General features: G+C 28.3%; 47 protein-coding genes and 1 pseudogene (2 of these 48 running past the window's edge). 17 read left to right on the top strand and 31 right to left on the bottom strand.

Translation table 11 applies throughout. The features are described 5' to 3' along the window. Positions 1-254: the beginning of an aldolase/citrate lyase family protein gene (locus AC2TY9_RS12040; RefSeq protein ID WP_489777742.1), read on the bottom strand. 2,266 nt of this gene lie to the left of the window's left edge; the window shows 254 of its 2,520 coding nt (coding positions 1-254); the start codon lies at positions 252-254; its stop codon lies beyond the left edge, outside the window. 16 nt (positions 255-270) lie between these two features. Beyond that, on the bottom strand, positions 271-1,404 hold the full coding sequence (locus tag AC2TY9_RS12035) for an HpcH/HpaI aldolase/citrate lyase family protein (protein ID WP_489777741.1): 1,134 nt from the start codon (positions 1,402-1,404) through the stop codon (positions 271-273). Positions 1,405-1,695: 291 nt separating this feature from the next. On the opposite strand from AC2TY9_RS12035, the gene AC2TY9_RS12030 reads away from it, so the two are divergent. Next, complete coding sequence (locus AC2TY9_RS12030; RefSeq protein WP_489777740.1) at positions 1,696-2,505, top strand: IclR family transcriptional regulator; 810 nt, start codon at positions 1,696-1,698, stop codon at positions 2,503-2,505. 9 nt (positions 2,506-2,514) lie between these two features. Here AC2TY9_RS12030 and lipA read toward each other — a convergent pair whose 3' ends face one another. Next, positions 2,515-3,411: a lipoyl synthase gene (lipA, locus tag AC2TY9_RS12025; protein WP_489777739.1), complete on the bottom strand. Its 897-nt coding sequence runs from the start codon at positions 3,409-3,411 to the stop codon at positions 2,515-2,517. Continuing rightward, entirely contained in the window at positions 3,395-4,135 is a 741-nt protein-coding gene (locus AC2TY9_RS12020) for a lipoate--protein ligase family protein (protein ID WP_489777737.1), read from the bottom strand. The genes lipA and AC2TY9_RS12020 overlap by 17 nt, the downstream gene beginning before the upstream one ends. A gap of 291 nt (positions 4,136-4,426) precedes the next feature. Between AC2TY9_RS12020 and aceE the strand changes: the two genes are divergently transcribed. The 3 genes from aceE to lpdA are packed head-to-tail and all read left to right on the top strand — an operon-like array spanning position 4,427 to position 10,628. Next, positions 4,427-7,099 (top strand): pyruvate dehydrogenase (acetyl-transferring), homodimeric type, encoded by a 2,673-nt coding sequence (gene aceE, locus AC2TY9_RS12015; protein WP_489777736.1) that lies wholly within the window; start codon positions 4,427-4,429, stop codon positions 7,097-7,099. Between the two features lie 10 nt (positions 7,100-7,109). After that, entirely contained in the window at positions 7,110-8,846 is a 1,737-nt protein-coding gene (gene aceF / locus AC2TY9_RS12010; RefSeq protein ID WP_489777735.1) for a dihydrolipoyllysine-residue acetyltransferase, read from the top strand. A gap of 9 nt (positions 8,847-8,855) precedes the next feature. Then, positions 8,856-10,628 (top strand): dihydrolipoyl dehydrogenase, encoded by a 1,773-nt coding sequence (gene lpdA / locus AC2TY9_RS12005; RefSeq protein ID WP_489777734.1) that lies wholly within the window; start codon positions 8,856-8,858, stop codon positions 10,626-10,628. 445 nt (positions 10,629-11,073) lie between these two features. Here the strand turns inward: lpdA and AC2TY9_RS12000 are convergent, their stop codons facing one another. The 4 genes from AC2TY9_RS12000 to ccsA all read right to left on the bottom strand — a co-directional run bounded on the left by AC2TY9_RS12000 (position 11,074) and on the right by ccsA (position 18,600). Further along, positions 11,074-12,048: a GGDEF domain-containing response regulator gene (locus tag AC2TY9_RS12000; protein WP_489777733.1), complete on the bottom strand. Its 975-nt coding sequence runs from the start codon at positions 12,046-12,048 to the stop codon at positions 11,074-11,076. A gap of 2 nt (positions 12,049-12,050) precedes the next feature. After that, a complete protein-coding gene (locus AC2TY9_RS11995; protein WP_489777732.1) occupies positions 12,051-14,885 on the bottom strand; it encodes a transporter substrate-binding domain-containing protein in 2,835 nt (944 codons plus the stop codon). A gap of 64 nt (positions 14,886-14,949) precedes the next feature. Then, complete coding sequence (locus tag AC2TY9_RS11990; RefSeq protein ID WP_489777731.1) at positions 14,950-15,687, bottom strand: response regulator transcription factor; 738 nt, start codon at positions 15,685-15,687, stop codon at positions 14,950-14,952. Between the two features lie 105 nt (positions 15,688-15,792). Then, positions 15,793-18,600, bottom strand: a complete 2,808-nt coding sequence (ccsA, locus tag AC2TY9_RS11985; RefSeq protein ID WP_489777730.1) for a cytochrome c biogenesis protein CcsA — start codon at positions 18,598-18,600, stop codon at positions 15,793-15,795. A 136-nt stretch (positions 18,601-18,736) separates the two neighbouring features. Between ccsA and cmoB the strand changes: the two genes are divergently transcribed. Then, positions 18,737-19,651, top strand: a complete 915-nt coding sequence (gene cmoB / locus AC2TY9_RS11980; protein ID WP_489777729.1) for a tRNA 5-methoxyuridine(34)/uridine 5-oxyacetic acid(34) synthase CmoB — start codon at positions 18,737-18,739, stop codon at positions 19,649-19,651. Position 19,652: 1 nt separating this feature from the next. On the opposite strand, the gene AC2TY9_RS11975 is transcribed toward cmoB, so the two are convergent. The 3 genes from AC2TY9_RS11975 to AC2TY9_RS11965 are packed head-to-tail and all read right to left on the bottom strand — an operon-like array spanning position 19,653 to position 22,106. After that, a complete protein-coding gene (locus AC2TY9_RS11975; RefSeq protein ID WP_489777728.1) occupies positions 19,653-20,627 on the bottom strand; it encodes a GGDEF domain-containing protein in 975 nt (324 codons plus the stop codon). An 8-nt stretch (positions 20,628-20,635) separates the two neighbouring features. After that, positions 20,636-21,505 (bottom strand): GGDEF domain-containing protein, encoded by an 870-nt coding sequence (locus tag AC2TY9_RS11970; RefSeq protein WP_489777727.1) that lies wholly within the window; start codon positions 21,503-21,505, stop codon positions 20,636-20,638. Between the two features lie 7 nt (positions 21,506-21,512). Beyond that, entirely contained in the window at positions 21,513-22,106 is a 594-nt protein-coding gene (locus tag AC2TY9_RS11965; protein ID WP_489777726.1) for an MBL fold metallo-hydrolase, read from the bottom strand. A 70-nt stretch (positions 22,107-22,176) separates the two neighbouring features. Between AC2TY9_RS11965 and AC2TY9_RS11960 the strand changes: the two genes are divergently transcribed. Beyond that, entirely contained in the window at positions 22,177-22,995 is an 819-nt protein-coding gene (locus tag AC2TY9_RS11960; RefSeq protein WP_489777725.1) for a ferritin-like domain-containing protein, read from the top strand. A 45-nt stretch (positions 22,996-23,040) separates the two neighbouring features. Here the strand turns inward: AC2TY9_RS11960 and trpB are convergent, their stop codons facing one another. Together trpB and dnaJ are read right to left on the bottom strand one after the other, a co-directional pair. Further along, complete coding sequence (trpB, locus tag AC2TY9_RS11955) at positions 23,041-24,261, bottom strand: tryptophan synthase subunit beta (RefSeq protein ID WP_489777724.1); 1,221 nt, start codon at positions 24,259-24,261, stop codon at positions 23,041-23,043. 92 nt (positions 24,262-24,353) lie between these two features. Further along, positions 24,354-25,484, bottom strand: coding sequence for a molecular chaperone DnaJ (dnaJ, locus tag AC2TY9_RS11950; RefSeq protein ID WP_489777723.1), 1,131 nt, complete (start codon positions 25,482-25,484; stop codon positions 24,354-24,356). 74 nt (positions 25,485-25,558) lie between these two features. Between dnaJ and recR the strand changes: the two genes are divergently transcribed. The 3 genes from recR (at position 25,559) to AC2TY9_RS11935 (ending at position 28,797) form a co-directional block, all read left to right on the top strand. After that, entirely contained in the window at positions 25,559-26,131 is a 573-nt protein-coding gene (recR, locus tag AC2TY9_RS11945; RefSeq protein ID WP_489777722.1) for a recombination mediator RecR, read from the top strand. Positions 26,132-26,298: 167 nt separating this feature from the next. Then, positions 26,299-27,810: a PAS domain-containing sensor histidine kinase gene (locus AC2TY9_RS11940; RefSeq protein WP_489777721.1), complete on the top strand. Its 1,512-nt coding sequence runs from the start codon at positions 26,299-26,301 to the stop codon at positions 27,808-27,810. Between the two features lie 63 nt (positions 27,811-27,873). After that, positions 27,874-28,797, top strand: coding sequence for a dUTP diphosphatase (locus tag AC2TY9_RS11935; protein ID WP_489777720.1), 924 nt, complete (start codon positions 27,874-27,876; stop codon positions 28,795-28,797). Positions 28,798-28,864: 67 nt separating this feature from the next. Here AC2TY9_RS11935 and AC2TY9_RS11930 read toward each other — a convergent pair whose 3' ends face one another. Continuing rightward, complete coding sequence (locus AC2TY9_RS11930; protein ID WP_489777719.1) at positions 28,865-30,028, bottom strand: TsoY family (seleno)protein; 1,164 nt, start codon at positions 30,026-30,028, stop codon at positions 28,865-28,867. A gap of 137 nt (positions 30,029-30,165) precedes the next feature. On the opposite strand from AC2TY9_RS11930, the gene AC2TY9_RS11925 reads away from it, so the two are divergent. Continuing rightward, a complete protein-coding gene (locus tag AC2TY9_RS11925; protein ID WP_489777718.1) occupies positions 30,166-31,005 on the top strand; it encodes a GGDEF domain-containing protein in 840 nt (279 codons plus the stop codon). Between the two features lie 27 nt (positions 31,006-31,032). Here AC2TY9_RS11925 and AC2TY9_RS11920 read toward each other — a convergent pair whose 3' ends face one another. The 7 genes from AC2TY9_RS11920 to AC2TY9_RS11890 form a co-directional block, all read right to left on the bottom strand. Next, on the bottom strand, positions 31,033-31,308 hold the full coding sequence (locus AC2TY9_RS11920; protein WP_489777717.1) for a c-type cytochrome: 276 nt from the start codon (positions 31,306-31,308) through the stop codon (positions 31,033-31,035). A 117-nt stretch (positions 31,309-31,425) separates the two neighbouring features. Then, positions 31,426-33,003, bottom strand: a complete 1,578-nt coding sequence (locus tag AC2TY9_RS11915; protein ID WP_489777716.1) for an AMP-binding protein — start codon at positions 33,001-33,003, stop codon at positions 31,426-31,428. An 11-nt stretch (positions 33,004-33,014) separates the two neighbouring features. Beyond that, complete coding sequence (locus tag AC2TY9_RS11910; RefSeq protein WP_489777715.1) at positions 33,015-34,202, bottom strand: glutamate mutase L; 1,188 nt, start codon at positions 34,200-34,202, stop codon at positions 33,015-33,017. A gap of 8 nt (positions 34,203-34,210) precedes the next feature. Next, a complete protein-coding gene (locus AC2TY9_RS11905) occupies positions 34,211-35,578 on the bottom strand; it encodes a methylaspartate mutase (protein WP_489777714.1) in 1,368 nt (455 codons plus the stop codon). Then, complete coding sequence (gene glmS / locus AC2TY9_RS11900; RefSeq protein WP_489777713.1) at positions 35,578-35,988, bottom strand: methylaspartate mutase subunit S; 411 nt, start codon at positions 35,986-35,988, stop codon at positions 35,578-35,580. Before glmS ends, AC2TY9_RS11905 begins: the two co-directional genes overlap by 1 nt. Positions 35,989-36,050: 62 nt before the next feature. Further along, the gene (locus AC2TY9_RS11895) at positions 36,051-37,274 is read right to left on the bottom strand and encodes a diguanylate cyclase (protein WP_489777712.1); all 1,224 of its coding nucleotides are present in this window, start codon (positions 37,272-37,274) and stop codon (positions 36,051-36,053) included. Between the two features lie 75 nt (positions 37,275-37,349). Further along, positions 37,350-38,384, bottom strand: coding sequence for a sensor histidine kinase (locus AC2TY9_RS11890; RefSeq protein WP_489777711.1), 1,035 nt, complete (start codon positions 38,382-38,384; stop codon positions 37,350-37,352). A gap of 64 nt (positions 38,385-38,448) precedes the next feature. Here AC2TY9_RS11890 and AC2TY9_RS11885 point away from each other — a divergent pair, with 64 nt between their 5' ends. Beyond that, positions 38,449-39,198, top strand: coding sequence for a response regulator transcription factor (locus AC2TY9_RS11885; protein WP_489777710.1), 750 nt, complete (start codon positions 38,449-38,451; stop codon positions 39,196-39,198). 54 nt (positions 39,199-39,252) lie between these two features. Next, a complete protein-coding gene (locus tag AC2TY9_RS11880) occupies positions 39,253-39,636 on the top strand; it encodes a response regulator transcription factor (RefSeq protein WP_489777709.1) in 384 nt (127 codons plus the stop codon). 23 nt (positions 39,637-39,659) lie between these two features. On the opposite strand, the gene AC2TY9_RS11875 is transcribed toward AC2TY9_RS11880, so the two are convergent. From AC2TY9_RS11875 to AC2TY9_RS11845, 7 genes and pseudogenes are all read right to left on the bottom strand, one after another. Beyond that, a complete protein-coding gene (locus tag AC2TY9_RS11875) occupies positions 39,660-40,160 on the bottom strand; it encodes a gamma carbonic anhydrase family protein (protein WP_489777708.1) in 501 nt (166 codons plus the stop codon). 72 nt (positions 40,161-40,232) lie between these two features. Next, positions 40,233-42,821 (bottom strand): M14 family zinc carboxypeptidase, encoded by a 2,589-nt coding sequence (locus tag AC2TY9_RS11870; RefSeq protein WP_489777707.1) that lies wholly within the window; start codon positions 42,819-42,821, stop codon positions 40,233-40,235. 3 nt (positions 42,822-42,824) lie between these two features. Continuing rightward, positions 42,825-44,327: a helix-hairpin-helix domain-containing protein gene (locus AC2TY9_RS11865; RefSeq protein WP_489777706.1), complete on the bottom strand. Its 1,503-nt coding sequence runs from the start codon at positions 44,325-44,327 to the stop codon at positions 42,825-42,827. Positions 44,328-44,353: 26 nt separating this feature from the next. Continuing rightward, the gene (locus tag AC2TY9_RS11860; protein WP_489777705.1) at positions 44,354-45,268 is read right to left on the bottom strand and encodes an ATP-grasp domain-containing protein; all 915 of its coding nucleotides are present in this window, start codon (positions 45,266-45,268) and stop codon (positions 44,354-44,356) included. Positions 45,269-45,294: 26 nt separating this feature from the next. Beyond that, the gene (locus tag AC2TY9_RS11855; protein ID WP_489777704.1) at positions 45,295-46,386 is read right to left on the bottom strand and encodes a M20 family metallopeptidase; all 1,092 of its coding nucleotides are present in this window, start codon (positions 46,384-46,386) and stop codon (positions 45,295-45,297) included. Between the two features lie 123 nt (positions 46,387-46,509). Next, positions 46,510-47,748 carry an argininosuccinate synthase gene (locus AC2TY9_RS11850; RefSeq protein WP_489777703.1) on the bottom strand — a complete coding sequence of 413 codons (1,239 nt, stop codon included), beginning with the start codon at positions 47,746-47,748 and terminating at the stop codon, positions 46,510-46,512. A 111-nt stretch (positions 47,749-47,859) separates the two neighbouring features. Further along, positions 47,860-49,239 (bottom strand): annotated as a pseudogene (locus tag AC2TY9_RS11845) (methyl-accepting chemotaxis protein); the annotation flags it as partial. Positions 49,240-49,459: 220 nt separating this feature from the next. On the opposite strand from AC2TY9_RS11845, the gene AC2TY9_RS11840 reads away from it, so the two are divergent. The 4 genes from AC2TY9_RS11840 to lptB are packed head-to-tail and all read left to right on the top strand — an operon-like array spanning position 49,460 to position 51,842. After that, the gene (locus tag AC2TY9_RS11840; protein WP_489777702.1) at positions 49,460-49,711 is read left to right on the top strand and encodes a S4 domain-containing protein; all 252 of its coding nucleotides are present in this window, start codon (positions 49,460-49,462) and stop codon (positions 49,709-49,711) included. Between the two features lie 3 nt (positions 49,712-49,714). Next, positions 49,715-50,698 carry an anthranilate phosphoribosyltransferase gene (gene trpD / locus AC2TY9_RS11835; RefSeq protein WP_489777701.1) on the top strand — a complete coding sequence of 328 codons (984 nt, stop codon included), beginning with the start codon at positions 49,715-49,717 and terminating at the stop codon, positions 50,696-50,698. Positions 50,699-50,707: 9 nt separating this feature from the next. Then, the gene (tsaE, locus tag AC2TY9_RS11830) at positions 50,708-51,118 is read left to right on the top strand and encodes a tRNA (adenosine(37)-N6)-threonylcarbamoyltransferase complex ATPase subunit type 1 TsaE (RefSeq protein WP_489777700.1); all 411 of its coding nucleotides are present in this window, start codon (positions 50,708-50,710) and stop codon (positions 51,116-51,118) included. Further along, positions 51,111-51,842, top strand: a complete 732-nt coding sequence (gene lptB, locus AC2TY9_RS11825; RefSeq protein WP_489777699.1) for an LPS export ABC transporter ATP-binding protein — start codon at positions 51,111-51,113, stop codon at positions 51,840-51,842. The genes tsaE and lptB overlap by 8 nt, the downstream gene beginning before the upstream one ends. Here the strand turns inward: lptB and AC2TY9_RS11820 are convergent. From AC2TY9_RS11820 to AC2TY9_RS11810, 3 genes are read right to left on the bottom strand one after another with little or no spacing between them, the layout of a single operon-like run. After that, positions 51,839-53,131 (bottom strand): response regulator, encoded by a 1,293-nt coding sequence (locus AC2TY9_RS11820; protein WP_489777698.1) that lies wholly within the window; start codon positions 53,129-53,131, stop codon positions 51,839-51,841. The two genes, lptB and AC2TY9_RS11820, sit on opposite strands and share 4 nt — an antisense overlap. A 52-nt stretch (positions 53,132-53,183) precedes the next feature. Further along, complete coding sequence (gene kdsB, locus AC2TY9_RS11815; RefSeq protein ID WP_489777697.1) at positions 53,184-53,906, bottom strand: 3-deoxy-manno-octulosonate cytidylyltransferase; 723 nt, start codon at positions 53,904-53,906, stop codon at positions 53,184-53,186. Positions 53,907-53,933: 27 nt separating this feature from the next. Then, positions 53,934-55,430 (bottom strand): PAS domain S-box protein, encoded by a 1,497-nt coding sequence (locus AC2TY9_RS11810; protein ID WP_489777696.1) that lies wholly within the window; start codon positions 55,428-55,430, stop codon positions 53,934-53,936. Positions 55,431-55,501: 71 nt separating this feature from the next. On the opposite strand from AC2TY9_RS11810, the gene polA reads away from it, so the two are divergent. Continuing rightward, positions 55,502-57,671 carry the 5' portion of a DNA polymerase I gene (polA, locus tag AC2TY9_RS11805; RefSeq protein ID WP_489777695.1) on the top strand. The gene runs 533 nt beyond the window's last position, so the window shows 2,170 of its 2,703 coding nt (coding positions 1-2,170); it begins with the start codon at positions 55,502-55,504; the stop codon falls past the right edge of the window.

Raw genomic sequence — 57,671 nt, 5'->3', positions numbered from 1 at the left:
ATTGGATATGCTAAAGAGTTTTTTAAACAAACTAATACTCTATCTCTTGCACCAATTCCAATTGATGTTAGGAAGTTACAAACCTGGTCTGATTTTTCTGATAACTCTTTATATGTAATCTCATCAGTACCAAGTTTATCATCTTCAATGATCATTGCAGTACTATTTTCTTTTGCTGTTCCTAAATGACTTGATGTACAAGCTACACCAATATTTAAAAATTCAGGTACTTCAATTTTTACATTTGAACTCATAATTTCAACTCCCTAATTAGATTTGACCATAAGGCCAGTTTTCTTTAAATGTATGTAATGGCATTTTATTTAATACTGTTACAGCAAACTCATGATCTTCTTTACTTAAACTATTAAGTGCATTTGCTCTTAAGATGTTTTGTAATGATTTACCAAACATTGGTGGATCTAACATTTCACCTTCATATCTAATAGCTCCACTTAATAAAGCATCTGTTTCAATAGCTGCTTTTAAAATATCTACATCTTTTGCAATCTCTTTTGGAGAAGGAGTAAAAGCAACTTTACAAACATTGATATGATTAGGAGTAATAACTTGTTTCCCTGTTAATCCCATTGCATATTCTCTTTGTGCATGTGCATATACATGTCTAGATGCATCATCACCATGTAAGTCTAACCATCTTCTAATATCTTTTTTCTCAACGCAAGAATCTGGTAGTGAATTTGGAGTAAGTAAAACTTCAACTCCACCAATTACACCTTTACCTTGTATTCTAGCTTCCATAGTAAGCATATTGAAAAATGTTTCTAATTCATCAATCCAACCCTCTGGAGTTATTTTATAAGACATAGCTTTTGAAAAGTCATGGATACCAAATACTAAGTGTTGAACAGTTGAAAATTGCATTAACTTATCAGCAATTTTAAGTGATTTTGGGTGTTCAATAATTGGTTGAATTTGTAAATCTGCTCCAATTGAAATTAACCAAGATGATAAATCTCTAATCTCAGCTGCTCCATATACTTCACCAGCTTTTGCTAAAACAATTGCATCAATATATTTGTGAATTTGTTTTAACATTTTTAAATCTTCTTCATATTCAGCTGTTCTAAATGGATTAATTCTTACAGCAATTTGAAAATCTCTTTCAGGAAACTTTGGAAGTTCTTGAATTAATAATTCCCTTGACATCTCTTTTTGTCTACATCCATCTTCTAAGTCAAATAAAACTGTATGAGCTTTTGTTTTGTATGCATGTTTTTGTAATCTATACTTAGCTTGCTCCATAGTTTCATAAGTTCCATCAAGTGGATTAAACTTAATTGGTGGATAATAAATTTGAATACCTGGCCATTTTCCCCCTAGCACAGGTGATAAATCGTCATTTGCAGTTAATTTTGATAAATCTACGAAAGATGAATTCATAATTTTTCCCTCTTTTCCTAATAATTTCTGTTAAAAATCTTATTCAGATTAATTTCTGATAGACGAATTAATCCATATATAAAATAAACTGAATCATACTTTTAAAAACTAATTTAAAATTTAAGTAAAATTTTATTATCTTTGTGGATCCCATAAAATAGGGCTTTTTTAAAGTGAGAATATGATAGTTTCACAATGTGAGAAAATTTTTTTCAAAATTCTTATAATGTAAAAAATTTTTTTCAAAATTTGTACAATTTTGTAGGTTAATTAGGAACAAAATATTTTTTTTTGTTTCAAAAGAGAAAAATTCCTTATACATTTATTGAAAAAATGATAAAATCAAAAAAAATTAATAGAAGAGATACATTGCAAAATAGTCCAAATAAGTCTTTTAAAAAAGGGCTTCATGTCTTAAAAGAGATTATGAAAGCCAATAAACCAGTTACTGCTAATAATTTGTGTCAAAAACTTGAAATAGATAAAAGTACTATGTCTAGATTAATTACAACTTTGATGAGTGAAGATTTTATAGAATACAAAGGTGATTCTAAAGAGATTATTTTAAGTGATATATTAAGAAAAATTGTATTTAAAAACGATAGAGAAAAAATTATAGAAAAAACTGCTGCATTATTAGATCAGATTTTTCATTTAACTAATGAAGCTGCTTATATTTATATATTAGACAATAATTTAGCTTTAAATTTAAATCAGATTGATATGTCAACTAGGGTTTTAAAAACTAGAGATTCAATTGGTTTACATTCACCTTTACATGCAAATGCCTTTGGTAAAGTGTTAATAGCTTTTTCCCCAGAATTAAAAATTGATTCTTTAGAGTTAAAAAAATATACATCTTACACAATAACTTGTACCACAAAATTAAAAAAAGAGATTGATTTAATTTGTGAAAGAGGGTATTCAATTGGTACGGAAGAATATGAGTTTGGTTTAAAATCTGTTGCTGTTCCTTATTTTGATAAACAAAATAAGTTTGTAGGAGCAGTTGGAATTTCTGGATTATCAGTTAGACTTGAAGATGAAAAACTTCACAAATTTGGTCAAGGGATTTTTAAATTAGTTAATAGTTACAACTAAAGGTAAGTCTTAAAGACTTCCTTTGTTGTTTGATAAATATTCGTGTGCTAGATAAGAGCTTCTAGCATATGGTGTTGAGTGAACAAAAGAAAAACCTACTTCTTTTGCTAATTTTTTATATCTATCAAATTGATCAGGGTGAACAAACTCTTTTACTTTTGCATAATCACCACTTGGTGCTAAATATTGCCCAATACTTAAAAAATCACATCCTACTGCTCTTAAGTCTTTGAATACTTGAACCATCTCTTCTTCCGTTTCTCCAAGACCAACCATAAGTGCAGATTTTGTTTTGATCTTATTACCACCAAGCTCTTTTAGTCTTTGTAAAACATCTAGTGATCTTTGATATGTTGCACCTTTTCTAATTTTATACATTGATGGAACTGTTTCAATATTATGTCCAATAATTACAGCACCTGAATCTACAACTTTTTTTAAAGAATCATCATCTGCTTGGAAGTCAGGAATAAGTATTTCAACTTGAGTATCTTTTGTATTTTCTAATATATTCTTTGTAACTTCATAAAAGTGATTTGCTCCGCCATCTTTTAAGTCATCTCTTGCTGGACTAGTAATAACTACAAATTTCAATCCTAATTTTTGAACTGAGATTGTAATCTTTTCAACTTCTTCTTGATTAACGTAACCATTTGGATTTCCAGTTTTTACATTACAATAATGACATCTTCTAGTACATAAATCACCTAAAATCATAAATGTTGCATTTTTCTTTGCAAAACATTCACTAATATTAGGACATTTAGCTTCTTGGCAAATTGTATGTAATCCATGTTCTCCTAATAAAGCTTCCATCTCTTTTTGTGCAGTTGGAACTAGTTTTTTTCTTAACCATTCAGGTTTTTTAAAATCAACTTTCTTAAATTGATTAACTGCTTGTGTCATATTTTTCCTTTAACAAGTTATTTTTAAAATCTATTTCATTTTTTGTTAGTTTCTCTTCTTTTAAAGTAACATTAAAAGTAGTTCTAAATGCTTCAATAATTTGATTGATTGCATCATGTGAATTTAATTTTATACCAATATCTTCAAGACTTATGCCAAATCTTTCATCAAAACTGTTACTTTTTGTATCAACTAATGGAATTGAACCATGTTGAAATATTGCTTTTTTTGTTCTTCTTTGTGCATTTCCACCAATTTTTTGACCGTTTACAAGAATATCATAAGCTTCAAATCCAACTTGACAAAACTCACTTTTAGATAATTGTATCTTTTCATTATCTTTAGCATAGCAAACATCCAAGCCTAGATTTTTGTAAAAATTCAGTATAAATTGACATATATATTCATAAGATTTTTTTATACTTAGTGTTGATAAAATATGCGTTGGTATTATTAAAGAATACGAAATATCATGGCCATGAAATAAAATTCCACCACCTGTTATTCTTTTAGCAACTTTTTCTTTTTGATTTTCTAGGAAATCGTAAGATTCGATATTTTGGGAAATCCCAATGGTTGAACTATTTTCATCCCAAGTATATAATCTTAATATTGGCAAATCATCATTCTCAAAATTTTTTAACAATGATTCATCTGTTGCCATATTTTCTTTTGAAGAACCTTGTTTTGATACAATTAGCCTAAATGTCTTTTTATTAAACAAAATGTATAATCTACCTTTAATTAAAATTCAAAAAAAACTAAAACAATTTTTAGTAAATAGTAAAGTTTCGTCACGTTTTTTTCATTATAATTTCATTTATATATAAGATATCTTAAAAAATATATTAAAATTTTAGATTCAGTTTACATTAAAATAAGATAAGTACCATATGTTCAGAATTCGGATTTATGGTGCGAATTGATACATAATTTTTACATAATGAACATATGTTCAATCTTTAAAGTGAAAATTATGTTAAAAATTAAGAAAAAATTAAGTAAGGAAGTATGAATGTCAGAAATAAACTTAAACGACATTGATCCAGAAGAAACACTGGAGTGGATTGATGCCCTAGATGCAGTTTTAGAGAAAGAGGGTCCTAAGAGAGCTCACTATCTTTTAGAGCAATTAATCGATAAAGCTAGAAGAAGTGGTACTTATTTACCATTTAAAGCTACGACTGCATATTTAAATAGTATTGATGTTGATAATGAACCAAAAATGCCAGGCGACAGAGATATTGAAAGAAAAATAAGATCTGCAATAAGATGGAATGCTGCTATTATGGTTCAAAGGGGTTCAAAAAAGAACCTAGAGTTAGGTGGTCATATTGCATCTTTCCAATCTTCTGCGACTTTATATGATGTAGGATTTAATCACTTTTTTAGAGCACCAAATGAAAAAGATGGTGGAGATTTAATTTTTTATCAAGGACATATTGCTCCAGGTATTTACGCAAGAAGTTTTGTTGAAGGAAGAATTACTGAATCTCAAATGGATAATTTTAGACAAGAAGCTTTAGAAGATGGTTTGTCTTCATATCCACACCCAAAACTTATGCCTAATTATTGGCAATTCCCAACTGTTTCTATGGGACTTGGACCTATTCAAGCAATTTATCAAGCAAGATTCTTAAAATATTTAACAGATAGAGGAATCAAAGATTGTTCTGAACAAAAAGTATATTGCTATATGGGTGATGGTGAGTGTGACGAACCAGAATCATTAGGAGCAATTGGACTTGCAGGGCGTGAAGAATTGGATAACTTAGTATTTGTTATTAACTGTAACCTACAAAGACTTGATGGACCTGTAAGAGGAAATGGAAAAATTATTCAAGAACTTGAAGGTAATTTTAGAGGTAATGGATGGAGAGTTCTTAAAGTTATTTGGGGTAGACATTGGGATGCTTTACTTAAAAAAGATAAATCTGGTAAGCTTCTTAAACTTATGGAAGAAACTGTTGATGGTGAGTACCAAAACTTTAAACAAAAAGGTGGAGCTTACACAAGAGAACACTTCTTTAATAAATACCCTGAAACTGCTAAATTAGTTGAAAATATGTCTGATGCTGAAATTTTCGCACTAAATAGAGGTGGACACGATCCATTAAAAGTATATGCAGCATATAAAGCAGCAAATGAAACTAAAGATAGACCAACTGTAATTTTAGCAAAAACTGTAAAAGGTTACGGAATGGGTGAAGCTGCAGAAGGTAAAAATATCGCTCACGGTGTTAAAAAAGTTGATACTGACTCATTAAGAAAATTTAGAGATAGATTTAGAATTCCTGTAACAGATGAAGAGCTAGAAAAATATCCATATTATACATTCCCAGAAGATTCTGAAGAATATAAATATATGAAAGCTAGAAGAGAAGAATTAGGTGGAGCACTTCCACAAAGAAGACCTAAGTTTACTGAAAAATTAGAAATTCCAGCATTAGAAAAATTCAAACCTGTATTAGATGGTAGTGGAGAAAGAGAAATTTCTACTACGATGGCATTTGTAAGAATTTTAAATGTATTAGTAAAAGATAAAAAACTTGGAAAAAGAATTGTTCCAATTGTTCCAGATGAAGCTAGAACATTTGGTATGGAAGGTATGTTTAGACAATTAGGTATTTATTCTTCTGAAGGTCAACAATATATTCCTCAAGATAGAGATCAAGTAGCATACTATAAAGAGGATAAAAAAGGTCAAGTACTTCAAGAAGGTATTAATGAACTTGGAGCTATGGGTTCTTGGATTGCAGCAGCAACTTCTTATTCTGTAAATGATTGTCCAATGATTCCATTTTATATTTTCTACTCAATGTTTGGATTCCAAAGAACAGGTGATATTACTTGGGCAGCGGGAGATCAAATGGCAAGAGGTTTCTTAGTAGGTGGTACTTCAGGTAGAACTACATTAAATGGTGAAGGTTTACAACATGAAGATGGTCACTCACATATTATTGCTAATACAGTTCCTAACTGTGTAACTTATGACCCAACATTTGGATATGAAGTTGCAGTAGTGGTTCAAAATGGTATTGAAAGAATGTATGGTGAGAATCAAGAAGATATTTTCTATTATATTACAACATTAAATGAAAACTATCAACAACCAGCTATGCCAGAAGGTGTAGAAGAAGGTATCTTAAAAGGTATTTATAAATATAAAACTGTTGAAGCTAAAAATAACCATAAAGTTAAATTATTAGGTTCTGGTTCAATTTTCCAACAAGTATTAGCTGCAGCTGATGTTTTAGCTGATGAATATGGAATTGCAACTGAGATTTATTCTGTTACTTCTTATAATGAATTAACTAGACAAGCACAAGATGTTGAAAGAAACAATTTATTAAATGTAGATGGCGAAGATGAGATTGCATATGTTGATCAAGTTCTAGGATCAGATGAAGAAAATATTATCATCTCAACTACAGATTATATGAAAGCATATTCAGAACAAATTGCACCATTTGTAAAAGGTTCTTTTAAAGCATTAGGTACTGATGGTTTTGGTAGATCTGATTCAAGAGCAAATTTAAGAAAATTCTTTGAAGTTGATACTGATTTTGTTGTATTTACAACTTTAGCACAACTTGCTGACGCTGGAAAAATAGATAAGTCAGTGGTTAAAGATGCAATGACTAAATATGGTATTGATGCATCAAAAACTAATCCAGTGAAATTATAAGGAGTAAAAAATGGGTAAACTAGTAGATATTTTTATTCCTGATTTGGGTGCAGACAAAGATGTAGACTTAATTGAAGTTATGGTTGAAGTTGGAGATAGTGTTGAAGAGGAAGATGGTCTAATCACACTTGAAACAGAAAAAGCATCAATGGATGTACCAACAACTCACGGCGGAATTGTAAAAGAGATTTTAGTAAAAGTTGGTGATAAAGTTAACTCTGGTGATTTAATTGCTAGAGTTGAAGTTGAAGAGGAGGGTGCTTCTGAAGCTCCTGCCCCAGCTCCTGTTGCTGAAACAAAAGAAGAGACTCCTGTAGAAGAAACTAAAAAAGAACCAGCTTATGAAGATGGTTCAGGTTCTGTAATGGGAATTGAAGAAGCTGAAGCTGAATTAAAAGCAATTAGTGCAAGTGGTGCTGAAATCTCTTGTCAGTTTGTAAATGAACAAACAATTTGTTCAGTTATTGAAGAGGTTCATGTTCCAGATTTAGGTGCTGATAAAGACGTAGATTTAATTGATGTTATGGTATCAGTTGGTGATACTGTTGAGTTTGAAGATGGACTTATCACTCTTGAAACAGAAAAAGCATCTATGGATGTTCCTGCACCATTTGCTGGTGAAATTCTAGAATTATCTGTAAGTGCAGGTGATAAAGTTAACTCTGGTGATTTAATCGCAAAAATGGTTAAAACAGTTGTAATGGAATCAAAAGTTCCAACACCAGCTAAAAAACAAGAAGAGCCTAAAAAAGAAGAGCCTAAAAAATCTGCTACTGTTCAAGAAGTAGCAGCTACTTCTGCTCCTGTTGCAAATGCAGTATTAACTGAAAAAGCTTCAAAAGTTTATGCTTCTCCATCAGTTAGAAAAGTAGCAAGAGAGTTTGGAGTTGATTTAGGTTTTGTTAAAGGAAGTGGTAGAAAAGGAAGAATCCTTAAAGATGACATTAAAGCTTATGTGAAAGAGCAGTTATCTAAACCAGCTGTTGCAGCTGCAAATACTGGAAGTGGACTTGGATTTAATTTCCCTGAACTTAAAGAGGTTGATTTTAGCCAATTTGGTGAAACTGAAACTGTTGAGTTAAACAGAATTCAAAAAATCTCTGGACCATCTTTACATAGAAATGCTGTATCAATGCCACATGTTACACAGTTTGATGAAGCTGATATTACAGAGATGGAAAGCTTTAGAAAAGCACAAAATGCAATTGCTGAAGGTTATAAATTATCACCATTAGTATTTGTATTAAAAGCTGTTGCAAAAGCATTAGAGATTCATCCTAAGTTTAATACATCATTAACTCCAGATGGACAAAGTTTAGTTTATAAAAAATATTTCCATATTGCTATTGCAGTTGATACTCCTAATGGATTAGTTGTTCCTGTAATCAAAGATGTTGATAAAAAAGGTTTCAAACAAATAGCTGAAGAGTTAAAAGAGATTTCTGCTAAAGCTAGAGATGGAAAACTTAAATCAACTGATATGCAAGGTGCTTGTTTTACTATTTCATCATTAGGTGGAATTGGTGGAACTAAATTCACTCCAATTATCAATGCTCCAGAAGTTGCAATTTTAGGATTATCAAAATCTGAAATGAAACCTGTATGGAATGGTGAAGAGTTTGTTCCGAAATTAATGTTGCCATTATCTTTATCTTATGATCATAAGGTTATAGATGGTGCAGATGGTGCGAGATTTACAACAACTTTATCTAAGCTTTTAAGCGATATTAGATTATTAAGTCTATAAGGAATAAACATGGGTAAAATTATAGATATACTTATTCCTGATTTGGGTGCAGATAAAGATGTAGATTTAATCGAAGTAATGGTTGAAGTTGGTGATAGTGTCGAAGAAGAAGATGGTTTAATCACACTTGAAACAGAAAAAGCATCAATGGATGTACCAACAACTCACGGTGGAATTGTAAAAGAGATTTTAGTAAAAGTTGGAGATAAAGTTAACTCTGGTGATTTAATTGCTAGAGTTGAAGTTGAAGAGGAGAGTGCTTCTGAAGCTCCTGCTCCTGTAGCTGAAACAAAAGAAGAAACTTCTACAGCAAAACCACAAGCAACAGAAGTTTCTGTATCTTCTGATGCAAGTGAAATAAAAGGTGAAGTTCTAGTTATTGGTGCAGGACCTGGTGGATATTCAGCTGCATTTAGATGTGCTGACTTAGGTTTAAAAACTGTTTTAGTTGAAAGACACCCAACTTTAGGTGGAGTTTGCTTAAATGTTGGTTGTATACCTTCAAAAGCCTTACTTCATGTTGCAAAAGTTATTGAAGAAGCAGAGCATATTGAACATGCAGGAATTAAATTTCCTAAACCAGAAATTGATTTACCTGGTGTTGCTGCATATAAATCAGGAGTTGTAAAAAGACTTACAGATGGTTTAACAGCAATGGCTAAAATGAGAAACGTTACAGTTGTTCAAGGTAATGCGAAATTTATTGATGAGAACAATGTTATTGTTGAACATACTGATGTTGAAGGTAAACAAACAAAAGTTAGTTTTGATAATTGTATTATCGCAGCAGGTTCTCAGAGTTCTAAAATGGGATTCATCCCACATGAAGATCCAAGAATTTGGGATTCAACAAATGCTTTAGAAGTAAAAGAAGTACCAAAAAGATTACTTGTAATGGGTGGTGGAATCATTGGTCTTGAGATGGGAACTGTTTATGAAAAATTAGGTTCAAAAGTTGATGTTGTAGTAAGAGGTCCTCAAGTTATGACAGGAACTGATAAAGATATTGTTAAAATCTATACTAAAGCAAATGAAGAAAGATTTAACTTTATGTTTAAAACTCAGACTCAAGCAATCATCCCTAAAAAAGATGGTATCTATGTTGAGTTTAAAGGTGATAATGCACCTGAACCTCAAATGTATGATGCAGTACTTGTAGCAATGGGTAGAACTCCAAATGGACTAAAAATTGGTATTGAAAATACAGGTGTTGAAGTTGATGACCATGGATTTATCTCAGTTGATGAACAAATGAGAACAAAAGTATCAAATATTTTTGCAATTGGTGATATTATTGGTGGTCCTATGCTAGCACATAAAGCTGTTCATGAAGGTCATGTTGCAGCTGAAGTTATTGCTGGACATAAAGTATTCTTTGAACCTAAACAAATTCCAGGTATTGCTTATACTTTCCCTGAAATTGCAACAGCAGGTTTAAGTGAAATTGAAGCAAAAGAGCAAGGGATTAATTATGAAGTTGCAACTTTCCCTTGGAGTGCTTCTGGACGTGCAATAGCTTCTGATGTTTCGCATGCAGGTATGACAAAGCTAATTTTTGACAAAGACACTGACCAAGTTATTGGTGGAGCTATTGTTGGAGATAATGCTGGTGAATTACTTGGTGAAATTTCACTTGCACTAGAAATGGATTGTGATGCAGAAGATATAGGTCTTACAATTCATGCCCATCCAACATTACATGAATCAGTTGGAATGGCAGCAGAAATTTTCCATGGTAGTATTACAGATTTACCAAATGCTAAAGCTGTAAAGAAAAAATAAATTAATTTATACCACAAAGAGTTTTCTCTTTGTGGCAGATATTGGGATTAGAGAATGCCTTTATTTAGTAATAGATATCAAAAGACCTCATTTGTATATTCGTTTATGTTGTCTTTATTGTATATTCCATTTTTGTTAAGTTTATTAGATGAGAATCTTTTTATAAAAAATGAATTTTGGAATATTTTTGTTTTTGTTACATTCACTATAGTTTTTATTACTACAATTAACTATAAAGTAATGCTTTGTTTGAAAAAAAAAGGTGTAAGTTTTAACAATAGAGTTATATTTATACCTATTAATTTAATATTAATGTATGGTATCTCCTTATCTATACCATTTGAACTCTCAATAGATATTTTTTATTTATCACTAATACTAATATTAATACCATGGTTAATCTTTTTTAGAAAAGTCTACAGACTACATCAACTAACTTTATGAATTACTCAATTAAAAAAGTCTGGTTTTTCCCATTTCTTTTTGCTTGATATAGTGCGTAATCGGCCTTTTGGATTATAGTTGATAGTGTATCATTATATTTGCAAGTTGTGATACCAAAACTTGATGTTATATTTAAGTCTCTACAAAAAGTGTGTTCTTCAATTAGTTTTTTAAGTTTATTTGCAATATCTGCAGTTGTTTCTAAAGAACTTTCACTAATTATAATAAACTCTTCACCTCCCCATCTTCCAAAAACATCTTCTGTCCTGATATTATATTTTATTATTTCACTAAATTCTACTAAAACCTTATCACCTTTAACGTGACCATGAGTATCATTGATTTTTTTGAAATCATCAATATCAACAAAAATAATACTTAGTCTATTTTGTGGGTTTTTATTGAAATCTTCAATTTTTTCAAGTAAGTAACTATCAATGTATCTTCTGTTATATATTGAAGTTAATTTATCTGTTATAGCTAATTGATTTAAAATAACATTATTGTTTCTGATTGATTTAAATTCTGACTTTAATTGTTTAAAAGATTTTCTATTCTTGAGTTTTTCAGAAATAGAAGAAATAGTTGATAACAAATCTCTATAATCAACAGGTTTTTGTAAAAATTTATAAATACCTATATCAATAAGTTTCATTAGTTTTTCTGACTCTGTGTGTGCAGAAACTACTAAAATAGTCTGTTCTTCATTTATTTTTGAAATCTCTTTACATAATCTAATACCATCAACTTTGGGCATACTTAAATCGGTGATTATCAAATCATAATAAGTTCCATTAGAACTATAATATTCTTTAAATCTTCTTAGTCCTTCTTCTCCATCAATTTCAACATCTATATCTGAAAAAAAGTTTTCCAGAAGTTTCATAAGTTGTATTCTTACATCAAAATTGTCCTCAATAAATAAGACACTTAAAGTTTGTGTATGTTCTAATAATTCTTTTAAATTAGCTGACATGTTTATAACCTTTTATCTAGTGGTAGTTCAATTTGAAAATTTGCACCATCTTTTGCATTTGATACTAAAAGCCTTCCATTACAATGTTCATTTATTATAATTTTACTCATATAAAGTCCAAGACCAGTTCCATCTTTTTTTGTTTTTGTGGAGAAATATGGATCAAAAATCTTTTCTTTAACTGATTTATTAATCCCTCCAGCATTGTCAATAATTTCAATAATTGCCATTGTATTGTCTTTTTTATGGGTTAAGACTGTGATTTGTTTATCTTTTATATTATCATTTTCATTTAATGCATCTTCTGCGTTTTTTAATATATTTAAAATAACTTGTTGTAATTCAGAAGGGTATGAATATATCTCTATGGTTTCATCTAAGTGTTTTTCTAATTTTATTCCATTTGAATCAAGGGCAGTATTAATTAGATATAAAGATTTATTAATAACTTGATTTAGTTTAAAACAAACCTTCTCTTTATCAGTTTTAAAGAAGTTCCTAAAATCATCAATTGTAGATGAAAGATGTTGAGAATATTCAGTAATAAGCTTTAGTTCATTATCGAAATATTTCTTATCGATATTATCATTTAGCATCATTTTTAAAATTAGATTATTTGTTGTTGCGGAAATGGCTGATAGAGGTTGTCTCCATTGATGGGCAATCATTGAAATCATTTCACCCATTTGAGCTAATCTACTTTGTTGAACTAATCTTTGAGTATTTATCTCATTCTTTTTTATCTCTTCATTAACTTTTTTTTCTAGGTTTGAATTTAAGTCTTCAAGCTTTTGTTCAAGGTTTTTTCTACTAGTAATATCTCTAAGTACCGTATGTAAAAAAAGATTGTTTTCAATCTCAATTGAAGTAAATACAATCTCTACCCAAATATTTGACTGTGTAGCATCTGTTAAAACTAATTCAAAACTTACAACACCGTCATTTAATGCTTCATCCATATATTTTTTTATGGTTTTTTTTGAGATTTGAGAATCAGGCTGAATAATGGGAGCCAAATTCTCAAGGGTATTGTTGATTATCTCAGATTTATCAATTTTAAAAATCTTTAAAGTAGCTTCATTGCAACTTGTAATAATCCCATCCTTAATTAAAATAACTCCATCCGCTGATTTTGTATAAAGAGTTTCAAAAAGAAGTTTTTGCTTTTCTAATTGTTTTGTTTTTTTCTCAATTTCTTCATTTGCCAAGGTAAGGTTTTTATTTAATTTATCTAATACATAGTGTCTGTATGAAAAGATTAGAATTAAGAAAAAAAGTGTAGATACAATCTCCCAAAAATATTCATAATCAACAATAGATTTATAACTTATAGATGAAGCTGTCCATTTACTAAATATCTCTCTTCTTTCTATTTGTGAGATATTATTTATAGATTTATTTAAAATAGACAATAAAGGTTCATTATCTTTTGAAATAGCCATATGAACAGTAAAAGGCATATTTGTATATCTTGAAATATATAGATTTTTAAGTGCATAGTTAGAGATATAATATGAGGCAATTGGTAGAGGTTCTAAAGCAAAATAAGCATTCCCTTTACTAACTGCTTCTAAAGATTCTTTATTAGTACTGGTTTCAATTACATTTAAATCAGGATGTGATGATTTTAAAACTTGAATTATTTTAGAATCTTTTCTTTTAGCAATAGTTTTATCTAAAATATCTTCTAAACTTGCTGCAACAGGTTTATTCTTTTGAGTTATAATTGCTAGTTTATAGCTTAAAAAAGGTTTTGTCACAGTTGCAAAATCAATTAATTCTTCACTTTTTGTAACTGTAGGGATAAAATCACACTTCCCCTCTTTTAAAAAACTTTTAGCTTCTTCCCATGAATTAGTTTTAACAGGTAGAAATTTCATATTGGTTTTACTAGCAATATTATTTAGTATATCCACTGAGATTCCCTGGAATTTGCTATTTTCAAAGAATTCAATAGGTTTTAAATCTGTAATATTACACATTTTAAAAATTTTTCTTGAATTGATATATTTAATTTCACTGTCATTTAAAAAGTTTGATGACTTTGTACTGATTGTATCTTTTACCCCAAACCATTTTCTTTTTAAGGCTAAAATCTCTTCATCACTAACACTTTTTTGGGCTTTTTCAATAATATCTCTTAATATAGCTTTATTTTTTGATGTACCAATTCTAATTAAACTAACCATTCTATTATCATCAACATAGTTTGTAGGAACAACACCAGAGATATTGTTTAAGGTGATAACATAATCAATTACATTTTTTTTGCCAATTGTTGCATCAGCATTACCTAAAGAAAGAATCTTTAAACATTCTAATGTATCCTTTACTAAAATTTGTTTTATTTTGGGATAATACTTTGCAATAGCTTTTTGTGCAAAAAACCCTTTAGGCATAACTAAAGTTTTACCCTCTAGTTTTTCAAGACTATCTAAATATTCAGTTCCTCTTTTAACATATATAGCATTTGCGGCTGTATGAAAAATTGATGTAAAGGCTATTGTTTTTGCTCTTTGTTTATTTTTTGAGATATTAATTATTGCATCTAATTTATCTTTTTGCAACATGGTCATAAACTCATCCCATGAAGGCCCAGTGATATACTCAATATCAATATTTAGTTTTTTAGCTAAAAGATTCATATAATCAACTGAAAAACCTTTTGGTTCACCATTTTCATTGAAATTATAGGGAGGCCAATTAAGTTCGTTGTGTAATCTTATAGGTGAATTGTTTTTTAAAAAATCTTTTTCTTCAGAAGTTAAATTTATCTCTTGTGAAAATAAAAAGTTATTAATTAATATAAATATAAAGATGAGTTTTAAAAATTTCATAGTTCACTTTTAGTTTTATTTTAACAATTATAACAAAAAATAGTCTCCTAACTGTCTCATTGAACTATAAAATTTTTTTATATTTTAACTTATAACCATGTCCATAAATTGATTCAAATAATTCATAATCAAGTTTTTGTTTTAACCTTGACATTAAATTTCTGACTCTTTTAGAGCTAGTGGAATATTCATCAAAAATATAGTTTTCTATCTCATCATATGTTTTTAATGAACCTTTAGTTGATATAAATAAGGTAAATAGTTTGATTTCAGATTTTGTTAACTTTATCTCTTCCTCATCTTTAAATAATAAAGAATCTTCAATGTTCCATAAAAAATCATTTTCAAGATTAATGATATGATTATTTATTGTTTTTAGTTTGTTCTTCTCAATTATTTTAGATAAAGAGTTGGATATCTGGTCTATTGAATATGGTTTTAATATATAACCATCAATTCCAGCATCGATTGTTTGTAGAAAATATTCAGTATTGCTGTGAGCAGAAAAAATTAAAATAGGTATCTCTTTATCAACTTCTCTAATTTGATTAATCATAGTTATACCATCTTTTACAGGCATCTCAATATCAGTAATAATTAAATCAAAAGAAGAAGATTCAAACTTGTTTTTTGATTTAAATAAATTAAGACCTTCATTCCCATTAGTAGCAACCACAATATTATTAAAAAATATATCAAGCATTTTTAATGTCTGATTTCTAACATCATTGTTGTCTTCTATATAAAGGGTATTTAGACTTTTTGTGATATCAATTATTTTTTTTAAATTATCATGATTCATATTAATCCTCTTTATTTATAAAATTATACTAAAAAAAAGTTAAATTATCTGGAAGATTATTATATTTTTTGAAAAAGAAGATAACTAGGTCAAGAGACCTAGTTATTATTTTGTTGTATTTAAGTTATCTTTTAAATCTTGGTTTTTATATGCAAGGGCAATTGTAAGGAATACACCAGCCGTAACATAATATACCCACATTGGAATAGGTACTGGATCTCCAGTTGCATATGAGTGTAGTCCAGAAAGATAGAAGTTAACACCAAAATAAGTCATAAGAATACTACTGAATGCTAATAGCGAAGCTACAGCAAAAATAAACGGAGTACTTAATGGTTTAACAAATCTCAGGTGAACTACTAATGCATAAATTACAATTGAAACGTATGCCCATGTCTCTTTTGGGTCCCATCCCCAATATCTACCCCAAGATTCATTTGCCCAAACACCACCTAAAAAGTTACCTATAGTAATGGCACTTAATCCAATAATTAATGCAATCTCATTAATTGCTGTGATGTGTTTGATTGTTTCATCTAAGTGAGGTCTACCTTTTCTAAAGATAAATAGAACTAAGGCTAAGAAACCTAAAATTGCACCAAGTCCAAAGAAACCATATGAAGCAGTTAAAATAGAAACATGAATTGTTAACCAATATGATTTAAGAACAGGAACTAAATTTGTAATTTGTGGGTCAATAGTTGTTAAGTGAGCAGTGAACATAAAAATTGCTGCAACAATTACACCAGCACTTAGAGCAAGTAAAGACTTTCTAAAGAAAACTACCGCTGCAAAGACTGCTGACCATGAAATATATAATAATGATTCATATGTATCTGACCAAGGAGCATGTCCTGAAATAATCCATCTAAATCCCATACCAAATGTATGAACTGCAAATAAAAGTCCTAAAATGATAAAGAAAAATAAAGTTGTTTTTTTAGGTTTGATTTTTGGATTAAATACTACAACAAAAGCAGCAATTAAGATAATAAATCCTAGAAAAAGATAAGCTAGTGTTAATTTAGGGAAAATGTTTAATTTATTAAACATAATTTCATTATTGATTTTACTTTGTTTTGGCATTACTTCAGAACCAACTTGTGATTGGTAATCAATTATCATACTAATAAACTTATTAGATAATTCAAAGTTTTCAGAACCAACAGAATTAATAAAACCTCTTATTAAAGATTCAATTGCTTTTTGATTATCACCTTTAAATGTTCTAATTGCATCAAGAGGAGAGTACCATGTATTATTATCATTTGAACCTACTTGAGGGAACATTTTAAATAATGTACCATTAAAAACCATGTATGCAATATTTAGTTTTTCATCTAATTTAATGATATCTTTTTCAAAAGTTCCCCTTTGGTTTGGAGATAACATTGCAGCTTTTTGAGCATGCTCTGTTAGTATATATTTACCATCTTTGAATACTTGAGAAAAAGAGATATACTTTTGATTAGAATCAATTCCTAAAATCTTTTTTAGTTTTGGTGTTTTGATTTTAATCATAGCAACATTTCTCCAAACTTCAGGTCTTGATAACATACCTAAAACAATTTGGTCTGAATCCATACCAAATAAAGAGCTTTTCCCAGAAAGTTTGTTTAAGATTTCATGGTTTAATGTATTAAGTGGTTTCATTCTTCCACCATTACTTTGTACTACAATTCTTGAAAATTTCTCAGCTGTTACTTTAGATTTATTTTTAAAACTATCTAAATACGTTGCAACATCATTTTGGGGAGTTTTAATTTCCAAGCCATGGGTATTTGTTTCTTCTGCCATAAGATTTTGAGAAGAAAAAGTGAAGAATAGTGCAGTAAGAATTGCAGCTACATTTTTACTACTTACATATTTAGTTAATTTCCAGAATCTTGATTTTTTATCAAAAAGATTTAAAACTAATCCTAGTGTTAATAAAAAGTATCCTAAATATGTAGGCCACTTTCCTGGGTCATTGTTTACTGACAAAATTGTTCCTTGTTCATCTTGGTCATAAGAACTTTGGAAAAATAAAAAGTTTCCTTCATGTAAAGTTCTATTCATAAATATTCTATAATCATAAGACTTGCCATCTTTATTAACTGTAACTTCTGATGCGTAAGAAGAGGGTGCCATACTTCCAGGATATCTATCAAGTTGGAAGTCTCTAAGTTTGATTGAGAATGGTAGCTCAAGAGTTTTTGAACCATATTCTAAAGCAATAACTGTGTCTTTAAAACCTTCAATTTTCTCAACACCTGTTTGACCTCTTTTACCTGGTAATCTTACTGTTCTTGTTTCACCATCTAAAGTAACATTAACAATTAAAATACCCATTTCAGATCGGCCTTTTTTACTTACAATATAATCTACATATTCTATATTTAGATTCTTGTTATCAAATTTAATATCATGACTAAACTTATTAGCTAGTTGTCCTAATGTTGCTACAACTCCAACTGTTTCACCAGCTTCCATACCTTTTCTTAAGCTTGAAGCAGCAAATTCATGTTGATATTCTTTGTAATAACTTTTATCTTTTTGTTTGATTTTTACTTGTAGGTAAGGTTCTAATGAAATCATTCTATTCTCAGTTTGACCCTCTCTAATATGAACAATCCCTTCATATCCAACATATCTAGTAACAGCTGCACCTATTAAAATAACTACAAATGATGCGTGGAAAATAAATCTTGGTGTATGTTTCCACATTTTAAATTTAAAAATAATACCTATTAAATTTACTGTGATTAAAACTAAAGCAGTTTCGTACCAAATATTGTTATATACAAGTACTCTGGCTGTAGAAGTACCATAATCATTCTCAATGAATGTTGCGATACCCGCTCCTAAAGCGAGTATTGCGAATAAAATCAGTGTTGTCTTAAAGGAAAATAAGACATTTGTCAACGGTTTCAATTGTTGTCCTTTGTGTGTAATTAGTACATAAATTATACAGTTGCAACATGGACTTAACGTGTAGAGTTCTACACAAATGTAAAACAAAACTATAAAACTTAAGTGATTTAAATATTTACTTTACTATAATTCCCAAATGGATTTAGATATATTAAAAAAGAAAAAAGATGAATGTAGAAAATGGAAAAATGTAGAACCTTGGTATAACCAGCTTCTAAAAATTTCTGATTTAGAGATTAAAACACCAAAAATTGATTATGGTGATTGGTTTACAGTTGGGAAAAGGGAAAATCTAACAGATAGTGAGTTTGCTCTACTTGAAGAGACTGCTAAAAAATTTATCCCTTGGCGAAAAGGACCTTTTAATCTATTTGGTTTAGAAATAGACAGTGAATGGCAAAGCAACATTAAATATAATCTTATAAGACCACATTTTAATTTAAAAGATAAAGTTGTTGCAGATATTGGGTGTAATAATGGTTATTATATGTTTAGAATGCTTGAAGATAAACCTAAAAGATTAATTGGTTTTGATCCCGCACCTCTAACTTTACATCAATTTGAATTTGTAAACCATTTTGTAAAATCAGATATTATTTATGAGATGTTGGGAGTTGAACATTTAGAATATTATAATCATAAGTTTGATTTTATTTTTATGCTTGGTGTTTTATATCATAGACCAGATCCAGTTGGTACATTAAAATCTCTTGCAAGGGGTTTAAATTCTAAAGGTGAAATTTTAATTGATACTTTTATGATAGATGGAGAAGAGGAGATTTGTTTAACACCTAATAAAAGGTATTCAAAAATTCCTAATATCTATTTTATACCAACTATTTCTGCTTTGACAAATTGGCTTAGTCGTGCTGGTTTTGAGAATATAGAAGTTATTGCTACAACTACAACAACAAGTGAAGAACAAAGAAAAACTTCATGGTCTTTTGATCAAAGTTTAGAAGACTTTTTAGATCCAAATGATAGAACTAAAACAGTTGAAGGATACCCAGCTCCAAAAAGAGTTTATATGAAAGCTAGAAAGATACAATAATTTAGAATAAATCTATTGTATCTTCAGGGCCTAAATCTTTATAATTAAAATACTGACTTCTTCCTTTATTTTTTGCTTCATAAAGTGCAATATCAGCATTTTTTATTGTTTTATCAATGGTGTCATCAATTTCATCTCTTTTGAATACATCAACACCTACACAAACAGTTTTTTGTAAAACTTGCCCATTATCATGAACTGGTACTTTTACTTTACTAAAATCTTCTATAATATTTTTACCAATTTTTTCAATATCATGTTCATTGTTAGTACTTAACATAGATATTAAAAACTCATCACCTGCAAGTCTTGCTACCATATCAAATTCAGAGATATTAGTATGTATAATTTTTGCTAATTCAACTAAAACTTGATCTCCTATATCATGGTCAAATTCATCTATAATAGCTTTGAAATGATCAACTCCTACCATGATAAAATAGATTTGATTATAATCTTTTTTTGATAATTGAATTTGTTTGTTCAGATTTTCAATTAGATAATGTCTATTATAAACCTTTGTAACAGAATCTAAAGATAAAGTTTCTATAAAGTTTTTCTTGATTATTCCATTTTGTAATATAGGAGAAGTCTGAAATAATGCAGCCTCTATAACCTTGTACTGTTCTGAAAGAACTTCATGGTGAACCTTTGAGGTAGCACTAAATGATACAATCGCATTTAAATTTGTGTGAGTGTTTATTATAAAGAAGAAAGATAATTCATCATCTAAATAAAATTCATCACCTTCAATAAATACATTTTCTTTATTATTTCTTTCTATATCAAATAGTGAAAAAGTTACATTATCTACATTAAAATTTGTATGTAACCAAAGATATATATCCTCTGCCATTTGCTTTATATTTGAAGAATATTGAAGTTGATCATACAAATTGTAGATTTTTTCAAGAGCTTCATATGAGTCTTTATTATTTGCTGCATCTTTAATTAGTTCTAAAATATTATTTCTCATTTTCTTCCTTAAAATAACTCAATTGAATTATCGTTTTTCTTGAATTTGTAAAATTGACCTCTACCTAAGTTCTTTGCTTCATATAAAGCAATGTCTGTAGACCTTAGAATATCGCTGATTCTTTCTGCATCATCGGGGCAAATCAAAATACCTGTACATATTGTTTTCATTAAAGATTGTTTTGTATCTTCATTGATTATAACCTTTGCTTCCTTAAAATTATTTATTAACTTTTTAGCAATCATTATAGCATTATTTTCATTATGTATATTATGTAGTATAACTAAAAATTCATCAGAATCAAACCTTGCTACTAAATCTGACTCCCTAACACTATTTTTTAATATGCTAGAAAGTTCTTTTATAACTTCATCTCCAATTTCATAATCAAACTCATCTACTACAGCTTTGAAATGATCAATTCCAATTTTTAAAAAGGCTAACTTTTTGTCTTCTCTATTTACAAGGGGTAATATTGTTCTTAAATACTCATAAACATAATTTCTATTATATAGGCTAGTTAAAGGATCTTTCATAATAGTTTCTTCAAGCTTTTGCTCTAAAAACTTTGCATAAATAGTTTGGGATAAAATACTAAAGATTTTTTTCAAATCATCATCATATTTATTCTTTGATATATAATTGATTATTAAATCATCATCTTTATTTATTTTTACACTAGTACAATTATTTTCTTTTTCTTCAACTATATTTGTAAAGATGATTTTATCTTTTATCGTAATTGAAAATTTTTCTATTAAAAATAAATCTTTTAATGCAATAGAAATATGATTGATTATTTCATCAAAACTATTAATACAGATTAAATCTTCATTTAATTTAATAAATGATTTTAAATTTTTATCTAAACTATTCATATTACTCCTATAAATAGTTTTTCCAGTTTTCTAAAGAATCTCTTTCTGCATTTAATGTTGTAGAAGATCCATGACCTGGGAAGACTCTAATATTTCTATCCCACTTTAAAACTTTATCAATACTTTCTTTCATACTTTGAGGATTTGAAAAAGGAAAATCTGTTCTACCAATAGAGTTTTGAAAGATAAAATCTCCAGAAAATAGATTATTATCAATCTCAATTGCAGAACATCCTGGAGTATGACCTGGAAAATGATGAAACTTTACCTTAACTCCATCAAAGTCAAACTCTTCATCTGGTTCAACTAATACATCTGCACTAGATGGTGTCATTCCAAAACCATAAGGATCTTTTTGTAACATAAAATTGTCATCTTTAGGTGTGTAGATTTTTAAACCTAACTCTTCGCTAACTTGCTTGTTAGACCACACATGATCAAAATGTCCATGTGTATTTAAAATCGCAACTGGATTTGTAACATTAGCCTTTACCCAATTAGTTGCTCCTACACCTGGATCTATAATAAAATCTTTATTATCAACATTAATTATGTAACAATTAGTTTGGTAATCCCCCATAGGCTGTATTTTAATTCCCATATTATTCCCTATAAATTTTAACTTTCATTTTGTTATTATAGTATATATTATTAAGGCTGTAAGGAAGTTTATGAATTATTATGAATCATTAGAAAAAGTGATATTGACAAATAATCCTAAGGATAAGATTGATCTTTTTGAGCAGTTTTATAAGAATTTTAAAGAAAAAAAATTATATTTTGAAAATACACATGAACCATATGCCTTAATTAAACCCTCATATAATGATATTTTAAAAATAGTTTTACCTAAAGAAGTTAAAAAAACTAAATATGTAAACACTAAAGAGGGAAAGATAATCTTACTTCATACAGTCGCACATATAGAGTATTCTGCTATTGATATGGCTTTAGATGCGGCATTAAGATTTAAAAATATGCCAATGAAGTATTATGAAGACTGGTTAGAAGTTGCCCAAGATGAAATAAGACATTTTTTAATGTTAGAAAAGTTATTAATTGAACTTGATTCATATTTTGGTGATTTAGAGGTTCATACAAATTTATTTGAAGCTCTCAAAAAAACTCCAGATATTCTTTCACGGATGGCAGTTGTACCAAGATATCTTGAGGCAAATGGATTAGAACAAAATCCAAAAATTATGGAAAAATTAAAATCTAATCCCGATGAGTTTAACGGTAAAATAATTGATGCTTTGGAGATAATTTTAGAAGAAGAGGTTGATCATGTATCAAAAGGGGATAAATGGTTTAAATATCTTTGCAAAAAAGAGAACTATGAAGTGGAAAAAAAATATTTTGAAATACTAGAAAATATTTATCCAGGTTCAACAACAAAAAAATATGAACTAAACATTGAAGCTAGAAAAAAAGCAGGTTTCTCTTGCGATGAGTTAAAATTCTTATCTAAAAAAGAGGATTGTAATTAATGATATAAAAGAGAACATCTCTTTTATATCTTATAGATTTTTGTTTTAAAACTTTGCGTTTGGAATAGGGTGGGTCTCAACTACAAAATCTATATCTTTATCTCCACGACCAGAAAGGTTTATTAAAATAGTTTTATTTTTTGGAAGTTTTTTTGCTAATTTCATCGCAAATCCAACTGCGTGTGCTGATTCAAGTGCAGGAATAATCCCTTCAAGTTGTGATAATTTATAAAAGGCATCTACAGCTTCTTTGTCATCACATAAACCAACTTTTGTTCTGCCTATATCTTTTAAGTGGGCATGTTCAGGACCAACTGAAGGGTAATCAATTCCAGAACCAATTGAGTATACAGGTGCTGGCTCACCATTCTCATCTTTTAACATTATAGAATTAAATCCATGCATTACACCCTCTTCACCATAAGTTAATGTAGCTGCATGATCTCCAAGGTTTTCACCTCTTCCCATTGGTTCAACACCATATAAATCTACACATTCTTCATCAATAAAAGCTGAAAATATCCCCATAGCATTTGAACCCCCACCAACGCAAGCAACTATATTATCTGGCATTGCACCATTCTCATGTTCTGCAAATTGCTCTTTTGATTCAATTCCAACTATGCTTTGAAAATCTCTAACCATCATAGGAAATGGGTGTGGACCAACAACTGAACCAATACAGTAAATTGCTGTATCAGCTTGTTTTACATAAGATTCAAAAGCAGAATCAACAGCTTCTTTTAAAGTTTTAAGACCATGAGTTGCCGGGATGACTTTTGCACCTAGGATTTTCATTCTTACAACATTTGGATGCTCTTTTGCTATATCAACTTCACCCATGTGTATCTCACACTCTAAACCAAAATAAGCGGCAGCTGTTGCAAGGGCAACTCCATGTTGTCCAGCACCAGTTTCAGCAATAACTTTTTTAAAGCCCATATGCTTAGCTAATATAACTTCTGCCATACAATGGTTTAGTTTATGTGCACCAGAATGGTTTAAATCTTCTCTTTTTAAATAGATTTTTGCTCCACCACAAAATTCGCTTAGATTTTTTGCATAAGATATTGGAGTTGGTCTTCCTTGATAGTGTTTTCTAACATATTTAAGATCTTCAATAAATTTTGGATCATTTTTTAATTCATTGTATGTTTGTGTGATTTTTGCAAAAGGTTCTTCTAGCATTGGAGGGATAAAAGACCCTCCAAATTTACCAAAAAAACCTTTTTCATCAGGGTTATTCTCTAGATAGTTTGATGACATATAATTTCCTTTTTTTGCTCTTTTTAAATGAAAAGAACTTTTTATAAGGTGAATTATAGAAAATTATTTTTTAAATGTTACTTTTTTAGTTACTACTTGAACCAATTCTTAACTTTATCAAACATTGATTCAAAACTACTTTCGTGTGGTTTACTCTCTACCCCAAAGCTCTCTTGTAGTTTTTCTAATAGTTCTGTTTGTTCACTATTTAATGATTTTGGATAATTGATTTTAACTTGTACAATTAAATCTCCTTTACCATAACCTTGGACAGATTTAACACCTTCTCCATGAAATTTGAATTGTTCTTTATCTCTTGTTCCAGCAGGAATTTTTAAATCAAGTTCTCCTCTTAATCCTGGAATCTTAATTTCAGCTCCAAGTGCAACTTGTGTAAAGAAGATAGGTACTTCAAGATAGATATCATCATCATGTCTAACAAAATGTGAATCCTCTTTTACTCTAATTTGTAAGTATAAATCTCCCCTTGAACCATCTGGAGCTATGTTACCTTTATTTGATACTCTGATTCTATTTCCATCATTTACACCTTCTGGAATATTTACTTCAAAAGTATCTTTTATCTCATCATACCCCAGTCCATTACATGAATTACATTTATCACCAACTGATTGACCCGATCCGTTACAGTGTGGACAAGTTTGAGCGAAAGTCATAAACCCTTGTCTCATATGGATTTGACCTTGACCTTGACAGTGTGAACATGTGCTTAGTTTTCCATCTTTTGCACCAGTTCCACTACAATCTTTACAGGCGTCTTTATAGTTATACTTAACCTCTTTTTGACAACCAAATACAGCTTCATTGAATTCAACTACTAATTCAACGGCAATATCTAAATTATAGTTATAAGTTTTTCTTTCTCTTCTTCTTGAGCTTCCACCAAAGCCTCCAAAACCAGATCCACCAAACATCTCTTCAAAGATTGAACTGATATCTTCAAATCCACCAGAGAAACCACCACCTTGACCATGTCCTTCTAAACCAGCTTTACCATATCTGTCGTAAATTTGCTTTTTCTCATCGTCACTTAAAACTTGATAAGCTTCATTTACAGCTTTGAATTTTTCTTCGGCTTCATGATCATCAGGATTTTTATCGGGATGATACTTCATTGCCATTTTTCTATATGCTTTTTTTATGGTGCTTTTATCCGCATCTTTAGTAACTTCTAATAATTCATAATAATCTATTTCAGTCAATTACTAACTCCTTATTTAATTTTAAATTTCGCGATTTTATCTAAAAATCTATTAATGTTTGATATAATACGCGAATGAAAAAAGGTTTAGAGAAATTTTATGATTTAGTTGATGCTTTTGAGTCTTTACCAACAATTGGCAAAAAATCAGCAATTAGATTAGCTTATCATATTGTTATGAATGATTCTTATACGGGTGTTAAAATAGCCCATTCTATTGAAAATGCCCTTAAAAATATACAAAGATGTGTCAAATGTGGCTCTATGAGTGAACATGAGATTTGTGAAGTATGTTTGGATGATAGAAGACAAAAAAACTTAATGTGTATTGTTCAAAGTGCAAAAGATATTTTTATTATTGAAGAGTCAAAACAATTTGATGGTTTATATTTTGTTATCGAAGATTTAGACCCTGACTCTGTAGATAGACTTTTATCTTTTGTGTCGCAAAATGGTGTTAATGAAATACTTTTTGCTATTACTCCATCTTTGTCAAATGATGCATTTATTTTATTTATTGAGGATAAATTACAAGATTTAAATATAAAATTCAATAAAATTGCCCAAGGTGTTCCAACTGGTGTAAGCCTAGAAAATGTAGATATTTTATCTCTATCAAAAGCAATTCAAAGTAAAGTTAATATTTAGATGAACAAAATATATTGCCAAAAATGTATATACTATTATGTAACTTGGGATCAAAAAAAGCCCCATGGATGTAATGCTTATGGTTTCAAATCCCAAACAATTCCATCTGTTGTAGTCAAAAGAAGTAGTGGATTGGACTGTTCTTTTTTTAAGTTAAAGAACAATAAATGAATCTAGTTGAAACAAAAAAACATATAGAAATTTTTGAAAATAATATTATTACAATTATTAGATATTGGATAGGAAATGAAGAGGTTTTAAATCTACTTAGAAGATATGAAATTGATATAAAGTTTTTTGTAAAAGAGTTTGCTTTAGGAATTATTAGATATTTTCTTAATATTTTTAAAAATACTACCTTTATTGGAGATTGTCCAGTAATTGATAAATTAGTAGTATATTTAAAAAATGAAGCTACAACATCAAAAGATCTTTTTATTTTATGTAATGGTTTAAAAAACTCTTTTGAAAGAACAAGTTTCGAACTTGATATTGCAAATAAGCAGTTATTTGAAGAATTCAATTATGTATATACTAAAAATTTTACTTCAATTTTAGATAAATATAATAACTCATTTACTCAGATAAAAAGAAAGCTTGATAAAACAAGTGATATTATAGATAGATATGTAATTACCTCAAGGATATCATCAAAAGGTAAGATATTATATGCTTCAGAAGCCTTTTCTAATATTTCTGGTTTTTCTAAAGAGGATTTAGTTGGTAAATATAATAACATACTAAAACATATTGATATGCCCAAAAAATTCTTTAAGGAGTTTTATAATCTAATAAAACAGAAAAGTAGTTTTTCTGGTGAAATTAAATGTTTGAAAAAAAATGGCAGCTTCTATTGGGTTGACGTTTTAATATCTCCACACTATGATAGTAATAATGAGTTTATGTATTTTGATTTACTTTCACACAATATTACTTCAAGAAAAAAACTTAATGAGCAAAAGAAAATGTTGGTTGAACAATCAAAACTTGCTGTAATGGGAGAAATGATCTCAATGATTGCACATCAATGGAGACAACCTTTACAAGCTGTATCAATAATGTCTCAAAAAATATTGATAAATAAAAGCCTTGAGGGTGAAGTTAGTGAAGAGTTCTTAGAAGAAACAATAACGAATATAAACACTCAGTTAGATTATATGAGTAAAACTATTGATGATTTTAGAGATTTCTTTTTACCAAACAAAGTAAAAGAGAAAACAAGTATTGAGTTTATTATTAATAAGGCATTAGAGTTCGTTTCTTATTTAATAAAGAATGATTCAATAGATATAAGTATTGAAAAAAGTACTGATGCTCAAATAGAATTGTTTGTTAATGAGATAGTACAAGTTATTATAAATATTATAAAAAATGCTAGAGATGTTCTTAATGAAAGAGATATTGAAAATAAACAAATAAAAATAAGATATTTTCAAGAAGAAAATTTTTTAGTTATAGAGATTGAAGATAATGCTGGTGGAATAGACAGTAGTGTAATTGAAAAAATATTTGATCCATATTTTTCAACAAAAGATAATAAAAATGGTACAGGCCTTGGATTATATATGTCAAAAACAATAATAGAAAAACATAGTTCAGGTATTTTAAATGTTGAAAATACTGAAAATGGGGCGATGTTTATAATAAAACTACCAATAACTAATGGTAATAAAAGTTAATTGCGGAAATAAAGTAATTTTTTTGTAAAATAAGCTTTCGCATACGAAATTTAGGAGTGATAATTGTTATATAAAGAATTGAAAGAAAGTATTAGAACATTAGGTTTTTTAACAATAGAAGATTTTGTACATTATATTGGAGTGACTCCCTCAGATATACTTGAATGGGAAGAAAAAGATGAAATTCCTTATACTGTTTCACTTATTATTCATCTTTTAAAAGGGGATGTTGACTTACCAAATAATTCTGCACTTGACAATCTTATTGAAGAGTGTTTACCTTTAGCTGAATTATTAGAAGAAGCATCATCTTTTCCTCATAAATTAGAAGAGATGTTTTTATTGCAAAAACAATTGAATGATTCTACAAATGGTAAAAACTGGGAATTGGGTCAAAATAAATTTGGGAAAGAGATTAATTGGCTTAGATGTATTCATATGGAAGTTGCTGAGTTAATTGATTCAACACCATGGAAACACTGGAAGAATATTAATGCAGAACCTGATATGAACAATATTCATGTTGAACTTGTAGATATTTGGCACTTTTTAATGTCTTATATTTTACAAGAAACAAATGTACCAAAAGCTGTCTCTTTAGTAAATACTCATTGTATATATGAAGCTGTTGAAATAGAAGATATTGATGTAAAGTTGATGGTAAAAGAGGCTGAGAAATTATCATATATCTCTTTAGCTATTGAAACTGGAAATATGCCTTCATTTAGTGGAGTTGAAAGATTTATTGATCAATTCTTTAGATGTTGTAAAATATCTGGTTTATCTTTTATGTGGTTACAAAAACTATATATTGGTAAAAATTGTTTAAATAAATTTAGACAAGATCATGGATATAAAGAGGGTACTTATATAAAAGAATGGAATGGTGATGAAGATAATGTAGTTATGGTTTCTGTTTTAGAAGATATGGAAAATGTTAGCTTTGATGAACTATATGAAGCATTAAGTAAAAACTATCCTGGTTAATTGGATAATAATAAACTCTAAATTAAAGAAGTTAAGAAAAACTTTTCTTAACTTCTTAATCTTTTAATTAAAAATCAAATTTTCTTTTCAATACAAAAAATACTTCTATAGTTTTATATTGTGAATAAATAAATGGAATCATTAGAAGAAAATATGCAATTGAATACTTATCAATTACATTATTATAAGTTAGTCCAAAATTAATAAAGAACATACCAAATACCATAAATGCAACACCTGGACAAATCAATGCAAATGAGATTGATGATTTAGTATCATTACTATAAACATATTTTTCAAAGTAATTGTTTATCTTCATCACTTTATATCCTAATGCACCAAATAAAATCTGAATTGATAAAATTACTGAACTTAAGGTAAATAAAGATGATTTACTCATTTGTGAATCAAAGTTATGATCTAATCCAAATGAAACTCTTATCATCATAATTCCAAGAAGAGTTAAAATTGGAATTAAAATCCATAAAGATGGAGATGCTTCAACTGAGATACCTTGTTCAAACATATTTTTAAATCCCATAGTAATTTTAATAATTACAAGTAAAATTGCAACAGAACCAAAAAATAAAGCACCAAAAATACCAATAGCATTTACAACTAGATTATGACTCATTGCTCCAGGAGCTGCAAATCCAACAGAAACCATTGATAAAGAAAAGATTGATATCATTTGTGAAAGATTATTGTTTTTTGTAAAATCAAAATTACCATTTGTCAATATTCTAGAAAAATAGTTAAATAAAATTTTTAATGCATAATATCCACATGCCATAAAACCAATAATTGCAAAAGGAAACATATACTCAACTATACTCCATAATTTTGGTACAAAAACTGCACCTAAAACAAAACATACATTGATTGTCATTGCAAATGTTAAAGGAATCGTCATAAGAGTAATCTCTGAATTTGTTCCTATAAGATTTTTATATGATTCTGTTTCTTTATATTTTTTAAATTGTTTTGTATTCCAAATAAGTAATTTAAAATGTAAATAAGCAAAGACAATAATAAAAACCAGTGAAAATACTATAACAAATGATAACCAAGAACCCTTTAATAGCTCTGGATATATAAAATCAAATGTAGCTAATGGAACACCTTTGTGGGGAACTAAAAACATTAAATACATAAAAAATGATACAGATAAACCACCAGCTCCTAATGCAGCCAAAAAACACATTGGATTAAACTTTTCCCTATATTCCATATAAACCCTTTTATTATAAATTTTTCCGAATAATACACAAAGAATTATTAAAAAAACATAAGTAAAAATAATAAGTTTAGCTTATACTTGTGAAATGGGCAGAAAGATTTTTAAGAGCAATAAGGATAAAATTACGAATGTATAAAATTTCAGTAGATAAAGAACTCTTTAAAAATATAAAATTTAAAAAAACAAAAATATTAGAAAAAGCAACTTCTTTGTATTGGAAAAGAGAATTATTAGAACCAAGAATAGAAAATGACAAAATAAAATACACAATAAAACAACTTGATAAACTTAAGATTACCAATGGTCTAGGTGAAGATAAACCGCAACTAATTATTGAGTGTGACAAAGTTGATTACTCCTTTAAAAAAGATCTTTTTGAATTTCATCTTGGAACAATACTAGAACAAAAAAATACTGATATTCAAGAAGATTATAAAGATTCATTAATAGAACAGTTATTAAGAGAAAAAGCTACCCTTGAAGATAATATGAACAAAGACCATCTAACACAAGTTTATAATAGAAGAAAGATGCAAGCAGATTTAGATCTTTTTGTAAATCAAAATAATTCAGATCTTTTATGTGCTGTTTTTATAGATGCAGATAGATTTAAGGGTATTAATGATAATTTTGGTCATGATGCTGGGGATAGGGTTTTAATTTATCTAGCTAAAAAATTACAAAAATATGCAAGAGTTTTAAATGGTGAAGTTTATAGGTATGGGGGAGAAGAGTTTGTTATTTTATGTTTTATAAAAAAATCTGAGTTAATTTCAAAACTAAATGATTTAAGAACAGAAATAAAAGCTCAAAGGATATACCATAAGATAAGAGATATATCTGTTAGTGTTAGTATGGGAATCTCTTTTTATAGTGAGTGTAAGTCAAAAGATGAAATGATTATTAAAGCTGATAAAGGTGTTTATAAAGCAAAAAACAATGGAAGAGATAGAGTGGAGTTTGGTTAGTATTGTAGAGATCTCTCTCTACATTACCTACTTACCTATTTTTTCTGCAATTGCTTGAATATCAGCGTCAGAAAGACCTGCCACTTGTGGTTTCATAATTGCTTTCATTGGCCCACCATAAGTTCCATCTTTATATCCTTTTAACGAATCAATAATCTCTTGTTTTGTCATATCTTTCATTATTTTAGATTTTCCTAAAGCTACCTTTTCTCCATTTGCACCATGACATGCAACACATTTAGCATAAGGGTTTGCAAAAGCAGCTCCAGCTAAAATTGCAGTTAAAATTAAAATTTTCTTCATTGTCTTCTCCTTAAATTTTATTTTTAAAATAATAATTAAAAATTGTAGAATAAAAATGGAATTATGTCAATAAAAGAATAATTATTTTTTTAAAAAGTATAGTATTTTTATACTATACTATTTTAAAGTGTCTAATAATTCTGCTTTTAATTCCTCTTTATTAATCTTATTCTTATCACTTGGAATCAAAGGAAGTGATTTTTTATAAATTATTCTATTAGGTATCATATAAGATGCTAAATGGTTCTTAAGTTCAAATATAATCTCTTTTGGAGGGATTTCACTTCTAGAGCTATAAACCATAACAATCTCTTCTTCAATCTCATTATTTGGAATTGAGAAAATTGCACATTGTTCAATTTGTGGAAAATTCTTTTCAACAACTGACTCAACTTCAAAAGGACTTACTCTAAATCCTCTAGTTTTAATCATGTCATCTCTTCTACTTACAAAATAGAAATAGCCTTCTTCATCTTTATAAACATAATCACCAGTTGCAACAACAATCTCATCCCTTAAAGAACCTTCAAGGTTGATTACATTTTTTAAAATTTGGATTGATTTAAATCTTTGAGCTGTTTCAATTGGTGCATTCCAAAAACCTTTGTAAATATATCCACCTCTATGGATTAGTTCACCCACTTCTCTTGGTTTACATTCAAACCCTTCTTCGTTTATTACATACAACTCAACATCAGGAATAGCTTTCCCAATTGATTCAGGTCTTATATTTATTTGTGATGGCTCTAAATATGTAGATCTAAATGCTTCTGTTAAACCATGCATTGAATAAAAGTTTATATGTGGGAAATATCTTTGGATATCTTTTACCATTTTAGGTGTGACATTACCACCTGAAGAGGTGATAGTTTTTACATTTGCTAATAATTCAGGGCTTGGTATTCTGTGTTCATCTTCATCAAACATTGCATTTATAGTTACTGGCATCATAGCTACAACTGTTACTTTATCATTAATTAAATGGTTGAAAAAATCTCCTGGTAAAATAAATCTATGTAATGCTAATGTTGCTCTTTTGTAAAGTGAACAAAAAATTTGATTTAAACCATAATCTAGATTAAAAATTAAAATTCCAGAAAGAACATCATCCTCTTGTAAATCTAAATATGAAGAAACAACTCTTGCACTATCAATTAAGTTTCTATGCGATATTACAATACCTTTAGGTGTTCCTGTTAATCCAAAAGAGTAAGTGATAACTGCATTATCATGACCATTTACAGTTGTTTCGTATGGTTTTTTGTAGTATTTAAAAATCTCTTCAAAAGAGGGGATATCTTTATGGGCAGTTTCATATGAGATAATATGTCCATCAAAATTAATTGATTCAATAGATTCAAGTTTTAATTTATCAGTAATAATACATCTAATATCACAATCATTGATTATGTATTCTACTTGTTCACTTTTAAGTAACTTTGTAAGTGGTACAAGCACATAATTGGTAGATAATATAGCCAGTATTGCTATAACTTGGTCCATTCCCTTATTTGAATAGATACCAATTCTACTTCCTGCTGGTAAATCTAACTCTTTTAAATAAAAAGCAATTTGATTAACTTTTTTTAATAATTCTTCATAGCTAATAGATTTTTCATTATGTTTAATTGCTATTTTGTCACTATGAGTTAAAGCTGCATTCTCAATTAATGATCTTATACAATTTATTGACATTTGTTGCTCCTTTATTTATTCATACCCAAAGTCCAAATATCATAATTATTATCCATTACGATAGTTGGGTTGTGGTTAGAGTTTAGAATCTTCTTATAGAAAAATGATACTATATCTTCTATTTCCTCTTGCTTGAGAACCTTTGTAATTCCACCTGTTAGTACAATAGAATTAAGTACATTTAGTTTTAAGTTTACATAAGCTTTTCTAAAACTTGAAACCTTGCATAAAACTAAGAATATTGCTAATTGCATTAGAATTCTAGTGTTTTTTTCACCTTGTTCATCAAAAATATTTTCAGTAACTTTTAGATGTGCTAATAGTTCATAAACAAACTCATTGTTTTTTGCTGCGAAGATTAATGATTCCCTTGATTTATATACACCAAGTTTTTTAAACACTAATCTATCATATTCGTTTTGTGTTACCATGTTTTCATCAACTAAATCTTTTGAATAGTGTATATCAGTAGTTGCCCCTCCAATATCTATTAAAATATATGGATTTGCGACTTTAAATTTACCATCTATCATAGGTAAAGTTTTATTAACAATATATGGTGTTGAGTAGATTTGATTAGAGGTGATTTCATATAAACTTTTTATATCTTCTTTACCCATAATATCAGCTTGATAAAGGTTTGTTAAATACTCTTTTAGATGTTCCTCTTTAACATGAAGTCTATTTGTAATAATATTTGGTAGAATAACAAGCTTTTCTATTTTTTCTTGTAAAAAAGGTGCTTCTTTTGAGCTTCCAACATATACAATATTTGAATATTTGATTTTCCCTAAATAATTAAATAGTTTTTCATCAAAAATATTAGAAACTGAATCAATACCTCCAACTACTATTACAACATCAATTAAATCACTTGGAATTGAAGTTTTTTCAATGTCTTTATATAAAACAGTATCAATAATATTAATACCAGAGTTAAAAGCAATATTTGTAGCATATTTTAGTGAAAAGGAGTTTGTAACTCCAATAATTAAAGTACTCAAACCACCATTCGCCGATGAACAAATATATACATCATCTTTCTTGTAATTATGAATTGTGTCACCACATTTATATGTTAAATCATCATAAATATCTTTATTAAAGTCTCTAAAATGTTGTTCAACTCCATGAACTGTACATACTTTAAAATATGTACTTCCAACATCAATTAATAGTTTATTATTTATTTCACTCATATTCATCCTTACCACTGCATAATACCGATATCATGGATAATATCGTTTACAATTGATGTAGTATCTTTTTTCAAGTCACATTGAGATTTTTCATATTCAAAACATTTGTCTGGAATTGGAACTTTTCCTCTATCTATTATTCTAATATTTCTATTTTTATCTCTTATTGTAATCATATTGTTGTGATTAATTATATGTGGAGAAAATGGTACATCAATTGTCCCATCTTTAATACAGTTAAATACTTTTCTCCATAAAGTGTCAGCACTGTTATTAAACACTGCTTCCATAATAGCCATAACTTCAGCTGTTAGATTTTCTTCTTCTTCTTGGTCTACAATATTTGGTAAACCCTTTAAGAGCCTAAGTAAGTATTGAGTATTTGCAACAGTTTCTGCATTTGCTTCTTTTGTTGGGATTCCTGAGGCTTCTTGTTTAGTTTTTGTGATGATCTTATCAGCACCTACCATAGAAGCTATAACAGTACTCATTGAAATTAACTGAGTTGCAAAGTTTTGATCTTCAGGAAATGCACCCATCCACTGGTGATAAACAAGGTGAATATCTGCATTTTCACATCCAATCTCTTTAGCGTAATATTTTGCCATCTTTTTTAAAACTGAAGCTGTAACAATATCTTGATTCATTGACCCTTGTTGAGAGAAAGAAACAGAAAATGATTTAACTCCCTCTTCAAGAGAAAGTAACATCTCTAAAAGTTGAATTACAATTGTAATACATGGTGGAACTAAAGTAGCAGTTAATGGCCCAAATGATTCTCTATTGATTGGTTCATTTAATTTTGAATATTGTGCACAAACTCTTTCTACATATTTCCAGTATAAAAATGCTTTGTCTAGTGGGAAATTTTTAGAGTAGGGTAAAAGGTAAGTAATTGGACCACCTTCTATTTCAAAAATACCAGAAGCTATTGCTGTTTCAATTAAAAGTCTTGCATCAGGAGTACCATGTCTTAATGAAATAGGCTTATTAAAGTGAGTCATCATTTTTCTAGTAGTTCTATATCCATGATTTATTAATGGGTAACCATTTAACATATCAACTTCACTTTCTTCTGAAAGTCTAAGCATTTTTTTTGAAGTTGCATAATCATTTAGTCTTGTGTTTGAATCAATTGTACAAGGAAGAACATCAACATCAGCATCATTAAAAAACTCATATAAAGCAAACATTTTATTGTATGTAGGGAAACCACCTCTTGGTTGCACTAACATTTTATTTTTTGTTTTGAAATTATGTGAGATGAATAAATCTTTTGAAGCATTTTTAACAAATTCTTCTACTTCTGCAAAATCAAAATTATCAACATATTCGTTGTTTAAAATAATATTTCTTTCTTCTTGAAGTAAACTCATTATTCTCTTCCTTCCATGAATTTTTCAAGTTCATCTAAACCAGTATTTAAATCCACTTGGTGAAATACTAAATCAAAACCATAATTTTTAAATCTTGGAACAATATCATCAGCACTACCAGTACCAACTACTAAGTTACCACCAATCATGAATACAACATTGTCTAATAAATTACCATATTGTGCTTTTAAGATTCTAAGTTCTCTAGCCCAACCCTCTGCTTCACCATTAAGTGACGAGATTAATAAAATATCTGCATTTGTTTCAATCACTGCATCAATAAACTCTTCAAGGTAAGTATTTACACCTAAGTTAAATACTTCAAATCCTCTTGCTTGCAGTGAAAGTTCTATAAGTCTATTTGCTACTACGTGGATATCATTTCCCACTACGCCAGTTACTACTTTCATGTGCTTTACCTGTTATTATAATTGTTAAAAAGGTGCTTATATTATCTAAAAAAGGGTAAAAATTAGATTAAGATATTTACTTGGTTTCTTCCGTTGTTTTTTGATTTATAAAGGGCATTATCAGCTCTATTTAAAACATCATCAACATTATCACCTTTTTTATATTGACTAACTCCAAAACTTGCAGTTATATTTTGTGATATATTAAAATCATATTTTTCAATATGACTTTTAAGTTTTAATGCCACATTTTCACCAATATTTGAGTTTGAATTAGGGCATATTATTAAAAATTCTTCACCACCCCATCTTCCTACATAATCAACTTTTCTTGTATGTTGTTTAAGGATTTTAGAAATTTCAACAAGTATTTTATCCCCTGTTAAATGTCCAAATTGATCATTGATATTCTTAAAATAATCAATATCTAAAATAATCAATGAGAATTCAATATTATATCTTTGTGCAAAAGAGAGTTCTTTTTCCAATAGATTGTCTAATTGCCGTCTATTGAAAACATCAGTTAATGTATCTTTGATAGAAAGATTTTCAATGATTTTTTTATCTGTAATATCTTGATTTATTGTGGTATAACATTTGACATTTCCAACTTCATCAAAAGTAGGAGAGATAACAAGTTTTATCCAAAACTCACTTCCATCTTTTCTGATATTCTTGATCTCACCATCCCATCTTTTACCTAAAGTTACTGTTTTCCACATGTCTCTATATAAAGTCCGTGGTGTATCAGGGTGTTTTAAGATACTATGTTTTTTACCAATTAACTCATTCTTTTGATAGCCTGTTATATTACAATAAGCACTAGAAATATTTGTTATAATACCTCTTGTATCTGTAGTTGATATAATTACATTTTTATCAATAATATCAACATATTCATTGACATTGTTTTTATTTTTCACTTCTTTTGTTATATTTTCAATAAAACCATAAATATATTCAATATTTCCATTATCATCTTTTTTAAGTATTTTTGATCTACTTGAAAAATATTTTATCTCATTTCTTTTTTCATCTAAAAATGGGAAAATTTTAGAATATTCATTATTCTTAGATTTTAAACAATCTTTAAAATCATTAAAAAAATCACATGAATCTATTGAATGTTTGTTTTTGTTATTTGTTAAGTTAAAATTTTCTGTCATTAGTTTATTGCAGTAAAAATGCTTAGGGTCATTTTTGCAGTCTATTAACCACCAAGCTACGTCAGAAAAGTTAAGGATTTGTTGAATGTTTTCAAGATATGCATCAAGCAAATTTTTCATAAAGAAAAGTATACAATAATTATTATTACTTTTATATAACTTTTAAATAATTTTTTAAAAATAAAACAAATTCTCTTAAATGAATTTGTTTATTATAATTTTAAAGGTAGTGTTTTGTTTTTCTGACTTGACTTTTATTTCGCCCTTAAAATGTTTTTCTATGATGGTTTTACACATATAAAGTCCTAAACCTGTACCATTTTTTTTCTCTTTTGTTGTAAAATATGGATCGAATATTTTATCAATTATATCTTTTGATATTCCCCCAGCATTATCTTTTATAATAATTATTTGCTCATTATTATTCTCTTTATAACTTATATTAATGGAAGCATTCTTTATTTTATTTTCATCAAATGCATCTTTTGAGTTATTTAGTATATTTAATACAACTTGTAAAAGCTCATTTTTATAGATATATAATTTATCTAATTTAATTTTTTTGTTGGTAACTTTTATATTTGATAAGGGTTTTTTTAACATTTCTAAAGAGACATCTACTACATAATCTAGAGGAACATGCATTTTTTCTTTATCTTTTTTGAAGAAATTTCTAAAATCATCAATTGTTTCAGACATATAAATAATATATTTATCCATATCAACTAGTTTATTTTGTAAACTCTCTTTATCTACTTTATCAATTTCAAGTCTAAATTTTAAGTTTGAAATTGCAGCTGCAAGTGAAGCTAAAGGTTGCTTCCATTGGTGTGCAATCATGGATATCATTTCACCCATTGCTGCCATTCTAGATTGTTCTATCAATAAAGTTTCATTTTGTTTTAATTCAGTTAAGTTAAGTACATATAAAATTTTGTAAGAACTATTTTCGTATTCAAAATCTTTAATTTTTATAATAGCTGGAACAATTTCAGCATTTTTTGAAAATAACGAAACCTCTTCGTATACATCATTATTAAATTCTAAATATTTCTTATTTATATTAGGGATTAAAATTCCAGTAGCTAATTTATTTATTAATTCCTCTTTTTTCTCATACTTTAATATATCAAGCATAGCGTTATTTATATTTTTAATAAAACCATCTTCTATTATAATAATTCCTTCGATTGTATTATTAAATAAAGTATTTAAATATTTATTATCCATTATATTTATACCTTTTATAAATTATTTTTATAGTATAATTTAATAATTCTTTTTGGGAGATAAAATGGTCGATTATATAATGCTTGAAAAGTACGCAAAAAACAAAAGTGTTCTTTTAGTTGAAGATGATGATGATATTATTAAAGAGACTAAAGAGTTACTTGAACTTATTTTTTCAAATGTTATAGTTGCAAAAGATGGTGATGAAGGTATAAAAAAATATTTAAATCACAAAAAAGAAAATGATAAATATATTGATTTAGTAATTACTGATATACAAATGCCAAAAATGGATGGTATTGAACTTGCTAAATTAATCTACAAAGAGAATAATGAACAACTATTAATTGTATTATCTGCTCACAGCGAAACTCATTATCTTCTTGAGTTAGTTAATATAGGAATCTCACATTTTATAACAAAACCATTAAATTATGACTCTTTTGTACATGTTTTATATACAAAACTAAAAGAGGCAAATGACAATAAAGATGAAGAAATTAATACCTCAATAGTCGTAATTGATAAAGAGTTAAAATGGGATAAAGACTTAAAACAAATATATCAAAATGATCAGATTGTTAAACTTACTAAAAAAGAAACTAAACTTTTAGAGATGTTGTTAAAATATTATGAAAAAACACAAAGTGTTGAAGGGATATTGAATTATTTATGGTCAGATGATGAGAATAATGCCCCTGATATTGCTAATCTAAAAAATATTATCTCTAGATTAAGAAAAAAAATCCCAACAATAGATATTGAAAACGTTTATGGATTTGGCTACAGAATTAATTTAAAATACACAAAATGATACCTTTTTAATACACTGTTTGCATATACTTCATGTATAGGCAGGAGGTGTAATATGACTCAAGTAGAAAGTCTAAAAAATTTTACAGTACTTTATGTAGAGGATGAAAGTTTTATTAGAAGTAATGTGGAATGTTGTCTAAAATATTTTTTTAATGTAATAGTAGCAAAAGATGGGCAAGATGGCTTAAAAAGATTTATTAATGATAAGATTGATTTGATTATTACGGATATTAATATGCCAAATAAAAATGGATTAGAGATGTTATATGATATAAAATCAATTAATCCTTTAATTCCATGTATAGTAACATCTGCTTATGATATTGATACTGTAAATAGAGCAAAAGATTTAGGTGTTTGTCATTATATTACAAAACCTTTTGATATAAAAGATTTATTAAATGACTCATTAAAGATTTTGAAAAAGGATTTATAAAAAGGCTTTAAAGCCTTTTTATATTAAGAGTATTCATTTTTAAAATCCACATAACGACCAGCATGTTGTATTAATTTTTCAACATCTTCATCAGTCAATGTTTTTACTACTTTAGCAGGGCTTCCCATTATTAAACTTTTTGGAGGAAATACTTTTCCTGATGTAACTAAAGAGTTAGCTCCTACAATTGAACCTTCTCCAATTACAGCGTGATCTAATATTGTTGCACTCATCCCTATTAAACAATTATTTTCAATTGTACAGCCATGAAGCATAACTTTGTGACCAATAGTTACATTATCACCTAAAATTGTTTTTGAGTCTGAATCCATATGAATCATCGATAAATCTTGTACATTTGTATTTCTACCAATTATGATATCGTTTACATCACCCCTTAAAACGCATCCAAACCAAATTGATGAGTTTTCTCCAACACAGACTCTTCCTATTACATCTGCACTTGGTGCAATCCATGCACTAGATTCTATTTTTGGATAATGTTCTTTAAATTTTAATATCATCTTTTCCCCTTATAATTAAAGGAAATATTATATCTTGGAGAGTTAAAAAATGCAAGAAGCAAAATAGATTAACTATTTTGCTTCGTATTTAATAATTACTGGTTCTGAATAATTTGGAACTTCATCATAGGTAAAAATAGCATAATACTTATCAATATCTTTAGCCCCAAAGTCATCATATGTATAGTTATCAGTTCCTGCATAAAGTTTTTGTCCGTCGTGTGTAGAATAGGGTTCTCTAAATGCATTTTTAATAACTTTAGTTCCTGTAAATCCAGCTTCTTTAGGATTTTCCCAGCTTATTTTAATCTTACCATTTTCCAAAGCTAATGAGGTGTTAGTAACTTTTGGAAGAGGGTACCTTCTTTTTGGAATATGTTCAATAATTAATTTTGGTGAAAGTGCTTGGTTTTTAATTTCCCAAGAAACACTTTTATTCTTTATACTCTTTTTAGAAGAGGTTGGTTTTAAAACAAAGGCTACATTAGATTTACTTTTTAGTTTCTCATTTAAAATAATCTCGGCAAAACTATCAAATGGAAAATATTGTGTTTGATTATTCTTTAATTCATTGGCACTTACATCATAACCAATATTTTGAATAACTTCTCTATTTGCTATTGAATCATAATCTTGGTCAATATTTTCATCTACAAATTCAAGGTGAAACCGAATATCATCTTTTATATAAATATTTGTAGAGTTTAACTCAAAGTAAGCTTTTGTAATCATTGTATCTTCATGGGGTGGCATTGATGATAGATTAAACTCAAAGGTGGAATATATTTTTTTACCATTTTCATCAAATCCAGATGAAATACCATCTTGATTAACACAATTTTTACAAACAGTAAATACTTTTTTTGGATAAAGTTCTGTAATAGTTGGTTTTATTGTGTATGTTAGTTCTAATCTTGGTCTATACGTTAAGCCATAACCAAATTTTCCATACCCAATATCCCATTGCATCATTTGTCTAGTACGACCAATTATTAACTCTTTTGGACCTTCAACTCTAAATACAACTTTCCCATATTTTTGACCCATTTCTTGAAGAGTTTTACACTCCATTCCAGAAAAACTCCATGTTCTCCAAATACCTTGTGTTAATTGGTGAGATTCTGTAGGTCTTCCTATATATTGAATAATTTGCATATTATCGACGTCTTCGTATTTGGTAATATCACCCATTGTTTCTTGATTTACAATACCAACATTCCATTCTCCAAATTTTTCAATAGTTGTTGAAACTCTATTAATTGGATAAAGATTTATTGAAGCATCTTTAATAATTGCATTTTCTGGAACAGATTTTAAACTAACTGTTACAATAGCATAAGAGATACCTTTATTCTCATCTATCCCCACAAATAAAGAGTTTACCCCAAAATGTGAATCGTTATTATTTAGGTTTTCTGCAACATAACCCGTCTCTTTTGCTGTTGAGTAATAGGTTCTACTAAATTCATCATAATCGCAATCTGTTCTAAGTCTTATTTGAGGATAGTAGGGTGATTTTTCGCCTGTTAATTTATTTACAACTCTAATATTGTAGTAATAATCTTTATTTGAAGCTAAATTAATATCACTAAATTCTAAATTTTGTGTTCTTGCAATTAGGTTTGAACTATTACAAAAATGTTTATCTTTTTGGGCTCTATAAATTTCGAAGAAAATATTTTCATTAGACTCATATTCCCATTTTAAATTTACATGGTGAGAACCTATTTCAGTGATTTCAAAGCTATTAACTCTTTTTACCGAATTATTCTTTGAATAGTTTTGAACCTCGTTTACTGCAGAAAGTAATGCAGGAATATGTTCCCGTAAGTTTTCATTCATATCGTCCATATAATCACTTATATTTCTAGTTCCAACTTCCACAACAGTTGAGATAATTCCCCTAGAATGATAAAATTCTCTACCACTTCCAGAGATCAATTTTATAGGTGGTTTCCCTTGATGGATACCATACTCCCTATCTGAAATCTTTCTAATCTCTTCAGCCATATTTGCACATAAGGTGTTCATGTCAGTTGTATCAATTGTATCTTCATGTCTAAAGTCATGTGCCGGGAAAAATACATTTCCTTGTGAATGGTAGTCTAAAGCAATAGTGATATTTTCATGGGCTTCAACAAAATCTCTTAATGCTCTAGTTTCAGGTTCAGAAAATGGTTCTGGACCACCATACACATTTGATGTTGTTTTTGTTGATTTTACATAACCAATTGGAAAGTTTCTGTTTAAATCCACACCATAAGAACCATCTGCATTTGGTCTTCTATTTTTTCTCCAAAAAGAGAAGTGATTATAAGAATAATCAAAACCATCTGGATTTGCACAAGGAACCATATAAATAGTGGTTCCTTTTAAATATGATTGTAAAGTTGTATCTGTATCTAGCTTTTCTAATATATATTGAGCAAATTCTACAGCTAACTCATGACCTATCCATTCTCTTGCATGGATAGTACCAGTAAAGAATAGTGCTGGTTGTTCATCTGCTTTTTTTATATCCATAGAGATAGTAATTAAATTAATATCTCTTTTCTCCCAAGTTTGGCCTATAGATTCTAATTTAAAATTATTAGGAAACCTTTTTTCTAAACCTTTAAAAATTTCAGTCGATTCATTATATGATCGATAAAGTTGTTTCAAAAATTACTCTCCTATTTTAAGTCTAGATTTTAATTGAGCAAGTTTGTTTTTCCCAATCCCTTCAAGCTCTTTTAATTGATCTAAATCTTTTAATCCTTTATTCTTATCTCTGAATTCAAAAATATTTTTCGCAAGTTTAGCACCAATACCTTTTATTTTCTTTAAGATTGTCTCATCTGCCGTGTTTATGTCAACTCTCATATCATCTAAATCTTCATCCCAAGTTTTTAAAACTTGTTCATCTATAGATTCTAACTCTAATAAATCACTAGAATCAGTTATTACATTATCTTTTGCATATTCACTAATTTCTAAAGCTAAATCTTCTTCCATACCATGAAGAGTCATTAAATCTGTTAAAGATGCACAATTTAAATTTAATTTATTAATTTCTAAATTATCTCTAGTTGCATTTTTTGATAATTCTTTTGCAATTGGTAACTTTTCAGGGGCAATAGAAGCTGGTACATCACTTGGTAAACTAGGTTCTGCCATTTCCATTTTAAATTTATCTTTTGGCTCTTTGATAAAATATGTTCCATCACAAGATGGCTTATATTTACTAAAACCAATATGTCTCATTGTTCTTAATAGTGATGAGTCAATTTTCCCAAGCTCTTCCCATGAGAACATTGGAACGTGAGGCATTGGAAATTTGCCATTTGAAAAATCCCACATTAAATATTGACAAATCCAATCTCTAATATATGGAAAGGCTGCAAATGCTGTTGCACATTCTAATATATAAGCTTTATCAGTTTTTGCATCAATTGCAATATCACAAGCCCAATACTCAGCTTTTGCTGCTTTACTTGCTTCAACAGCCAATTCTAAGGCATTCATAGGAATATTTTCATATGACATAGAACCACCTTGAGAGGTGTTTGTAATCCATTCTCCTTCACCAGAAAATCTCCAAAAGGCACAAACTGGTTTATGTCCAATTAGCATAACTCTAATATCTCCAGAGAATTTTAAATCAATGGCATCTTGTGTATAAATTGGAGTGTATTTCTCTTTTTCTAGTAAAGTCTTAGCTTCTTTGTAATTATCAACTTTGTGTACATAATATCCACCATAATTTGATGGTCCATAACTTCTTTTTACTATTTGTGGATATTTGGCTTTATTTTTTAGGTATTTAAAGCCTTTTTCTTTATTATAAAAAATCTTTGTATAAGGTGCTGATAAATTATATTTTTCACAAAAAAGTGTAACATTTTCTTTTGATTTATTTGAAAATTGAGTTTCTAAAGATGGAACAAATCTAACATTTGGTAGTTCCTTTGAAATCTCAACAAATGTATCATATGCAGTTGCAGGAATATTTCCTATAAGCACATCAATTTTCTTTCTTTTAATTTCTTTTATAAATCTATTTTTATCATTTTTCCAATGGTATGTAACAGTTTCAATTTTGTCTGGCCAACCTTTAAAATTTGATTTGTCAAAGAATCTCAAAACATAATCTAAATACAAAAAACCTAACTTCGGCAATTTTTTCATTCCTAACTTCCTTCTCAATTTATTAATTATTTTTTAGTTTTTCTATCAATTAAATCAACAATTAAGTCAATTTTTTTATTATTATAATCTATACCAATTTTTTCTTGCTCTGGAGTTAGAAATGCAGGTATCCCATTAACCTCTAAAACAATATACTCTTCTTTTTTTCTATCATAGATAATATCAACTCCAGCGATATCAAGTTCAGTAACTTTAGCGGCATTTAGTGCCAATTCGATTACACTTTCTGGAATCTCTCTTTTAAAAACACTTCCTCCACTAGTAACATTTGTTCTCCAATCTGTTCCTCCAGCTTTTCTACCATAGCCACCAACATAAACACCATCTACAATATCTATTCTAAAGTCACTATTGTCATAATCAATAAATTTTTCTACATAAAAAAATCTTAAATCCATTTGATTTAAAAATGGCAATAACATATCAAGTGTTTCTTCGTTTTCAATTTTAGTTAATCCAACTCCACCCCAACCATCAGTTGGTTTGTAAACCATTTTATCCCATTTTTTAATTATCTTTTTTAACTGTCCTGTATCATCCCTATGACAAAGTTTATAATCTGCAGTTTGTATTTTGTTTCTTCTTAAGATAAATGATGTATGAAATTTATCTTCAGTTAATTCAAAAGATTCAAAAGAGTTAATCATTGGAATAACTTTACTTAAGGCCTTATATAAATACATTTGATATTGAGTTTGTTCTCCAGCATTGTATGAAAAGAATAAATCTAATTTATCTAATTTAATATTTTTGCCATCTCTTTCATATAAAATGTGTCCATTTTTTGCAATAGCATCTCTAAGGTTAATATTAGGAATAACCTCAATTCCTTTTTCATTTAATCGTTCAATAATTTTTTCTTGAATTATATCACCACCGCCATTTTGGTATAACCACATACCAATTTTTCTTCCTCCCATAAGTTCTCCTAATTTATATATTCCTACTATTTTTGTTGATAAAAATCTAAAATTTTTGTCATCATTTCGATTCGCTGTTTGAATGAATTTTTTAATGCTCTTTCTTTTTTTGTATGGTCACCGTCTCCAAAAGGACCAAAGCCATCAATTGTTGTTACTCCACAACTTGCAACAATATTGGCATCACTAACACCACCTCGTCTTTCAGTTTCAATTTTTTGATTGGTTAATTCTTCAAAAAATTTAATTAAATCCAATTGACTTTGGTTTTGCTCCATTACTCCTCTTTGTATTATACCCTCCGCATGTGAAATGGTACCTTCTACAAAAGATTTATTAGTAATCTCTTCAACACTTCTCATAACTCTTTCTTGTTCACTAATTTTGTCAAATCTAAATTCCATTAACATTTCACAATGTGGTGATACTGTATTAATTCCAATACCACCTTCAACTTTACCTACATTTACAATAGTTCCTTCATCAAAATTTATTAATTCATGGAACTTTTGAAGTTTAATAGCTCCTTCAAGATTTGCATTTATACCTTTTTTATATGAAGTTCCTGCATGTGCGGCTTTCCCTTCAACTTTAATAATATATCTACCAACACCTTTTCTTGCAGTAACAACCTCAAGTTCTTTGCCTGCTGCTTCAAATACAAAACAATAATCATAATCTTTTGCAATTGATGCTGTAACTTCTTTTGAGTCATCACTTCCTGTTTCTTCATCAGAAACTAATAAAAAGTCAATATTAAAAATTTCTTTGTTTTTGTCGAAAATATTTCTAAGTGATTGTAGTGCAACAATATTCCCACCTTTCATGTCACATACGCCAGGACCATATATCCAATTTTCATCTTCACTAAAGTTTTCAAAATACCCTTTAGGAAAAACAGTATCGTTATGTCCTAATAAAAGTATTTTTTTCCCAACTTTTTTAGTAGTTTGATATAAGATATGATCACCGATTAATTCTCTTTTATATACTTTTTTGGAAAAGCCAAGATCTTCTAGCCATTTGCTCATGTAACTACTAACCTCATCAACACCATGTTTGTTATGAGTATATGAGTTAATATTAATGATTGTTTCTAAGTCTTTTAAATAATTCAAGTTTACCCTTATTTTTTTAATAGGGCAGTCTCTAAAGTAAGAAAGCCAAGTAATTATATAACTACTTGACTTATATGTGAAGTTTAAACTGGTTACTTTGTAACCATTTTGTAAATAAAATAACTATTTGTTCTGTGTTTGACCAGCTATGATAAATCTTAACGCATTAAGTCTAATAAATCCTTCTGCATCTTTTTGGTTATAAACTTCATCTTCTTCAAAAGTTGAGTGTGCTTCAGAGAATAAAGATTTTTCAGATTCTCTTCCAACAACTATTACATTACCTTTGTAAAGTTTTAATTTAACTCTACCTTCTACATTCTCTTGCGTTTTATCAATTGCCGCTTGTAGCATCTCTCTTTCAGGAGAGAACCAATAACCTTGGTAGATTAATTTTGCATATTTTGGCATCATCTCATCTTTTAAGTGAGCTTCTTCTCTATCTAAAGTAATTGATTCAATTGCTCTATGCGCTTTTAACATTATAGTTCCACCTGGAGTTTCATAACATCCTCTAGCTTTCATACCAACATATCTATTTTCAACAATATCTATTCTTCCTATACCATGTTTATTTCCATATTGGTTTAATGTTTCAAGAATTGTTGCAGGAGACATTGATTCACCATTAATTGCGATTGGGTCACCATTTTTATAGTCAATTGTGATATACTCTGGTTCATTAGGTGCTTTTTCAGGAGAGTTAGTCCATAGCCACATCGCTTCTTCTGGTTCTGCATTTGGATCTTCTAGTAATAAACCTTCATATGAAATGTGTAAAAGGTTAGCATCCATAGAATATGGACTAACAACTGGATTTCCATTTTCATCAATATGTTTTTTGTCAATTTCTATACCATTTTTCTTTGCATAATCAAGTAGTTTTTCCCTTGAGTTTAAATCCCATTCTCTCCAAGGTGCAATAACAGTAATATCAGGATTTAACCCTAAATATCCTAATTCAAATCTAACTTGGTCGTTACCTTTACCTGTTGCTCCATGTGATACAGCATCTGCACCCATTTTATTTGCGATTTCAATTTGTTTTTTTGCAATTAAAGGTCTTGCAATTGAAGTACCTAGTAAATATTCACCCTCATAAATTGCATTCGCTCTAAACATTGGAAATACATAATCTTTTACAAATTCTTCTTTAATATCTAAAATAAAAATATTTTCTGGTTTAATCCCGCATGCAAGTGCTTTTTCTCTTGCTGGTTCTACCTCTTCACCTTGACCTAAGTCAGCTGTAAAAGTGATAACTTCTGCATTATACTCATCTTGTAGCCATTTTAATATTGTAGATGTATCAAGCCCACCACTGTAAGCAAGTACAACTTTTTTAACTTCTTTTTTGCTCATAATATATCCTATGAAATGGTTATTTTAAAGAATGCATTTTAACAAAAGAAAGCTATAAAATAGTTTATATAGCTTTCTTCTTTTTATTATGTTATTTTTTGTTTAAGCAGTATCCTTTCCAATAAATTCTTTTTCATTTGCTTCAGAAACAATAAGTTTAGCTATTTCATCTGTTTCTTGAGCTATATCTTTAGTTTGATTAGCAATTGAAGCATTTTGTTGTGTTTGTTGGTCAAGACTATTTATTGCATCATTAATCTGAACAATTCCAGATTCTTGTTCTTTTGAAGCAGATTCGACATTTGAAATAAGTTCAATTGTCTTATTAATATTTTCATTTAGATAGTTATATCCTAAAATCATTTTATCTGAAATTATTTTCCCATTATTTGCTTTAGTTGTTGCTTTTTCAACTAAATTTTTAATCTCTTTTGCTGCTTCAGCTGACCTAGAAGCTAAGTTTCTAACTTCTTGTGCAACTACTGCAAATCCTTTTCCTGCTTCACCTGCGGTTGCTGCTTCAACTGCTGCATTTAGTGAAAGAATATTTGTTTGGAAGGCTATTTGGTCAATTACAGTAATTGCTTCATTTATAGCATTAACTTCGTCATCAATTTCATTCATTGCAGTTGTTGTTTGTTGTGCTAAATCTTTTCCTTCATTTGCAGAGATGGTAACTTGATTTGCAAAGTCAGTCATTTTTATAACATTTTGTGTATTTGCTGAAATATTTGCGGTAATCTCTTCTAAAGCAGCAGCTGTCTCTTCTAATGATGCAGCAGCTTCATTTGAATTTATATTTAAGTTATCAACATTTGATAAAAGAATATTAGAACTTTTTTCTAGTGTAAGTCCATTTTTTTTGTTATCTAATAACATTTTATTAATAACATCCGCTAAGTTATTTAGTCCAATTGCAGTTTCTCCTAGATTGTTATCATCTGCTATTTTGTATGTAAAGTCAAGGTTTTGATAGGAGATTAAAGCTTTTGTAATATTGTTTAAATCGTTATTAACTTTAGAAGATACTATTTTAAATAGTTCATTGATTCCATTTTTAAGTTCTTCAATACCTGTATTTGTTGTACTTTCTTCTATTGTTTGGTTCATATTACCTTCTTTTGCAACATCAATGGCATCTTTTACTGACGTAATTACCCTTTTTGAGTCTGTAATATCTTGAGCAAATTTAACAATTCTTATCACTACACCTTTATTATCCCTTACAGGAGTATAAGAAGCTTGAATCCAAATTGAGCTACCATCTTTTTTGAATCTTTCAAACTCATTAATATTTGATTTACCACTTGATAAATCTTTCCAAAATTGTGAGTATTCAGAAGAATTTATATAGTTTTTATCACAAAACATTCTGTGGTGTTTTCCCTCAACTTCATCCAAAGAGTATCCTAAAGCATTTAAAAAATTATCATTCGCATGAATGATTGTACCATCAGGCTTAAAAGATATAATTGCATAGTTTTCTTCCATTGCAAGTAATCTCCCTGATTCTTCCTGTGTTTTCCCAAAATTAAACATAATAAGTACCTCCTATATGTACTTGAAATATGTAATATTCAAATTTTATTTACTTATATTTCAATTGTTAAAAAAATTATAGTAGAACATAGTATTGTGAAAGTATTATTTTTTCTTATTCTTATATTTTTAAAAAAAGTGTTTTTAAAAAGTTTTAGATATAATTTAATTTATGAGAATAGATAAATTTTTAAATGCGGTTAATATTACAAAAAGAAGAGCGGTTGCTGAGGATATGCTTGAGCATAAGGTTGTTTTCATAAATAATCAAGCTGTAAAGAAAGCAAAAGAGGTAAAAGTTGGTGATTTAATTGAGATTAAATACCTTGAAAAAAGTGATAAATTTAAGGTATTACAAATACCAACTACAAAATCCACACCAAAATCTAAAATGACAGAATATGTCGAGAAAATAGAAGGATAATAGATGTTCAATATGGCTAAATTAAAATTTGATGATATTTTTGAAAATAAATTACCCGAAGAAGAAGTTAGAGAATATTTAATTGAATTATACGAAAGAGGTGAAACTGCTGCTGAAATTGCAGGAGCAGCAAGTGCTATGAGGGACCATTTAATTCCATTACCTGTACATTATAGTTTAAAAGAAGAAATAATTGATAATTGTGGAACAGGTGGTGATAAATCTAATTCATTTAATATTTCAACTACTGTTTCGATTCTTTTATCTGCTTGCGGATGTTATGTTGCAAAACATGGTAATAGAAGTATTACAAGTAAAAGTGGTAGTGCAGATATGTTAGAAGCACTTGGATTAAATTTAAATCTTTCTTTAGAAAATACAGCAAAGATGTTAGAAGATACAGGTTTTTGTTTTATGTTTGCACAAAATCACCATCCAGCTATGAAATATGTTATGCCTATTAGAAAATCAATCCCACATAGAACTATATTTAATATTTTAGGACCTTTAGCTAATCCAGCTACTGTATCAAAACAACTAATTGGCGTATTTAGTGATTCTTATATTAATAAAATGATTACTGCACTTACTTTATTAGATGCAAATAGAGCTATGGTTGTAAGTTCAAAAGATGGGATGGATGAAATATCTATAAGTGATGTAACTTATGCAACTAGTTTAATCAATCAAAGAACTAGTGACTTTGTCATAGACCCTCAAGAGTATGGAATAAAGTTATCTCCTAAAGAAGCAATATTAGGTGGAGATGCAGTTGATAATGCAAAGATTACAAAAGCAATACTATCTAATGAAGAAGAGGGTGCAAAACTTGATATTGTATTGTTAAATGCAGCAGCAGCACTAGAAGTAGATGGAAAAGCAAGAGATATAAAAGAAGGTATAGAGATTGCAAAAGAGACTATTCAAAGTGGAAAAGCAAAAACTAAATTAGAACAAATTATTGATTCCTCTTTAAAGTTAAACTAGGTAAAAGTATTGATTTTAGCTTTAAATGAAATTGATAAAATAATAAAAAGAGTCTCTTTATCAACAAAGTCTAAACAAGACAATTGTGTTGTTATTTTAAGAGGTGATTTAGCAAGTGGCAAAACTACTTTTGTAAAACATTTTGTAAAGAGTTTAGGTTTGGATGATGTTGTTAACTCTCCGACATTTTCTTTACAATCAATATATTCGGAAAAAGTTTTTCATTATGATGTTTATAATAAAAGTTTAGAAGAGTTTATCTCTTTAGGTTTGTTAGAAGAGTTTGAAAAAGATGGCATTCACTTTGTAGAGTGGGGTGATGAACGTTTAGAAAAACTATTAAAATCATATGGTTTTGATGTACTTGTTTTAAACATTGAAAAACTAGAGAATAAAAGGCAATATAAAATAGATGAATAAAAAAAGTAAATTAAGAATTGAAGGTATTACTAAAAGTATTAAAAAAACACAAATCTTACATGGTATCTCCCTTGAAGTAAATTCTGGTGAGATTGTAGGTTTGTTAGGTCCTAATGGGGCTGGTAAAACTACAACTTTTTATACAGTATGTGGACTGGTTAGTCCAACAAATGGAAAAGTTTATTTTGATGAAGAGGATATTACAGAACTTCCTTTGCATAAAAGGGCATTAAAAGGTATTGGTTATCTTCCTCAAGAGTCATCTATTTTTAAAGATTTATCAGTTGAAGATAATCTAATGTTAGCTGCACAAATTGTTACAAAAGATAAAAAAGAGCAACATAAGCGGGTCGAAGATTTATTAGAGGTTTTTAATATTGAACCAATAAGACAAAGAAAGGGTATCTCTTTATCAGGTGGAGAGAGAAGAAGAACTGAGATTGCAAGAGCTTTAGTATCTAAGCCAAAATTTTTATTGTTAGATGAACCCTTTGCTGGTGTTGATCCTATAGCAGTTAAAGATATTCAAGAGATAATTTATGAATTAACTAAAATTGGAATAGGAATATTAATTACAGACCATAATGTAAGAGAAACTTTAGAAATTTGCAATAGAGCTTATGTTATGAAAAGTGGTAGCCTACTTGCTTCTGGAAATGCAGAAGAGATAAAAAGTGATGGAAGTGTTAGGGAACACTATTTAGGGGAAAGTTTTAACTTTTAAGAACAATTAATATAATTGTTCCCTCTTTTTTTTGATTCATCTAAACATAAACCTACTCTTTTTACTAAATTTTCAAGATTATCATCTTTATTTAAAACTGTAATACCGAAACTTAAATTTAATTTGTTTTCAATAAAAAAATCATTTTTAATAATATTCTTTTTGATTTTCTCTGAAACATATTGCGCTCCCTCGATTCTTGTTTGGGGTAAAACAATTAAAAAATTAAATTCGTCCCATCTTCCAATACTATCAAACTCTCTAATATTGTTTAAAACTATTTCACTTGTTTCTTTTAGCACTTCATCATCTAATGGTTGATTTTCTGAATTGTATATATCAAAAGCAATTATTGATAAATCGTTTCCATACCTTTTATCTCGTCTAATCTCTTTTGATAAAATATCTTTAAATTTGTTATAGTTAAATAATCCTGTTAAAGCATCATGATTTGCTTGAAAATCAAATAGGTTTAATTTTTCATTTATTTGAGTAATATCTAAAAGAGTTAAAATATATCTATTTTTTTCATTTTCTATTTTATCAATGTTTATTAAAAATGAGATTTCATTGCCTTCATTGTTTTTAACTTTTATAATTTTATTTAAATCATTAAGTTTTTTTAATTTTTCTATATCTTTTGTTTGGGATAGGCTTAAAAAAGGTTCAAAAAAATCTTCAGAGCTAAATAATTTGTGTAATGTATCAAACTCTAAAATAAATTTATCTTGATTTTCTATAGAGAAAAACTCTTGAAAACTTTTATTAACTTCAATGATTTTTTCATCCTCAATAAGAATTATCATATTCTTTTGAGTATCTAAAATATTTTTTATCTCTTTTTTTTCGTCTTGAATTTTATTTTCAAGTTCTACATTTACAGATTCTAATTCTTTTTTTAAAAATAGTGGCTCAGATGCTCTTATCATATTTTGTACTAATTGATATAAATCAACAGGTTTTAATACATATGAACTCACATTTAAATCGATAGCTTTTTTTAAAAAGTAGTGGTCGCTATGGGCACTTGTAATTAGTAGTGGAATAGAAGAATCTTCTTCTCTAATCTTTTCACAAACTTCAAGGCCCCCAATTTTTGGTATATTAATATCAGTTAACACTAAATTTATATCTTTATTATTTTTATATATATCTAGCGCATCTGCACCGTTTTGGGATACAAAAACTTTTTTAACAATAGAGGATAAGGTTTTAAATGTAAACTCTCTAATATCATTTTCATCTTCAATATATAAGATTACTAGGTTATTTAATATCTCTTTGTTCATATAAAACCTTTTTTTGATTATCTAATATTATAAAAAAATTATTTAAAAGCAACTAATTGAAAATCTTAATTGCATTTTTTAGATCTTCTTCTGTATCAATTCCAAAAGATTTAGACTCAACTTCTACCATTGCAATTTTATAACCATTATCAATAGCTCTTAATTGTTCTAACTTTTCAATTGTTTCTAATTTTGATTGATTAAGGGAACAAAATTCATTTAATGATTTTTTAGTGAAACCATAAATTCCTAAATGTCCATAATAAGAAGATGATTCATAATGATCTCTATGATATGGAATTTTAGATCTTGAAAAATAGATTGCATTTGTGTTTTCATCTAAAATCACTTTTACATGATTAGGGTCATCTGCTAGTTCTGAACTAATTTTTTTAAAGCAACTAGTTATCATTATATCTTCATTATTTTTTTTAACTTTTTTTACTCTATTTATTACTTTTTCTATAACCTCTGGTTCAATAAATGGTTCATCACCTTGAACATTTATAATAATTTCATCATCATCTAAATTTAAAATATTTACTGCTTCATTAATTCTATCTGTGCCACTTTGATGTTCACTTGAAGTTAAAACAGCATCAAAACCATATTCATTGGCTAAATCAATCACTTCTTGTGAATCTGTCGCTATTACTACTTTATCTAGTGAACTAACTTGTTTAGCAGTTCTTATAACCATTGGTAAACCTAGAATATCCACTAAGATTTTGTTTGCAAATCTACTTGAATTTAATCTTGCAGGTATTATAATCATTTACTTAATCCTTTTTAAATATAATATTTATTTTTCATATGGTAATGAAATTTTTATTGTTGTACCATCTATGTTGTTTTTTGCAGTAATTATCCCATTTAAATGTATGTTTACTATTATTTTACACATATAAAGACCTAATCCTACACCATGTTTTTGCTCTTTTGTTGAAAAATATGGTTCAAAAACTTGATGGATAATCTCCTCATCAATACCTTTTGCATTATCAGAAATCTCAAATATAAGTTTATCATCAATTTGATTTTGATTTATTTTTATTTTCTTTTTTGAAACCTTGTTTTTATTAAATGCTTCAATTGAATTTTTTATAATATTAATCAAGACATCAATTAATTCATTTTTCAAAGATTTAAAAATTAAATCTTTTTTTATCTCTTTTTCAAAAACAATATCTTTTATATCATACTCTAAAGCAAGTTTATCAGTTACTTTATTAAGAATATCATCGAAAGTCATCTCTTCTTTTTGATTTTTTAATTGAAGAAACTTTTGAAAACTTTCAATTGTTTTAGAAAGTTTAACAGCTTCATCATGGATTGTTTCCAATGTTGAAATAGTATCTTTTTTCGAAGGGGTTTCATCCATAGAGTAATTGATCTCAAGTTTTTGTGCTTGAATTGAGATAAAATTTAAAGGTTGTCTCCATTCATGGGATAACATCTGCAATGTCTCTGACATAATAGCTAGTTTTGATTTTTGTAGCAGTAATTTATCTTTTTGTTCAATCTCATCTTTTGCTTTTGAAATTTCAGATTTTAATAAAGATGAAGAATCATTTAGATTTATCTCTTTTGTAATATCAAACATCAAAAAAGTGTAACCTGTTACATCACCATATTTATTGTAAATTGGCTTAGCACGTAAATTTATCCAAAAGGTTGAACCATCTTTTTTTAGTTTTTTTAATTTTCCATTCCATTCTTGAAAGTTTTCAAGATTTGATAAAATATTTTTATAAATAATCAAATCTGAATCAGTATGAGCTAAAGATGAGAAAGACTTTCCAACTAATTCTTTTTCATCATATCCTGAAAGTCTACAAAATGCAGAACTAGCTTTTGTAATATGCCCATGTAAGTCCGTATGCATCGATATTACATAATCATTTAAAATTTCATCATCAGAGATTTGAGAGGTGATATCTTTTGTATTTATTACAAAAAGATTGTTGTTTAACATTGTAGAGATGGTGATTTTTAAATAAACTCTTTTTTTATCTTTTCTTTTACAAGCTAAATCAATTTCTGCTTTGTATTTTTTACTTTTATCAGTGTTTTTTAAAAGATTTAAAAAAGATTCTTTGAACTTCTCTTCCATCAATGAACAAAAACTTGTACTTAAAAGTTCTTCCTTTGAAAAACCAAGTATTGGCATAAAAGCATTATTTATGTATATAAATTTGGTGTTTTCATCAATAATTCCAATACCATCCCAAGAATTATTTATAATCTCTTGTAATTCTAAATTATTTCTTTTAAGCTTTTCAATATCTTGCTTAGTCAATATAAAACCTTATTTTTAGTGACAATATTATAATATAAAATCTTTAAACAAGAGTATGAAAGAGTTATTATATGAAGAAAACTATTACAGTTATTGATACATTTGGATTTTTATTTAGAAGTTATTATGCCTTACCTCCACTAAAATCAAAAAGTGGTTTTCCAACAGGTTTACTAACAGGTTTTATGAATTTTGTTTCAAATATAGGAAAAGATTTTCAAACAGATTATTTAGTATTTGCTTTGGATTCAAAGGGTGATACTTTTAGAAAAGAGATATACGATGAATATAAATCTCATAGACCAGACGTACCTGAAGACTTATTAAAACAACTTCCAATTGCAATTGATTGGATTGTTAAAATGGGATTTCAAGTAGCAATGGAAGATGGATTTGAAGCAGATGATATAATTGCTTCAATTGCAAATGATGCTAAATGCAACGATATAGAGGTTAGAATAGTTTCTCACGATAAAGACTTGTATCAATTGATTGATGATAAAAATGAGATTTATTTATTTGACCCAATTAAAAAAACAATAATTAATGAAGAAAAATGTTTTGATAAATATGGTGTAAAACCAAAACAATTTACAGACTATCAATCTTTATTGGGGGATAGTGCTGATAATGTTCCAGGTGTTAAAGGAGTTGGAGCAAAAACTGCAGAGGCCTTGATTAAACAATATGGAAGCTTAGATTCTATTTATGAAAATATTGAAAATATTGAAAAGCCAAGGTGGCAAAAACTTTTAAATGAAGGTAAAGAGATGGCACATATCTCAAGACAATTGGTTACTTTACATACTGATTGTCACTGCATCAAAGAGATTGAAAACTATACCTTACCACAAGAGAATCCAATATTAAAAATTGCTGATACCTTACTTGAATACGATATGAATAGAATAATTGATAGGGTTAATAAAGAGGGATTAAATTATAAAACTAAAATGCCACAAGAACAGATTATTATTCCAGCTAAAAAAGATGAAAATATTGAATATATTCTTTTAAATGATCAAAATGAATTAATAAAAATAGTTGAATCAATAAAAGATGATACTTTAGTAGCCTTTGATACAGAAACAACTGATTTAGACACAAAAAATGCAAAACTAGTAGGTTTTTCATTTGCCTATGAGGATGATAAAGCATATTATGTGCCAATAAATCATAATTATTTAGGAGTACCAACTCAAATTTCAATTGATAGTGTAAAAAAAGCTATTAATGAACTAAATAAGAAAAAACTAGTACTGCAAAATTTTAAGTATGATTATTCAATAGTTAAAAATCAATTAGATATTGAATTAAATTTATTTGCAGATACTATGATTTTAGCATGGCTTTTAGATTCAAGTTCAAAAATTGGTCTTGATGCCTTAGCCTTAAAATATTTTGATCATAAAATGATTGCTTTTAAAGATGTTGTTAAAAAAGGTGAAAATTTTTCTAATGTAGAGATTGAAGAAGCTTGTAAATATGCAGCTGAAGATGCATTATATACTTATAAAATTTATTATAAATTATTAGAAGAGTTTAAAAATAAAGATTGTGAGAAATTAATAAAAATCGCCCATGAATATGAATTTGATTTTATTTATGTCTTAGCTAGCATGGAAGAGTTGGGAATTAAAGTTGATGTTAATAAACTTGAAGAATTGAAAATAACTAATCAAGAGACAATACAAAGATTAACTTCAAATATCTACGAGTTAGCAAATACAGAATTTAATATAAACTCACCTAAGCAATTAGGTACAATACTTTTTGAAACATTGAAACTTCCACCATCAAAGAAAACAAAGAGTGGCTATAGTACAAATGAAGTTGTCCTTCAAAAACTAAAAGATGAGCATGATATCGTTCCTTTACTTTTAAATTATAGAGAGGCTTTTAAACTTCAATCTACTTATATTGAGCCTTTACTTGAATTGGGGAATAAAAATGATGAAAATAGAATATTTACTTCTTTTTTACAAACAGGAACAGCAACTGGAAGATTAAGCTCTAAGAACCCTAACTTACAAAATATTCCAGTAAGAACCAAGGCAGGTTCACAAATTAGAAGTGCCTTTATTCCAAGGGATGGATATAAATTACTAGGGATTGATTATTCACAAATAGAATTAAGACTATTAGCTCATTTTTCGCAAGATAATGCATTACTTGAGGCTTTTAATAACAATAAAGATATCCATAGACAAACAGCAGTAAAGATTTTTGGGGAAGAGGAAG

The organism is Arcobacter sp. ISO1 (genome assembly GCF_058105185.1).
Note: the sequence above shows the minus strand (reverse complement) of the source record. Positions and strands in the feature narration are given on the sequence as shown.

What these genes read in the sequence shown, in the direction of transcription:
- cmoB (WP_489777729.1), top strand. Translation starts at nt 18,737, where the DNA reads ATGGATTTAGATATATTAAAAAAGAAAAAAGATGAATGTAGAAAATGG.
- AC2TY9_RS11905 (WP_489777714.1), bottom strand. Translation starts at nt 35,578, where the DNA reads ATGAGTTTACTTCAAGAAGAAAGAAATATTATTTTAAACAACGAATAT.
- trpD (WP_489777701.1), top strand. Translation starts at nt 49,715, where the DNA reads ATGTTCAATATGGCTAAATTAAAATTTGATGATATTTTTGAAAATAAA.
- AC2TY9_RS11860 (WP_489777705.1), bottom strand. Translation starts at nt 45,268, where the DNA reads ATGGGAGGAAGAAAAATTGGTATGTGGTTATACCAAAATGGCGGTGGT.
- AC2TY9_RS11880 (WP_489777709.1), top strand. Translation starts at nt 39,253, where the DNA reads ATGACTCAAGTAGAAAGTCTAAAAAATTTTACAGTACTTTATGTAGAG.
- aceE (WP_489777736.1), top strand. Translation starts at nt 4,427, where the DNA reads ATGTCAGAAATAAACTTAAACGACATTGATCCAGAAGAAACACTGGAG.
- AC2TY9_RS11930 (WP_489777719.1), bottom strand. Translation starts at nt 30,028, where the DNA reads ATGGAATATAGGGAAAAGTTTAATCCAATGTGTTTTTTGGCTGCATTA.
- AC2TY9_RS11865 (WP_489777706.1), bottom strand. Translation starts at nt 44,327, where the DNA reads ATGAAAAAATTGCCGAAGTTAGGTTTTTTGTATTTAGATTATGTTTTG.
- AC2TY9_RS11875 (WP_489777708.1), bottom strand. Translation starts at nt 40,160, where the DNA reads ATGATATTAAAATTTAAAGAACATTATCCAAAAATAGAATCTAGTGCA.
- AC2TY9_RS11940 (WP_489777721.1), top strand. Translation starts at nt 26,299, where the DNA reads ATGAATCTAGTTGAAACAAAAAAACATATAGAAATTTTTGAAAATAAT.
- lpdA (WP_489777734.1), top strand. Translation starts at nt 8,856, where the DNA reads ATGGGTAAAATTATAGATATACTTATTCCTGATTTGGGTGCAGATAAA.
- lipA (WP_489777739.1), bottom strand. Translation starts at nt 3,411, where the DNA reads ATGACACAAGCAGTTAATCAATTTAAGAAAGTTGATTTTAAAAAACCT.
- AC2TY9_RS12035 (WP_489777741.1), bottom strand. Translation starts at nt 1,404, where the DNA reads ATGAATTCATCTTTCGTAGATTTATCAAAATTAACTGCAAATGACGAT.
- AC2TY9_RS12000 (WP_489777733.1), bottom strand. Translation starts at nt 12,048, where the DNA reads ATGTCAGCTAATTTAAAAGAATTATTAGAACATACACAAACTTTAAGT.
- AC2TY9_RS11990 (WP_489777731.1), bottom strand. Translation starts at nt 15,687, where the DNA reads ATGAATCATGATAATTTAAAAAAAATAATTGATATCACAAAAAGTCTA.
- AC2TY9_RS11890 (WP_489777711.1), bottom strand. Translation starts at nt 38,384, where the DNA reads ATGGATAATAAATATTTAAATACTTTATTTAATAATACAATCGAAGGA.
- AC2TY9_RS11915 (WP_489777716.1), bottom strand. Translation starts at nt 33,003, where the DNA reads ATGTCAATAAATTGTATAAGATCATTAATTGAGAATGCAGCTTTAACT.
- AC2TY9_RS11910 (WP_489777715.1), bottom strand. Translation starts at nt 34,202, where the DNA reads ATGAGTGAAATAAATAATAAACTATTAATTGATGTTGGAAGTACATAT.
- AC2TY9_RS11920 (WP_489777717.1), bottom strand. Translation starts at nt 31,308, where the DNA reads ATGAAGAAAATTTTAATTTTAACTGCAATTTTAGCTGGAGCTGCTTTT.
- AC2TY9_RS11970 (WP_489777727.1), bottom strand. Translation starts at nt 21,505, where the DNA reads ATGAATAGTTTAGATAAAAATTTAAAATCATTTATTAAATTAAATGAA.
- AC2TY9_RS11925 (WP_489777718.1), top strand. Translation starts at nt 30,166, where the DNA reads ATGTATAAAATTTCAGTAGATAAAGAACTCTTTAAAAATATAAAATTT.
- AC2TY9_RS11960 (WP_489777725.1), top strand. Translation starts at nt 22,177, where the DNA reads ATGAATTATTATGAATCATTAGAAAAAGTGATATTGACAAATAATCCT.
- AC2TY9_RS11895 (WP_489777712.1), bottom strand. Translation starts at nt 37,274, where the DNA reads ATGAAAAATTTGCTTGATGCATATCTTGAAAACATTCAACAAATCCTT.
- trpB (WP_489777724.1), bottom strand. Translation starts at nt 24,261, where the DNA reads ATGTCATCAAACTATCTAGAGAATAACCCTGATGAAAAAGGTTTTTTT.
- AC2TY9_RS11840 (WP_489777702.1), top strand. Translation starts at nt 49,460, where the DNA reads ATGAGAATAGATAAATTTTTAAATGCGGTTAATATTACAAAAAGAAGA.
- AC2TY9_RS11850 (WP_489777703.1), bottom strand. Translation starts at nt 47,748, where the DNA reads ATGAGCAAAAAAGAAGTTAAAAAAGTTGTACTTGCTTACAGTGGTGGG.
- lptB (WP_489777699.1), top strand. Translation starts at nt 51,111, where the DNA reads ATGAATAAAAAAAGTAAATTAAGAATTGAAGGTATTACTAAAAGTATT.
- aceF (WP_489777735.1), top strand. Translation starts at nt 7,110, where the DNA reads ATGGGTAAACTAGTAGATATTTTTATTCCTGATTTGGGTGCAGACAAA.
- AC2TY9_RS11885 (WP_489777710.1), top strand. Translation starts at nt 38,449, where the DNA reads ATGGTCGATTATATAATGCTTGAAAAGTACGCAAAAAACAAAAGTGTT.
- AC2TY9_RS11965 (WP_489777726.1), bottom strand. Translation starts at nt 22,106, where the DNA reads ATGGGAATTAAAATACAGCCTATGGGGGATTACCAAACTAATTGTTAC.
- kdsB (WP_489777697.1), bottom strand. Translation starts at nt 53,906, where the DNA reads ATGATTATAATACCTGCAAGATTAAATTCAAGTAGATTTGCAAACAAA.
- glmS (WP_489777713.1), bottom strand. Translation starts at nt 35,988, where the DNA reads ATGAAAGTAGTAACTGGCGTAGTGGGAAATGATATCCACGTAGTAGCA.
- AC2TY9_RS11975 (WP_489777728.1), bottom strand. Translation starts at nt 20,627, where the DNA reads ATGAGAAATAATATTTTAGAACTAATTAAAGATGCAGCAAATAATAAA.
- recR (WP_489777722.1), top strand. Translation starts at nt 25,559, where the DNA reads ATGAAAAAAGGTTTAGAGAAATTTTATGATTTAGTTGATGCTTTTGAG.
- AC2TY9_RS11995 (WP_489777732.1), bottom strand. Translation starts at nt 14,885, where the DNA reads ATGAAATTTTTAAAACTCATCTTTATATTTATATTAATTAATAACTTT.
- AC2TY9_RS11820 (WP_489777698.1), bottom strand. Translation starts at nt 53,131, where the DNA reads ATGAACAAAGAGATATTAAATAACCTAGTAATCTTATATATTGAAGAT.